A 57671-nucleotide genomic window follows, 5' to 3' on the forward strand; every position below is an offset into this window, starting at 1 on the left:
TTGCGCTCATTGGCTAAAGCAATAAAATAACACAAAACTCGAACGTCCATAAATAAACCTTCCTTTATATAGCTCATAAGCATAATTGGCTAGTTAATATAAGTATTTCTTTTACCTAGTATATCAATTTAAAGTTGAATTGAAAGAGGAATGTAAAAAGATAGTAGGTTTCAAAGGGGAGAAAAGAGGACGGGAAGAAAGAGCGGAAACATCTAAGGATTCGGTGGTTTTCAAATATCAATCAAACGTTTGATCAATGCCCCTGTGATTGTGTCTCATTGACAATCCTCTCAGTAAAATATATATTGTTTATATAATAAATCCCAAGAATCAATATTTTCGGTTAATTGCATATTACAAAATGATAGCGGTTTCAAAGGGGTTTCTACATAGTCAAAGTAGATTCTGAACATGGGAAACATTACATATGAGGAGGAGATTCGATTGAGTACAGATTTAGGAGGAATTCAAGATATCATCAAGGATAGTAAGATTGTCTACCCAGATAAGGCGAGGCAGGAATCAACCGAAATAGGGAGCAGTGAGGCTTTTCAAACCTTACTACAGCAATCGCAGGAAGATCCTGAGACGTTTTGGAATAATGTTGCCAAGGAACTGCATTGGTTTAAACCGTGGGAAAAAACTATTAGTGGTAGCTTGTCAGATTTTGAATTTTTCCAAGGAGGCATCAGCAATCCTTGCTACAATCTATTAGATCGGCATATCGAAAATGGAGCGGGCAATAGAACTGCGCTTATTTGGGAAGGGGAAGATGGGAAATCGAGTTTTTATACTTACCGGATGCTACTGGAAGAAGTGAATCGGTTCGCCAATATTCTTCAGTCTATGGGAGTGAAGAAGGGTGATCCTGTTGCCATTTATCTTCCTAATCTTGCGGAGTCGTTTATTGCAATCCTTGCTTGTTTTCGATTGGGGGCTGTTTATAGCACGATCTTCTCCGGTTTTTCCGAACAATCTTTAAAAGATCGTCTGGCCAGTTATGAGCCAAAGATGGTCGTTACTGCTGATGCAAGTTTGCGGCGTGGAAAAGTAATTCCGCTTAAAGAAAAAGTTGATCATGTTATTGATGAAATTCCCAGTGTCGATGCGGTGATTGTCGTGGACCGTTTGGGTACGAAACCATCGATGGAACAAGGAAGAGATTTCTGGTGGCATGAAGAACGACAGAAGGCAGCTATTCATTTTGATCCTGTACATGTTGAGGCAAATGAGCCAGGGATTGTCTTTTATACAAGTGGGACAACGGGCAAACCTAAAGGGGTTGTTCATGCTGGCATGGCATTCGTTGTTCAAAACTATGTTTATGCCAAATATCATATGGATCATCGCCCTGATGACGTTTTTTGGTGTACAGCGGACGTTGGTTGGTTAACGATGCATATCTGGGGAGTCGTTGGCTCGTTGGCAAACGGAGTCACAACAGTTGTTTACGAAGGTGCTCCTAATTATCCGGAGCAGGATCGCTTTTATCAAATTATCGATAAATATCGGGTGAACAAGTTATTTACAGCTCCAACTGCATTACGCATGCTTCGAAGTCTTGGAGAAAAAGCGCTTCAGCCATATGATCTATCTTGTCTCGATGTTGTTTCGCTGGTTGGGGAACCGTTTGATCCGGATACGTGGCATTGGACGAAAGATGTACTTGGTCAGGGTGAAATTTGTGTCAATAATACATGGGGGCAAACGGAAACAGCAGGAACTCCATTAGCAGGAGCTGCTTGGCTAACGCCTATGAAACCGGGATCTGCCGGTGTCCAGTTTTTGGGTGCTGATATGGGCATTGTAGATAATGAAGGAAACCCTGTTCCTAAAGGCACACTGGGGAACTTAGTTATCAAAAAGCCGTTCCCAATGCTGTGCCGTACACTTTGGAAGGAACCTGAGCGCTATTACGAAAAGTATTTCAGCCAGGTGGAAGGGAATTATTACGCGAGTGACATTGCTTTAGAGGATGAAGATGGATATTTCTGGGTCGTGGGACGTTCGGATGATGCCTTTAATGTCTCGGGTCATCGTTTAAGTACAATGGAAATTGAGAATGCAGTCCTGGAATGCGATGGGGTCTCGGAAGTTGCAGTCATCGGTGCCCCGGATAAAATCAAGGGAGAGGTTCCTGTCGTTTTTGCAACAATAGCTGAGGAATTCACTGCAGACAATGATCTGAAAAAGCAAATTGAGCAAAGTATCGTAAAAGGGATTGGTCAATTAGCACGCCCTCAAAGTATCTTTTTTGTTGAGTCGATGCCAAAAACCGTCAGCGGGAAGATTATGCGACGACTTTTGAAAGAAGTCCAAATAAAAGGAGAAGTCGCAAGTGATGTGACCGGACTTGAAGACCCTGCGGCTATTGACCATATTAGAGAAGTTGTTTCGGGTAACATGAAGACGAAAATATAATTTTATTGAGTTGAAAACAGCATTTATTACTTGGGAATCAAAGGAAGAGAGACTTTCTGTCTTTCTTCCTTATTCATTTTTAACAGGGTAAACTACCGTCCCGTCTTCTTCAATAATTGGCATAGCACCCCATTTGCCAAGCACATGATCAACTACTTCGATTTTGCCGTCACTTCGATCAATGATATGTTTTACATTCACTCCATTAGCTTTAAGCCAGTTACTAATCAGTAAACGATGGCAGCGCGCAGGGTGTTGTTCTGAACAACAGTAAACAGTGAGCTTGGCAAAGGCTATTTCCTTAAGTTCATCAATACCTTCTTTGAAATTATTGCTTAACGTATAATCAGCATAATTATGAAAGGATTGATTATTCCAGGCACCATTTAATTTTGGGGAGACATCACCAGAATCATTTCGCCTGCCACCAAGCTTTGACATATGAAAATAACTTATGCCCTCATTTTCTAACCAATCAGGCATATGATCTTTAGAAAACTGCGGGAATTTATGGCTTCCAGGAAATGCACGTACATCTGCTAGAACTTCTACCCCAACATCCTGAAGCATTTTTAAAAATATATCCTTCGAATGTGTTGAATGACCAATCGTATATAATTCCATTACTTTCACCTCTTGTTTATGTAGTCCTATTCCTTTTTAGTGACTTAATGAAACGGATTATAGGTTGATAGAATTCATGAATATAGCTTGAATTTTTAAGATCCTTAAACAATTTCCGTATTTGACTTTTACTAAAATAAATTTTATAATAATCATTATACTTTTAAATTATAAGGAGGATTATTAAAAAATGACACACGCGATAAGACTTCGTTTCCCTGCTTTGAACCAGTAATTGAATACGTTCAAAGACTCTGTTTGTGTATACAGAGTAAACGGGATTAGTCTGTCCTTTTTTAATAATCTTCTTTTCAAATACAATTATGTAATGTGAAGAAAGGTGGATTGTTCTACCTTTTTTTATTTTTGGCAAATAGGAAAGCAAACCTATTTGCATAAGTGTAACTAAGGTATTCACCCAAAGAAAGGTGAATGCAAGGTTCTCTTATTTTATTTGGAGACAGCAATTCTAACTTAACCCTAATCTAAAAGATGGGGATATTCCCTTTACTCAAAATCACAGGCAGATGTCTGTGGTTTTTTGTTTTCTAAAAAATGAATGGAGGGATTTTACGTGATGATGTTACTTTTCTTTTGATACGAGCTTGAACTTAAATAAAAGCTCGTATCGATCCAGGCTATCGATACGAAATAATAAAATTTCGGAGGTAGCAAATATGGAACAAATAAATTTTGAACTGGAAAATGTCGAAGTGACTTATTTAGATAAAGAAATATTAAAGATTGAAAGGCTAGCAGTACACCAATTTGACCGCATTGGTGTTGTTGGGAAGAATGGTGCAGGAAAGAGTACGTTATTAAATTTACTGGCAGGGATTGTTCAACCAACAAGTGGAAAAGTAAATCGGCATGTGGACTGTGGTTATTTTGAGCAGGTTGAAGCACCAGTAGCTGCTGAAGCCGACCCATCTTTAATTGGAAAGTTAGCAGTGCCAAAAGATTCAGAGGAATTAAGTGGGGGAGAGCAAACGAGATTAAAGCTTGCACAATTATTTACCCATTATTATGAGACGTTACTCATAGATGAGCCAACAACACACCTGGATCAAAATGGAATTTCCTTTTTAATGGATGAATTGCGTTATTATTATGGAGCGCTTGTATTAATAAGTCATGACCGTGCTGTTTTAGATGAACTTGTAACAACAATTTGGGAAATACGGGATGGCGAAGTGCATGTTTATAAAGGGAATTACAGTGAATTCTTGAAACAAAAACAATTGGAACGTGAGCAGCAGGTGCAAGGCCATGAACAATTCCTAAAAGAAAAAAGCCGGCTCGAAAAAGCAGCACAGGAAAAAATGAAAAAAGCTGAAAAAGTTGCTCAAGCGGGAAGCATGTCCAAAAGAGAAGCAAATGCAAAACCGAACAAGTCGTTCATGACAAAATCGAAAGGAACGAGCCAAAAGTCTGTACAGCGTGCCGCAAAAGCAATTGAACATCGTATGGAAAATCTTGAGGAAGTGGAAGCGGTACAAGAGGAAAGGCAAATCAAGTTCCGACAGTCCAAAGCTTTGGAATTGCATAACAAATTTCCAATCATGGCAGACCGGCTAACACTTCAAGTCATGGACAAAGTGTTATTGGATGAAGTGAGTTTCCAGCTACCACTCGGTAAAAAAATAGCAATAACAGGAAGCAATGGAAGTGGTAAAAGTACTTTGCTTCACCATATTGCGAACAGTGGAGCAGGACTTACGATTTCTCCAAAAGCAAGAATTGGTTACTTCCAACAGATGAGTTATCAATTTACGCGTGATGAAACAGTACTTGAATTTGTGAAAAAACGTTCTGAATACGATGAAGGATTTTTACGAAGCATACTGGGTTCGATGCAGTTTGTCGGTACAGATATACAAAAAAGTGTAAAGTCATTAAGTGGCGGAGAAGCAATTCGCCTCGAGCTTTGCCGGTTGTTCTTAGGGGAATATAACATTTTAATGTTCGACGAACCGACCAATTTCCTGGATATTCAAGCCATTGAAGCATTGGAAAAGTTTATTGCTGCATATGAAGGAACGATTCTTTTTGTAACACATGATCAAGCATTCATTAATAATGTGGCAGACGTAAAATATAATATTTCCGGGGGGAAATTGAATCCGGTGTGATCACAAATTAATTCTATGATAAGCCACTGGGGTAATCCTAGTGGCTTATTTTCTTACTAAGTAAATTCAGATGCTATTGAACAAACATGTTATTATAGAAGGAAAAACATTCCTAAATATTAATTTAAAAATATAGCAAATCAATCCCAAATTTTGTCTCATCGCAAAAAAGGAGAATCAGCAATGTACAAGCTTATGCTCATAGAAGACGATACTCAGTTAAATGACCTTATCCGGGGGAACTTAGAGCGCTACGGATATGAAGTGCATCAGCCTGATAATTTTTCCAATATAGTAGAGGAGTTTTCAAGAATAAAACCTGACCTGGTGTTACTGGATATCAACCTGCCGTATCACGATGGTTTTTTTCTATGCAGGAGTTTTCGTAAGGAGTCTAATGTTCCCATCATCATTATTTCCGCTCGCAGTCAAGAACTTGACCAGATTATGGCAATTGAATTTGGAGCAGACGACTATATTACAAAGCCATTTACGTTTGAAATGCTGCAATCTAAAGTCAGGGCAACGATTAGAAGGGTGTATGGAGAATACGCAACAAAGAAAACAATAAAAACCTGTGTTGGCCCACTATGTATTGATGACAAAACGCTTACCTTAAATATCCACGAGAGAAAAGTGGAGCTTAGCAAAAATGAATATAAGCTGCTGAAAAAACTAATGGATCATTACAATTCCTTTGTAGCGAGGGAAGTGCTAATCGAGGAAGTCTGGGATTCTGTTACATTCGTAGATGATAATACACTTACCGTAAATATTAGTAGAATAAAGCATATACTTTCCGAATTAGGATTTGATAATGCGATAAAAAGCAAAAGAGGGGTGGGGTACATGTTTCACTATTCTAAATCGATGAGGGATAACAATGCTTAAACATATTTTAAGGAACTTTCTCAAAGACCGGGCGTTACTCATCGTGTTTTATTTAGTAAATATGGCATGCATAATTACTTTTTTCCATCTCAGTGAACCAGCAAACACGGAGTTTATTTACCCTCTATCAATCGGGCTGTTTTTATTAACAATTTACCTATTGATTGACTGGCTTCGCTATTATCAAGTAAATCAGGCAATATTGCTAAAGTTAAAGAACCAATTTGCAGAACTGGAGCCACATACAGAAGAACAGAAGGCGTTTCAGCAATTATTAACTAATATAACACGTGAAAACTCCAGTAAATATAATGAAATGCAAGAACAGAATAAAGAAAGGTTTTACTTTTTATCTCATTGGATGCATTATCTTAAAACACCCGTTTCTGTAATTGAACTAATTATTGGTAAGGAAGAAAAGACAAAGGAAACTGCCGAGGTTTTCGAAAAAATTCAAATCGAAAACAACCGACTTCACAGCTCAATAGAACAAGCCTTAACGATGATAAGAATGGAAGGTTTTGAAAATGATTTGGAAGTAAAGTCAGTTGATCTACTGCCTTCTTTAAGAAAAGTCATTAATGGACGAAAGCGGGAATGTATCTATCAATCTATATTTCCTGCCATCGAATTTGAAGGTAATGATGCTTATGTTGTCACTGATTCCAAGTGGAATGAAGTTTTATTAGACCAAATTATTGCCAATGCAATTAAATACTCCAGCTTAAAAGATGGCAGCAAAAAGCTTGTTTTTCGTATTAATAAGGGAGAAAAGTATACGACATTGTCCATCACTGATGAAGGTGCAGGAATTCCTCCACATGATCTTGAAAGCGTATTTCAGCCATTCTTTACTGGTGAAAACGGTAGAAATTTTTCAAACTCCACCGGCATAGGTCTCTACCTTTGCAGAAAAATCGCAGAAAAACTTGGTCAGACGATCAACATACAATCTAATTTAAACGAAGGTACAACTGTAACTGTCAGTTGGTTGACGGGTAAAGAATCATTGGCCAAGTAAATGCCTTACAATAATGTAAGGTATTTTTAGTGTTAACAATGGTTGATATTCAGTTTGTAAATTAAAATGATATTATAGATCAACACTGAGCAGTGGAAAAGGAGGGAAAGTATGGCTGTCTTAGATGCCAGAAACATAGTTAAAATTTATGGGGACTCAAGTGGGGAAGCGGCAACAACAGCGCTTGATGGTGTCAGCTTTTCAATGAATAAAGGAGAGTTTGTTGCAATTATGGGACCGTCTGGCAGTGGCAAAACAACGCTACTCAACGTAATGAGTGGAATTGATAGTCCAACCTCAGGTGAAGTTACAATCGAAGGGCAGAAGATAAGTAAGATGACAGGAAATAAGTTAGCCTTGTTTCGCCGTAAACAGCTGGGATTTGTATTTCAGGAATTTAACCTGTTAAATAGCTTAAACGTACAAGAAAATATGATGCTGCCAATGATATTGGAAAAGAAAAAAGCAGCTGAAATGGAAGATAAGGTTCAGGACCTTGCAAGTCTATTCGGGATAGAATCAATTCTAAATAAATATCCATATCATACATCTGGCGGTCAGCAACAGCGTACTGCAGTCAGTCGGGCATTAGTGAACGAGCCAAGTATCATTTTTGCTGATGAACCAACAGGGAATTTGGATTCTAAATCTTCTACAGTCATTATGGAATGCTTTGAGAAAATAGTACATGAGCTTTCGACAACGGTTCTAATCGTGACCCATGATGTTTTTGCTGCCAGTTATTGTGAGAAAGTTGTTTTTATAAAAGACGGTCTTATTGATTCCTACATTGTGAAAAAAGGAAGCAGGAAAGAATTTTTAAATCAAATTATGGATAACCTTGCTGTCTTAGGAGGAAGACCTCATGACCTTTAAGCAAATCGTGTGGAAAATGGCAAAGGTTCATTATAAGAAGTACATTTTTTACTTTTTATGTAATAGTTTGGCAGTTATGTTTTTCTTTATGTTTATGACTGTATATTTTAACGACCAGATCGTTCAGGTTAAAGAATCAGAGTCGATTAAATATTTGTTAACAGTACCTGGTGTTGCCCTTGTTGTTTTTACGGTGTTTTTTATAGGTTATGCGCATAGTGTTTTTATGAAAAGAAGGAGAAATGAGTTTGGACTTTTCATGACGATAGGAATGTCAGGCCGTGATATAAGTAAATTGTTACTGTTGGAAAATGGAGTTATTGCTTTTTTCTCGATTATTTCAGGTATTCTTGCAGGAACAATATTTTCCAGGTTATTCTTTTTACTTTTAATGAACAGCGTCGGATTACAGGCAGTTCCATTTCATTTAAATAGTGAAATGTTCATGTACTCGATTATTATTTTTCTAATCGTATTTACCATAGCAGTTGGACAATCACTATTCCTGACACTTAGGCAAAATGTTATTCATAGCTTAAAGAGTGACAAGGTTACAGAGTCTATCAAGTTGAAAAGTCCACTAATTGGTGGCTTGGGGCTGGCTATACTAATTGGATCTATTGTGGGACTTTATTATACTTATTCTGACCCTGCTATCAGTGGTGACTACCTGCTTCTATGGGCAATGGCAACATTTATGGGATTATACATCAGCCTCCATCAGTTCACTAGTTTTTTTATAGCGTTTGCGAAAAAAAACAAACCCTTTTACTATCGCCGATTATTATTTCTGGCGAATTTAGATTACAAATTTAAACAACTGACATCCATCCTTATGCTTGTAACAGCCATGATCATGGTGACTATTTTGTATAGTACGATTACATTATTCACCTATATGTTAACTGAAAAGGAAGCAATTGATAGTAACCCTTATGATATGGCGTATATCCAAACAGAAAACAAAAATAACCTGAATTCTGAAGAGCTTTACTCGATCGTTGACCAAAAAGAAAATCCCATAAATGAGCGTCTATTGATACCGATATACTCTTACTACGAAAAACATCCATATCAGGATTGGATTAACGTCTATAATTTTATGTCAGTAGACCATTTTAATCAGTTAACTTCCAGTCAAATGGAATTGGAGGATAAAGAGTTTTTATATTATATAAATGATGAACTGGAGAACGAAGGGGACGAGGGTGACCAAGGTATTTCCTTTTCCTTTCCAAATATAAAAGGGGAGGAAACTTATACACTAAAGGAAACAATTGCTGAAAGAAATATCAACAATTTACCAGATCTCTATGACTTTATTATTGTAAGCAATTCTGAATTCGAGCAACTGAATAATAAAATAGATGGTTTTGAATCAAATCTTCATTTGATCAATGTGGCTAATTGGAAACAGTCATCGAATACTGTTGAGGAACTAACCGGGAGTTTTAAAAACTATAATGAAAAGACACCGCCAAATGCTGATATACGGACAGAGCATTACTCCGAAGAACAATTATTTCAAGTTGCTTCTAAAGTTCAGAGTTATGATCGCAATAAAAGTTCAAATGGTATATCATTTTTTGTTACCACATTTTTAAGTATCATCTTCTTTCTCGGTTCATTTTTTCTGTTGTATATTAATCTGTTTTCCGATATAGATAAGGAAAAAGACAGGATTAAGAAACTGAATAATATAGGGATTACCACAAAAGAAGTTAAGAAAATGATCTCCAGGGAGATTACAACGCTATTTTTTATGCCAACCATTCTCGGAACTGCCATAGCACTCCTTTATATTATTGCAATGGCAACGGATATCGGTGGAGTTATGAAAAATCCCGAAATAATTTTGCATTTCTTTATTGTTGCAGGAATCTACCACTGTATACAGGTAGGGTTTTACCTCTATGCAAGGAAGAAAATGTTTTCGTATTTGACTGGAGTATAATTTTTATGGACTGAATCTAATAATGATTTGGTCCTTTTTCTTTTTTTTAGATTAGGATTTCTCCTTTTTACCATTCTAAGAAGAACCTTTGAAGATACATATGGATAAAATTAAGGATGATACATGTTATTTCATTAGTTTGTCTAGGTGAATTGACAATAAAGCCTTCATGCTTTTATAATGAAAATATATTCATTCATTAAAACTGAGGAGAATCATACATGAAATCAGAGGTTGAATTTACAATTATCAGAGCCGATAAAACGGATTTAGATGTAAGGAAGCAGATGGCTGAAATATTTGCGGAAGGCTTCACACAATGGCTGGGCTATTTTTCCAAAGATAAAAACGTAATTGCAAAGGCGTTTGCTCACATGTTTGTTTTAGATCAATTTTATGTAGCTATAGCTAATGATAAAATTGCTGGAATGACAGCGTGCACTGACGGGAAAACATTATCGGTAAAATTAAATAAAAAAGAGCTAAGAAAGCAATTAGGATTCTTCAAGGGAAACATGGCTAGTATCTTTTTAAAGAAAGAATTTGAAGCTCCTTATGAAAATTTTCCTGCCAATACAGGGTCAATTGAATTTGTCGGAACAGCCTCCGAATTCCGGGGGCGTGGTGCAGCATCTCAAATCATCCAATATATCCTAGAAAATACGCTATACAAAGATTATGTGATTGAAGAGGTAGCGGATACGAATATTCCAGCAATGAAATTATATAAAAAAATGGGATTTGTGGAATATAAAAGAAAGGCTTTTCCGGAAAAGCTGGCAAAGAAAAATGGAATCAATAACCTTTTGTCTTTGAGATACGTGAAAAAATAAGGGTACTTTCTGCTGCATGAAAAAAGGACGAAAGTGAGGGAGAATTTTTGCCTAGAACGGAAGAACAATTTGAAGCAATGAGAACTGCAACAAGAAATAAAATTCATTCGGCTGCCATAAAGCTATTCGCAAAAAAGGGATTTGCAGCTGCAAGCGTGAAAGATATTGCGGAGGGTGCAGGAATCAGCATCGGGCTAATGTACCGCCATTACAAAAAGAAAGAAGAATTATTTAATGAGTTGGTTGCCTATGCTGCGGAAGGATTAGAAAGGGTAGTGAAAAGGTTTCAAAGCGATGAATCCCCAGCTGAATTAATTCAGGCATTTACGCTGGAAATATTAAATGATCTTGATAAAGATGATGAATATGCCCAGTTTCACATGCTTATGAACCAATCCCTAGGCGTGGAAAATCCTTCACCTCAAATTAATCATCTTAACAAACAGAGTGAGTTATTGTTAAATCAAACTGCTCGATTAATCGAAAAGGGTCAGAATCTAGGTCAGTTTAAACAGGGAAATGCTTCAGAGATGGCGTTTTTTTATTTTGCTTCTATACAGGGAATGACAATGATAAAACTTATGAAGAGTGAACGATATGTTACGCCAAATCCCGAAATAGTAATGGCATTTCTATTTAAGGATTGAATTAAAAAAGGGTATAATTATAATAACTAGACTAATTTATTAAAGGAGAGATTTTATGGATAATCATAAAAGAAAAATTAAAGAAGTTGATCAGTATATTTTGAATTTGCCAGCTGACATCGGGGAGATTACAGGGTCTTTAAGGGAGCTTATTTTTAGCTCTTCTCCAGAACTAATAGAGGAGTTTAAATGGTCGATGCCTAACTATTCGTGCAAAGGATTAGTTTGTTATCTTCAAGCTTCTAAAAAACATGTTAATCTTGGTTTTCAAAAAGGTAATGAACTCCAGGAAAAAGATGTAGAGAATTTATTACAAGGTACCGGAAAGACAATGAGACATATTAGGATTAAAAAGATGGAAGATATTAAACCAGAAGTTTTTACTTCTCTTATTCAAGCAGCAATGGCATTGAATGAGAACTAATATTGCTTATAGGGGAATCTAAATATCATGAAGCAAAACAAATATGATAATGTAAGTTTCTTTTCTGCGTATGAAAAAATGCCACGATCAATCAAAGGACTAAAGGGTGCTGGAGAATGGCCAGTATTAAAAGAGATCCTACCAGAACTGCGAAATAAAAATGTGCTTGATTTGGGTTGCGGTTTCGGTTGGCATTGCCGATACGCTCGCCAGGAGCATGCAAATACTGTGATTGGCGTAGATATATCCGACAAAATGCTTGAAAAAGCTCGTGGAATGACAAATGATTCATCTATTTCATATATGAAACTGCCAATTGAAGATATCAATTTTCAGGACTCGCAATTTGATGTTGTCATCAGTTCATTGGCTTTTCATTATATTAAGTCGTTTGAAGCAATTTGCGAAAAGGTCTATAAATATCTGAAGCCAGGAGGTTCTTTTATTTTTTCAGTTGAACATCCTATTTTCACCTCCCGGAACGAACAAGATTGGTATTATGATGAACAAGGGAATCGTCTCCATTGGCCAGTGGACAATTATGAATCAGAAGGTGTACGTGATACAACTTTCCTGACTGAGAATGTCATCAAATATCACCGCACGTTCTCAACATATGTCAATAACTTGATTTTTGCTGGTTTTACCATAAAAGCAGTTAAAGAACCGATGCCAGATAAAGAAATGGCCAAGAATGTTCCTGAAATGAAAGATGAAAACCGAAGACCAATGTTCTTAATCATTTCGGCAGAAAAGTAAACTGCAAAAGAAAAAAGGGGTATATCATTAAGAAATCCCTGGATTACTCTTTCATTGATAGGCATAAGAAAAGGACCAGATGTAAGAAGGTGAACATCTGGTCCTTTCTGATTATCTGTCACTGCCGATTAGTGGTAAGCAAATCATCAAACAATTAAATAACTACTGCTCTTGCAAAAAACGATCAACCATCGTGTTAAATTTGTCATCATACTCCCAAAACATCATATGTCCGCCAAGTACTGTAATTTCTGATTCGGGATAAGTTCTTTTTATATAGGGATTTGCGGTTTCTGCCCAATGTTCAGCAACAACAGTTAATGTAGGAATCGACTTGCTTGCTGTCTTTGCTATTTCACGATAATCGGAAAACATACCTGATGCGAAAAGATTAGCGGCAATGTAATATGGCGTTTTTAAGGATTGTTCAACAAGCCAAGTAAGCTCTTCCGTCTGCAATTCACGCTGAACCATCACTTGTGTAATATAATCGATAATAAATGCCCTTTGCCCCTTCGGATTTCGCAAAGATGTATTGTAAATTGCTGCAATATCATCAAGTGACCCTTCGACCCAATCCGTATCATTGACAGATAATGACTTTGGCGGCATATCAACCAAAACTAATGATTTAACATTGTCGACTCCGTTTTGCTTGAGATACTCCCAAACGGTAAAGCAGCCAAAAGACCATCCAACCAATGTCACGTTTTTTAATTTTAATTGTTGTATTACACTTGCCAAATCCTCACCATGTGTCACATAATCATTTCCTTGCGTTGTAACAATCGATCTTCCATGGCTCCTTGGGTCGATGACAATAACCCGGTTCATTTTAGAAAAATACTCTACTTGTTTGGAAAAAACCTCAGTAGTGAAAGTAAACCCTGGTATAAAGACGATTGGATCGCCTTTGCCAACATCTTGAATAAATAGTTCGATTCCGGAATCAACTTCAATATATTTATCGTCTATAACTGTCATATACCCAGCTCCCCTAAGAAAATAATATTTGTAAATTTATATTCGAGGAAATGTGTTACAGAACCTTTTAAAAGATTCCCATCATTTCATATTTCGCTTATAATAATATTATCAGAAATTATTATATAGTCAAAAAATATAATGAATGGAGGAATAGTGCAATGAGAAGTGAACAGGAAATGATAAATTTATTTGTTGAATGTGCTAGGAATGATATAGAATTCTTGTAACGTATACACAAAATATTTATAAGTCATTTAGAGAGTGAGAGGAGATGAGCAATATCGAGAATCGACCTGTTGTACCATTAACTGTTCGGCAGAAAGCAATGAATTTGGGTAGTGAGGGTGAACAATGGCTAAGGCTTTTAGATGAAATTATTCAGATTTTTGAGCGAAAATGGAAAATACATATGGGCAAAAATTTAAATGGTGGAACAGAGGCTTTTGTAGCTGAAGTTACTACTGAGGATGGGGTTGATGCCATCTTAAAATTGATGATGCCTCCAGTTGAGGGAAATACTGTGCTTGAATTGGAAGTAGAAGCTTTAACAATTGCAGATGGAGATGGCTATGTTCGATTGTTGAATTACGACATGGAACATCGGGCTACTTTGTTGGAGAGATTAGGTCCACCTTTAAGGGATATGGATTATCCTATAGATACTCAAATTGAGATCATCTGTAGAACATTGAAGAAATCATGGGACAAGCCTTTACCGTATGATCATAAATTACAATCGGCCAGCACAATCATAAACTGGTTTTCAAATTTTATTCCCAGACTATGGATAGAGCTTGAAAGTCCATGTTCAAGAAAGCTAATAGATAAGGCTTTGGTTTTCCTGAAATCTCGCTTAGCAAATACCAGCTTAGAAACCACTGTGTTGGTTCATGGTGATGCTCACAGTGGAAACATTCTGCAAGACATGACACCTAAGGAATCTTATAAGTTTATTGACCCAGATGGCATGATTGCTGAACCTGCTTATGACCTTGGTGTATTGATGCGGGAATGGCTCGATGATTTAACAGCAAGTCCCCTGGAAAGTGGTCATAAGCGGTGTTTGTTTTTAAGTGAAATAACCGGTGTAGATAAAAAGGCGATATGGGAGTGGGGATTTATTCAGTCTATCTCTACTGGACTATTTTTAATAAAGATTGGTCAGGAAAAGTTTGGATTACAAATGCTTCAAGTTGCAGAGGCCTGGAGTAAAGTTTAATTACATTGGAGGTGTATTTGTTGAGGCCCAATCTAACAAAAAATATTAGTATACAAAGTTTTAACAATTTCTATTGGTTAAAAGAAGAATTACAATCATTTTGCAGGGAAAATGGAATCAGTGCTTCCGGTTCGAAAATAGAGATTTCCGATAGAATTGAAACATTTCTTCTGACAGGGGAGATAAAAAAACCTATAAGAAAATCAAGGAGAAACAGGAAGGCAGAACATAAAGTAGATTTAAGTCTTGATACAGTAATTACGGAAAACCATCGTTGCAGTCAGGATGTAAGAGCCTTTTTCAAGACAGTTATTCCAAATTTTCATTTTTCCACCTATATCCAAAACTATTTTAAAAATAACATTGGAAAAACATATCGAGATGTTTTAGATGCTTGGTATGAGGAAGAAGAACGAAAGAAAGACCCTTCATACAAGAAAGAAATTGCTCCTCAATTTGAATACAATCAATTCATTCGTGACTTTTTTGCTGATCCGAAAAATAAAGGAAAAAGACGTGAAGCGGCGATTGAAGACTGGAATAACATTAAGAAACTCCCTGGAAGCAATAAATATGAGTCTGATAAATAGCCTTTAGTGTATCTACTGTAACGTGATTTGACTTTCTACTTGCAAATCATAGAGTTCAGGATATTATACAAACATTTAACTAACCAGTCCCTTTTATCATTTTTTTGAAAATTTTAAATAAACATTGAATTATAGGGATAACTTCTGTATTATTATTCATAATTATAATGTAATTGTCAGTTGCTTTTCTATTTTAATTTGATGAGGGATAATGGATGAAAATTATTTTGAGGCACGTGCTGAAAAATATAGTTGAAAAAAAGCTGAGAACATCAATAGTATTCGTGACTATTTTATTTTCGACCATGGTTTTATTCATTGGGCTAAGCTTGAATACTATTATTAATAATACATATTCCTCGATGTTACAAGGCATATATGGGGATTCAAATATTGTAATCACAAAATCTGCAGCTGATGGTGATCCTTTCTATAAGCGAACGGAAATTAATCTGGAATCGGTTTCCGTCGAGCAACGTATTGACCAGCTTCATGCAAACGGTAAAGTGGTTTTAAATGATGAAGATGTTAATGTCACGCTTAGTGGAATGGATATGGAGCTTGCCGAGGATATGGAGTTGGTTGCTCCTATCCGGCAACTGGATGGCTTTGATCCAAGAGAAAATATGGTGATGGTTAGTCATAAGACAGCTTCCGATTATGGTCTTAATTTAGGTGATGAATTAATAATTGATCATGGGGAGGAGACCAATTCCTTTAAAGTCGGGGCAATAAATGAATCAAATGGCATGTTTTATTCGGAAACAGGGGAGCGTTTATTCGTTACCTCATTACAACAGGTGAATCGTTTAAATAAAACAAATCAGCTTGTAAGCACTACATTGATACAGGCTCCGGAAAACAGGGTGGATTCAGCAATAGAGGAATTGGAGGAAGTAAATTCAGAATTTACCATTCAGAAAACAGGCTCTGCCGACACCGTTTTGCGGGATGAACAAACATTTCAAACAGTAATGATGCTGGCTATTATCATTATTGTTCTAATCAGTGCTTATGTCATCTCGTCATTAACGAAACTGATTATAGCAGAACGATTGCCCGTTATGGGTACTTTTCGAAGTGTTGGATTAAACAAAGGCATGATGAATTGCATATTGTTACTGGAGTTTTTCCTATATGGATTGTTTGGCTCCATTCTGGGAATTGTGCTGGCGTATTTCCTGCTTCCATTCGCTGCTGACATCTTTAATGAATATAAAGAATATGGTGTTGAGACAGCTGTAGAATATCAACTGAGTTACTTAATCATCGCATTTTTATTTGGAATGATTTTTCCGGCATTTATAAGTTTCTTTCGCATTAGAAGAGCAAATTCCAAACCGTTAAAGGATTTGATTTTGAATACACAGCATACTACTCAAAAACAATCCAGGATCTCTTTATTGATCGGAATAGTTTTATTGGCCGGAGCATTTGCCCTTTATTATATTAATCAGTTAGACAATTTATTTATGGCTGTTGGCTCAATAGTATTTCTATTCATTGCAGTTGTTTTATTAATGCCTGGTTTCTTATATGGTATTTCCAAATTTTTTCATTATTTTCTACATAAGTTTGTTCGTGGAGATGTCACCCTTGGCATTAGAAACGTAGCTAATAATAAGATAGTAGCGAATAATTCCAGTATGATTATTGTTGTGTTTTTACTGTTGATGATGGTAGGTATGACAAGTGCAGGGATTGATCAATATTTAGCAAATTCTATGAAAAAGGACTTTGATGTCAGTATAAGTGGTTTAGAAGATGACATGACGAATTATACAGAGATACTGGAGATGGATGAGGTAGCAAAGACACATAATCAGTACATAAGTATTGCCGAATATGATATCGGTGGTGACCGAAATACGTTTGCTATTCATGGTGTAGAAGATTTTACGGACTTTGATGAATTTTACGAAGGCATTACATTTCCGGATGATTCCGAGACCCGAATGGGTGATTTATCTAATGGCATCATTATTGATGAATATCAGGCGGAAAAATACAATTTGGAAGTGGGAGAAACGATCCGCTTGCAGCCGCTGGATGCTAATTATCAGTCGCTGAATAATAAAGAGGCGTTTCTGGATGTGGAGATTGCCGGTACGATGGAGAGCTCCGGTTTTTCCCAAAACAGGGACACAGTATTACTCAATTTAAACTATTTCCAGGATCACTTTTCTGGCCTTTTTAATCAGGTGGCGGTAAAAGCAAACAAAGGATATGAAGCAGATGTGGTTAAAGAGGCTATTGCAGATAGATATGCTGATTCCTCTGTTACGGTAACGACTTTTGATGAAGTTATTGCTTCCCAAAAGGAAACGGTTGATACATTGATAGATGGAATTACGATTATTATTGTTATGGGATTGTTGATCGGATTATTAGGTATCTCCAATAATTTAATCGTTTCATTTACCCAGAGGAAGAAGGAATATGCCTTACTTTATTCCGTTTGCATGAGTAGAATGCAAATTATAATGATGATATTTATTGAGACACTTATGACTTTTTTTACTGTAGTTATTATTGGATTTATCGGCGGACTTGCGCTAAAAGTGCTGATGACGAAATTATTATATGCGATAGGGTTGCGGATTGAGTATAGCTTTAGTTTTGAACTATATGGTATTTTATGTGCAGCCGTATTTCTTTTACTAAGTTTATCGATATTATCAATTGTTCGAAAAGTTTTTAAGCTAAACGTGTTGAAGGAATTACGTTATGAATAGTAGTCTGCAGGGAGGTGCATAGGGATGGAAAGGATTGTTCTAACAGAAGATCTTTGTAAGAATTATCAGGTGGGTACAGAAGTGATACAAATTTTAAAAGGTATAGAGATTTCGGTTTTAGAAGGGGAATTTGTATCAATTATGGGCCCTTCAGGCTGCGGAAAAAGTACATTACTTTATTTACTTGGTGGGATTGATGAACCGACATCAGGCAGAGTTCTGATTGGTGATGAAGATATTAGTAAGCTGAATGATCGAGGTAAAAGCAAGCTGCGGCGAAAATTTATTGGCTTTGTATTTCAGTTTTATAATCTGGTTCAAAATCTTACCGTTGAAGAAAACATCACACTTCCTTTAACGATGGATGGTAAAAAGCCGGCTAGCTATAAGAAGGAGCTTGATGAAATTTTAGAGATTGTTGGTTTAACAGATCGAAGGAAATTTACACCCAGGGAATTATCTGGGGGACAGCAGCAGCGTGTTGCAATTGCGAGAGCCTTGCTGTTGAATCCCAAGCTGATTTTAGCAGATGAACCGATTGGTAATTTAGATAGTAAAACAGGAACGGATATTATGGAGCTTTTTCATAAAATTAATAAGGAAAAAGGAGTTACAATCGTTCAAGTGACACATTCCCAAGAAGCTGCGAAGTATGGAAGCAGAGTCATTCGAATGAAGGATGGTTTGGTAGATGTTAGTTAAACTCATGTAAAACAACTGATCCAAAAACGATTACTTTTGGGACGACATCTTTATTAGGTGATTCTAATGTTAGACTAGCAGAAAAATAAGTGGCCTTAACCCTATGAAAATTGCGGCTAAGGCCACTTTATATAAATGATGGAGGGAAGAATACTTTAAATTTATCTTTCCTTTGGTTCCTTATCTGTTTCACGTTGTGGTTCGATATCCTGATTGGGATCCTTCTCTTTCTGTTTCTGTTCCAGGGAATCATCGTTGTGTTTATTTTTATTTTTTAGAATTTGTCATTGTATCACGCCTCTCTGGTAGTATTATGTGCTTTGCTCCGTATATGTACAATTACCGTTTTCAATTATGTTAAAACATGAATATATAATAGAAGATGAGAGGTCTCCTTAAAAAGTTGAGAGACAGCAGCATGTAGTTGAGAGATCTCCCTAAAAAGTTGAGAGACAGCTGCCCAAAGCTGAGAGACAACTGGAATAGAGTTGTTTATCTCTCAACTTTCACAATTTCGCTCCCGCTCAACACTTCCATATTCTCTATACCGGTGCCAACCATTATTCTCAACACTCTATCCTATGCTATCATAATAAAAGGAGGGATCCTGGATGATATACATAGGTTTAACAGGCTGGGGTGACCATTATTCAGTATATCCTGCTGGAATAAAACCCACGAACAAATTATCCGAATATAGCAGTAACTTTCTAGTCGTAGAAGTGGATGCATTCTTCTACGCCGTGCAGCCATCTCGCAATACAGCCAAATGGGTTAGAGAGACTCCGGAGAATTTCCGGTTTGTTGTGAAGGCTTACCAGGGAATGACTGGTCATCAGCGAAAAGATATTCCTTTTGAATCAAAAGCGGATATGTTCAATGCATTTAAAGAATCCTTAAAGCCTTTTCAGGATGCAAATAAGTTAGCATTGGTTCTATTTCAATTTCCACCTTGGTTTGATTGCAAAAAAGAGAATGTAAATTATTTGAGGTATTGTAAGAAAATGATGGGGGACATTCCAGTGGCCTTGGAGTTTAGAAATCAGTCCTGGTTCAATGACAGCTATCGTAAAAGCACACTCGCCTTTATGCAAAATGAGGGCTGGATACATTCCATTGCTGATGAGCCGCAGGCAGGAGATGGTTCAATTCCTGTTGTTCCCGAAGTGACCACTTCAAATGTAACACTTGTACGGATGCATGGCAGAAACGTGCATGGGTGGACGAAACCAAAGGATAGAGAGACAAATTGGCGTGAGGTACGTTATTTATATAAATATAATCAAGAAGAACTTTTGGAATGGAAAAATAGGGTGAAAGAACTTGCAAAGAACTCAAGGGATATTATCATTCTATTTAATAATAATTCCGGTGGGGATGCAGCGAATAATGCCAAAGAATTTCAGAAGATGCTTGGTATTGAATATGAAGGACTTTTACCAAGACAACTGGGTTTATTTTAGATTTTGATAGGACAGCGCCTTTCTAACTTTGCAGAATACAGTTCTGCAAAGTTTTTATTACCGTCATTCTAATATTCATTTGAATATATGATTGACATTATCTAAATGAAAGCATAACATAAAGATAATCAAACAATGATTTGAATGAGGTGATCCTATGAGTGAATCGACAATTGAAAAAACACCTAGAGATACATGTGAGACATTCTGTTTTGACGAAGAAAAAGTAAATAGAATTCAGCCACAGATAGAACAGGTTAACGGAGTAGAATTAATTTTTAAAGCATTGTCAGATGCTACCCGGCTGAAGATAGCCTATGCACTTACATTGGAAGAAGAGCTTTGTGTTTGTGATGTTGGAAATATTATTGGAGCAACTACAGCAACTGCTTCCCATCATTTACGATTACTGAGAAATATGGGGTTGGCAAAATATCGTAAAGAAGGGAAATTGGTTTTTTATTCCCTGAAGGATGAACATATAAATCAGCTGGTTTCAATTGCAATGATACATGCTAAAGAGGGTGTTTGAAGTGGCAGATAATACAAATAGTTATCGACTGCAGGGCTTGTCCTGTACAAACTGTGCAGCGAAATTTGAAAAGAATATTCGGGATATTGACACGGTTGAGGATGTTCAGCTTAATTTTGGTGCTGCAAAAATTACGGTTCAAGGTGAAGCAACAATTGAACAGCTTGAAGAAGCGGGGGCTTTTGACAGAATTAAAGTATTCCCGGAGCGTCAGCGTGTTACGGAGCAAAAGGAAGTATTTTGGAAGAAAACTGAAAATATTGCTGCGCTAATCTCCCTTTTCCTGATTATTATTGGCTATATAACCCATTTTCAATTAGGAGAAGCACATCCATTAACGATTGGTACATTTTTAGCTGCTATATTCGTTGGTGGATTAAGTTTATTTAAGATTGGTTTAATAAATTTAACGAAACTGCAATTTGATATGAAAACATTAATGACCATTGCTGTCATCGGGGCAGTAATTATCGGGGAATGGGCTGAAGGTGCTGTAGTTGTGTTTTTATTCGCAGTGAGTGAAGCACTGGAAAGTTATTCTATTGATAAAGCACGCAAGTCTATTAAATCATTAATGGATATTGCTCCAAATAGAGCAATTATTAAACGAGGAAGCGAAACAATTGAAATTGATGTGGAAGATGTTGTTATTGGTGACTTAATGCTAATAAAGCCCGGACAAAAAATTGCAATGGATGGGGAGGTTATCAAAGGCTGGTCATCCATCAATCAAGCTGCTATTACAGGTGAATCGATTCCAGTTCAAAAAAACCAAGGTGATGAAGTATTTGCAGGAACATTGAATGAGGAAGGCTCTTTGGAAGTACGTGTAACAAAATACGCAGAAGATACAACCATTGCAAAGATCATCCATTTAGTGGAAGAAGCACAGGCTGAGAAAGCACCTTCCCAGCAATTTGTTGATAAATTTGCACATTACTATACCCCGGCAATCATGCTGGTTGCATTGTTTGTTGCAATTATTCCGCCATTATTTTTCGGCGGAGTCTGGTCGGAATGGGTTTATAGTGGCTTGGCGGTCCTTGTGGTCGGATGTCCTTGTGCTCTGGTAATCTCGACACCTGTAGCTATTGTTACAGCAATCGGGAACGCTGCACGTAATGGGGTGTTGATTAAAGGTGGTATTCATCTAGAAGAAACTGGCCGGCTGGAAGTTATTGCATTTGATAAAACAGGTACACTTACAGAAGGAAAACCGGAAGTTACAGATATCATTCCGTTTGCCGGGACGGGTGATGAGGAGATTTTAGGCATCTCCAGAGCTATCGAGGAGTTCTCACAGCATCCACTCGCTTCAGCAATAATTAGAAAGGCCAAACAGGATTCTGTTGAAACATACACAGCAGATGATTTCCAATCCATCACTGGAAAAGGAGCGACGGCTGTTATAAATTCTACCGATTATTATATCGGCAGTCCGAACCTATTTGAAGAGATGTTTGAAATTCCAATTGATCTAAAGGAAAAAATTAAAACAATACAAATTCAAGGGAAAACAGTGATGCTGCTTGGTACAAAGCAAGAGGTGAAGGGCTTAATTGCCGTAGCGGATCAGATAAGAAAAGGAAGTCAGTCAATTATCCAGAAGCTTCACAAGCTCGGAATCAAAAAAACAGTAATGCTTACAGGTGATAATCAAACTGTAGGAAATGCGATTGGGAAAAAATTAGGACTAAGTGAAACGAAGGCAGAGCTTTTACCACAGGATAAACTAACCTCCATTAAAGCACTAAGTGAACAGTCTGGAAATGTAGCTATGGTAGGAGATGGTGTTAATGATGCCCCTGCATTAGCGGCTGCGACCACGGGTATTGCCATGGGTGGAGCTGGTACAGATGCTGCTATTGAAACGGCAGATATTGCATTAATCGCTGATGACCTTGAAAAATTGCCATATACGATTGCTCTAAGCAGAAAAACGCTAGCTATCATTAAACAAAATATTTCTTTTTCGCTTGCATTAAAAGTAGCAGCACTTCTGTTGGTTATCCCTGGATGGTTGACACTATGGCTCGCGATATTTGCGGATATGGGAGCAACTATTATTGTTGTGCTTAATTCGCTAAGACTTATGAAGACAAAATATAGTGCTTGATTAAAAAAGGATCCCCTATTGCGCTTATAGCAAAAGGGGATCCTTTGAAATTATAATTAAGTTCGATTAGTTTACCATTGCTGAAGACGATAAAAAATGGTACACTAATAAAGTATTTGATTTATATTAACAATAAATATAAAGGGTCCAATTATATTATATCAATTACGATTCGATAAGTCAACAAAAAACTAAAAATAGATCGGGGTTGATTTAATGAGCGATGAAATAAATAGCCGTAATACGGAACAAGAGCGTGTCAACCATGTCATCCATGAGATCAATAAAAAAGAAGAAAAATTGTATGGAAAGTCATCTGATTTAAAAGAAAGCGTTGTAGATCTGCGAAAGAATTTCTGGGAGGATGTTAAAGTAAACCTGGATGAGCCTGATGATGTCATTGAAACACAGGCAAGCCTGAAGCAGCAGGCAGAACTATTATCGGAAAGAGAAAGGTTTCATGGAAAAGTCGGGGAAGAACTAAAGACATTAAACCGTTTGAAGGGTTCCCCTTATTTTGGCAGGATTGATTTCCGGGAGGATTCAGAAAAACAGAAGGATCAAATTTATATTGGAATTTCCTCCTTAATGGATAGCGAAGAGGATGATTTCCTAGTCTATGACTGGCGTGCACCGATTTCCAGTCTTTATTATGATTATCCCCCAGGAAAAGCGGCATATGAAACTATTGAAGGAACTATAACAGGAGAAATCACTCTAAAAAGACAGTTTATTATAAGACAAGGCATGATTAAAGGGATGTTTGACACAGGGGTGACAATTGTTGATCATCTCCTGCAACAGGCACTTGGAAATAATGCCAGTACAACAATGAAGAGTATTGTTGCTACCATACAGCAGGAACAAAATAAAATTATTCGAAATGAAAAAAGCGATCTTTTAATCGTGCAGGGAACAGCGGGTAGTGGGAAGACATCTGCTGCCCTGCAGCGGATTGCTTACTTATTGTACCGCTACCGGGAAGAATTGAACGCTGATAATGTTGTTCTCTTTTCCCCAAATCCATTATTTTCAAGCTACATCTCCAACGTACTTCCCGAACTGGGCGAAACAAATGTCAGGCAAACAACATTTTTAGATTACCTGCAAGAAGGAATTGGTAATAAGTTTTCAATTGAATCCCCATTTGAACAAATGGAATATGTTTTAAGTAAATCAAATCATGAAGAATTCAATATTCGTATGAAAAGCATGGATTATAAATCCAGTCCGCAATTTAAACTGCTTATCGATCAATTTGTTTCCCATTTGAAAGATGAGGATATCCAGTTTAAAAATATCAGTTTTCGTAAGCAGGTTTTAATATCCAAGGAGCAGATTCATGATTATTTTTATTCCCTGGATGATGAGATAGCAATTCCAAATAAAATGGAGCTTGTTTCCAAATGGCTGCTTCAGGAATTACAATACCATCAGCGAATGGAGAAGGATAAGGACTGGGTGATGGAGCAGGTGGAACTGCTGGATAAAGAAGCTTTCTTAAAAGCATATTATAAATCTCAGAACTCCGATGAAGAGAGCAATGTAGCGGAAGAAGAGGAAATTTTGCGCAGAGCGGTTGTGAAAAAGGTGTTTTCAAAAATGAAGCAGCTCGTAGAAGCGTTTGAGTTTGTAAATGTGTCAGCAACCTATCAGAAGCTTTTTATCGACTGGGAGCCTAAGGAAAGTCCTGAACACTGGAAGGACATCTGTCTTCTTACAGCTTTTGATTTGTCGAGGAAGTTTTTAACATGGGAAGATGCAGCACCCTATCTATATTTTCAAGGAAAGCTGCTCGGTGCTCATGGAGACCGCGCAGTCCGTCACTTGTTTATTGATGAAGCACAGGATTATTCGGCATTTCAATTTGCTTTAATTAAAGATTTGTTTCCATATACGAGAATGACTTTATTGGGTGATATTAATCAGGCGATTTATACAAATACGACAAAAGAGAACCCACTGCTTCCCAAAAACCAAAACTGGAAACATGAGAGAATTACACTCACGAAAAGCTATCGATCCACAAAACAAATCGTTGAGTTTACGAAAAGCTTTGCACCAGGGCAGGAGAAGATTGAGCCATTTGAGAGGGACGGTAATAAACCATTACTGGTAAAGGTGGAAAATAAAAAAAGCATGAATGAAACCCTCATTGGCGAATTGGATAAGCTTCAGGATAAAGGTTATGAGACAATCGCCCTTATTTGTAAAACATTAGAGGAAAGTGAAGAGATCTTTAATTTGTTGAGAAATAAGGTGTCTGTGAAGCAGATAAATGAAGAAACGTATTCTTTTGAAAAGGGAATAGTAGTACTTCCGGTTTATTTGGCGAAAGGGATAGAGTTTGATGGTGTGATTATTCCTGATGCATCGAAAAACCGATATACCGCAGAATCAGACAGAACCCTTTTCTACACTGCTTGCACACGAGCGATGCATGAATTGGTTATGATAAGTATGGATAAGGCCTGTATGTTTATTGAAGGTGCCTCACCTGAAACCTATACAATAGAATAGAATAGGCTCCTGTTAAATTTTCCGGGCGATCAATTACTTCTGACAATTTGAAGTATTGATCGCTTTTTTTGTCTCAGTTAAGTTAAATATGGTAATTCAGCATTTTTATTTTTATCACCAATATATTCGCAAAAATTCATTATACTTTTAAAAAATTATAAAAAACTTATCGTAATATATTGCATTTTGCAGAATAACGTAGTATTATAGTTTCACTGATATATTGCATATGAGCAATATAACTATACAATTAATTGAAAATTATTTTAATTATACATCCTGGGGGGAACTGGAAAATGAAGAAAAAGCTATCATTATCATCATATACTGCAATTGGATTTATGTTATTTGCATTATTTTTTGGGGCAGGAAATTTAATTTTCCCGGCTCAGCTTGGCCAATATGCCGGATCTAATTTATGGCCTGCTGCAATCGGATTTTTAATAACTGGAGTAGGGTTGCCACTGCTGGGAATATTAGCGATGGGATTCTCAGGAAGCCGAAATTTACAGGAATTGGCTAGCAGAGTACATCCTGCCTATGGAATCTTTTTTACTGCATTACTTTATTTGACGATAGGGCCATTTTTTGCAGCGCCAAGAACAGGTACTGTGGCATTTGAGGTTGGGATAGCACCATTTGTGAGTGAAGGTTCTCATCAAACAGGCTTACTAATTTTTTCACTTTTATTTTTCGCTGTAGCACTTTTATTTTCATTATACCCTGCGAAGATCGTGAATAATATCGGAAAAATTTTAGCGCCAGGATTAGTTGTTCTGCTTCTTGTTCTTCTCGTTATGGCTTTTGTCAATCCGATGGGGTCAATGGGAACACCACAGGAAGGCTATACAAGTGGATCTTTTGTAACAGGATTCCTGGAAGGTTATAATACGATGGATGCATTAGCTTCACTTGTGTTTGCGATTATCGTAATTAATGTTATTCGTTCTATGGGTGTAACATCAAAAAAAGAAATACTTTCAGCAACTGCTAAATCCGGTGGTATTGCAATTGGGTTGCTCGGTGTTATTTATCTGGGGATTGCATATATGGGTTCCACAAGCACTGGACAATTAGGTCTTTTGGACACAGGTGGTCCTGTTCTAAGTGGTGCTGCATCCTATTACTTTGGCACGATTGGCTCAGTTTTGTTGGCAGTTGTAATAATTCTAGCTTGTTTAACGACTGCTATTGGACTGATTACAGCAAATGCGGAGTATTTCCATACATTGCTGCCGAAACTTAGCTATAAAATATTGGTAGTATTCTTTTCTGGATTAACATTTGTTATCGCTAATTTCGGATTAGCAAATATAATTGCTTATTCCATCCCTGTACTGATGTTTCTTTATCCACTTGCTATTGTTTTGATGATATTGACATTCTTATCACCATTGTTTAATGATGCAAGGGTGGTTTATGTGTCAACAATTGGAGTCACATTCCTGATCAGTACATTTGATGGTTTAAAAGAGTTAAGCGGATCACTTGGTGTTGAGTTTAGCTGGATGAATCCGGTTATATCCTTCTATGAAGGTGTGCTGCCATTATATAATCAAGGTCTTGGCTGGCTGATTCCAGCATTAGTTGTTATTGCAATTACAGGTGTTATCGTTCGTATACAACATAAAACAACGACAGTTCAAGCATAGATAACAAAGTAAACCGGTTTCCAAAAGGGAGCCGGTTTTATTTTTCCATCCTATTCTTTCATTAATTTTATGTTTTGCGATTGAATAATAATTTGGTAATCTCTAGTAAAGGAGATGAAAGCGTTGGCGAAAAGCTTTTTTACATTTAATATTTCAACTGATGAAAAACAAACGTTCACGAATTTGGACAGTTGCTTGCATGAAGCATTGCGTGAAAGTGTTATTCATGATGGGATTATGATTGTATATTGTCCTCATACGACGGCAGCAATAACGATTAACGAAAATGCCGACCCAGATGTAAAAATAGATTTGAAACTTGGTCTGAATGAGACTTTTCCGAATAAGGCGGAGTATATTCATATGGAGGGAAATTCGGATGGACATATGAAATCATCTGTTGTAGGAGCAAGTGAAACATTGATTATTTCGGATGGGCGTCTTGTATTGGGAACTTGGCAAAGCGTTTATTTTTGCGAATTTGATGGACCGAGAAATCGAAAAGTTCATGTGAAGGTGATGGAAGGATAAAGGAAGAAAAAATAAATGAGAGCTGAACGTGAATGCTAAGGCTTTTTTTTACTATAACAGTTTCATAACTCAATAGGGGATTTTATAGATGTTACTGGTTTAGGTAGTAAATAAGATTAAAGAAATTGCAAGTTGTATTGAATGAAAATATAGAAAGATAATAAAAAGCCGCAAATGCAGGATTTCACCAGTTCTCCTGTCTCCACGGCTTTTTTTAAAAAATTAATTTTCATTCCCAAATTGATTGTAAGCACCATGCATTACCGGACCTACATACTCATTCAATCTCCAACCATGTTTGATTGCTGCTGTAACGAAATATTTTGCTTCGTTTACTGATTCTTTGACTGATTTTCCGTTTGCCAGATTTGAGGTTATTGCGGCTGCAAAGGTACAGCCTGCACCATGATTGTAGGTTGTATCAAGTTTATCTTTTTCAAGCAAAGTAAAAGCTTCTCCGTCATAGAAAAGATCCAATGCTTTATCATGAACAAGTGCTTTTCCACCTTTAATAACAACATTTTTGGCACCTAGTTCATGAATTTTTATTGCTGCTTTTTTCATATCATCAACTGTTTTAAGTGGACCAGTTTGAGCAAGCTGACCAGCTTCAAACAAGTTTGGAGTAGCAATGGTCGCACGTGGTAGAAGGAATTCACGCATTGCGTCGGTGTTTTCGGGCTGTAGTACTTCATCCTCCCCCTTACATACCATAACGGGATCAAGCACAAATGTTTCAAGCTTGAATTCATCAATCTTTCTTGCTCCGAGCTCAATAATATCTACTGAACCCAGCATTCCGGTTTTCATCGCATCAATGCCAACCGATAGAATTGTAGTCAATTGTTTTTCAACAATCTCCACGTCGATTGGATATACACCGTGACTCCATTCATTATCCGGATCCATTGTTACAATGGAAGTAAGTGCGTTCATACCATAAACGCCATGTTCCTGAAATGTTTTCAAATCTGCCTGGATTCCTGCGCCACCACTTGAGTCAGAACCGGCAAGTGTTAAGGTTTTCTTCATTGTCATCTGATTCACTCCAAACTCTAATTCGTAGTTTTCTATGTCAATTACTAGGATATAATAAATCTTCCATTAATAATAGTACAAATTTATAGAAGGTATTAATTTTAAATAGTTGATCAAACGTTTGATTAACTATTTTAAAGTAATGTGGAAGCTGAACTTTGGAACATTCTAGGGTGGAATTATTATTACACAGCATATTTATTGCTTCCATCCCAAATGTTTACGAAATGAGCTTTTAAATAAGTAGACTCACAACGAAAAAGATTATTTCATTCCTTTTTAGGGAAATCTATTTACGAAGATATTTCCGCTCTATGATGTCACTAAATGTTCTTTGGAATGTCAATCAATTGTCAATACCACGCCATTTATTACCTATCAAAATGGTTTATACTATGTGCGTAGTGAAAACAAAATCTGTAGAATGTTTACCAAAATTAATTTCTATTGATCAATATTGAACATAGTAAAACAGCTGGAACAACTTGAGGAGGGTTTTACCGTGATGGAAATGGATCCGGTCTTGATGAGTCGTTTGCTTACAGCGCTGACTCTTGGTTTTCATATAATTTTTGCAACACTTGGTGTCGGGGTCCCTTTAATGATTTCGATTGCTGAGTTTATTGGGATTAAAAAGAAAGATCCGCATTACTTGATGCTGGCGAGACGCTGGGCAAGGGGGTTTGTTATAACGGTTGCGATTGGGGTTGTAACAGGAACAGCAATTGGTCTGCAGTTATCCTTGTTATGGCCTAATTTTATGCAAATTGCAGGAAATGTTATTAGTCTGCCATTATTTATGGAAGTCTTTGCATTTTTCTTTGAAGCTATATTCTTAGGAATTTATTTATACACTTGGGATCGTTTTAAAAAGCCTTATACCCACTGGTTTCTATCACTTCCGGTCATTATTGGCGGAGGACTGTCAGCTGTATTTATAACAACTGTGAATGCTTTTATGAATACGCCGGAAGGTTTTACGACAGGTGCAAATGGATTTGCAACAATCAACCCGATTGATGCCATGCTGAACCCTGCTACACCAACAAAGGTATTCCATGTTTTAAGCTCTGCATATGTAACAGTTGCCGCTATTTTGGCAACCATTGCAGCTTTCTCGTTGTTAAAAAAGAAAACATCGGAATATCATAAAAAAGCTTTGAAACTGACAGTAACACTTACATTTATATTTGCGCTCTTAACAGCTCTGGCAGGGGATTTCTCCGCAAAGTTTCTGGCAGAACATCAGCCTGAAAAACTGGCTGCTGCCGAGTGGCATTTTGAAACAGAAGAAGGAGCTGACTTGATATTATTTGGCTGGCTGAATGATGATAATGTTCCAGCAGGGGTAATTCGATTGCCTGGATTATTAAGCTTTCTGGCACATGGGGATTTTACCAGTGAAGTAACAGGCTTAGAGGAATTTCCTGAGGAAGAACGTCCACCTTTATGGATCCATTATATGTTTGATCTCATGGTAGCTATTGGTATGTTTCTCGCAGCGGTTTCTTTGCTTTATATAATTATTAGCAAAGTGAAGAAATGGAATGAGCATAATAAATGGCTGCTCAGACTTCTTGTGCTGATGGGGCCTTTAGCTATGCTTGCAATTGAATTTGGCTGGATTTTTGCTGAAGAAGGAAGACAGCCATGGATACTGCGTGGTTATATGACGGTGGAAGAAGCGGCAACATCTTCACCACATGTTGGACTTATGTTTATCCTGTTTCTCGGTCTATATACAGTGCTCGGTGTGTTGTGTGTAGTTATTTTACGCAGAATGTTCCGCAACAGCCCGGTCGAGGAAGAACTCGAGAAAAAATACCCTGCGATTGAAAAGGGGGATAACAAATGAGCTATGAAATCATAGGGATTACAGTTTTATGGATCTTTCTATATGGCTATTTGATAGTGGCATCAGTGGATTTTGGTGCAGGGTTCTTTGCCTATTATGCAAAGGTTACAAAGAAAGACCATATCATTAATCAATTAATTTCCAGATACTTATCACCTGTCTGGGAAGTTACGAATGTGTTCTTTGTCTTTTTCTTCGTCGGTATTGTTGGGTTTTTCCCGGATTCTGCCTATTATTATGGGACGGCGTTACTCGTTCCGGGCAGTATTGCCATCATTCTGCTGGCGATCAGGGGGTCGTTTTATGCTTTTGAGAACTATGGGTCAAAGCAGAGTAATGTCTATATGTTTCTATATGGAGCTACAGGACTGCTGATACCTGCTTCATTATCAACTGCTTTAACGTTGTCTGAAGGTGGATTCATCATGGAAAAAGATGGTGTTGTTTCACTTAAATATTTGGAGCTGTTTACGAGTCCTTACTCCTGGAGTGTTGTGTTTCTGGCGATTGTTTCTGTGCTCTTTATCAGTGCAACTTTCCTAACGTTTTATGCTGCAAGAGCAAATGATACGGAAGCATTAAAGCTGGTTCGGAAATATGCGTTATTCTGGGCAACGCCAACAATTATTGCTTCACTGACAACATTCATCGCATTAGGTGAACATAACCGGAGACATTACAGTAATATGATGGATCTGTGGTGGGTATTTGGCTTATCTGTTGGTTTCTTTATGATTGCACTTGCTTTAATTTATATAGGGAGATATTATGGTCTGGCATTTATTAGTGTGATGCTGCAGTTTTTCTTTGCATTCTTCGGGTATGGTGCCAGTCATCTGCCGTATATTCTGGATCCCTATATTACGATTTATGAAGGTGCTACACATGAATCAACCGGCATTGCCCTAATCGTTGTATTCATTGCTGGGTTGTTTTTATTAATTCCATCATTGATTTTTTTGATGAAGCTATTCCTGTTTGATGCGGATTATGTCAAAGGGAAAAAGTAAATGTTCGAGCTTAACTGAGGAGACATGGAAATGAATAATTTTAAGGCGGCTGTTTCCGCACAGAAAAAAAGCTTCATAAGTCTCTTTATATTTGCTATGTTAACAGGTGCCATGATTATTGGGCAGGCATATCTGCTTGTTGCAGTCATTGATGGTGTTTTCCTGAAAGGGCAAACCTTTAATGAAATCCTCCCACTCCTGGGGGGATTATTGTTCGTTCTGTTTGCCAGGGTGTTGTTTAGTTATCTAAGTGGACGCAAAGGAATTCGAATGGGATCGAAAGTGAAAAGTGATTATCGCAGGGCTCTTTTAAATAAATACACACAAGATCCCATTCAATCATCATTACGTGGACAATCAGGAAAAAAAGTAAGTGTAATAATGGAGGCTGTTGACGAGGTGGACAGTTATTTTAGTCAATACCTTCCACAAGTAATTCAATCAGCTATTATTCCGTTGCTGATACTTATCGTAATTTTTACTTCCCATGCAAATACAGGATTCATTATGCTGATTACGACACCTTTCATACCAATATTTATGATTATTATTGGAATGCAGACTAAGAAAAAATCCGAAGAGCAGCTGGAAAAGCTCGGGAAGTTTTCAGGAAGATTTCTCGATACATTACAGGGGCTTGTTACACTTAAATTATTTGGACGGGCAAGAAAGCAAAAAGATGTGATTGAAGAGAGCAGTCTGAATTTCAGGGAAGCAACCATGGAAATATTAAAAATTGCCTTTACTAATTCATTTATGCTGGAATTGATTTCCATGCTGAGTATTGGAATCATAGCATTGGAAGTAGCACTTCAGCTTATTTTATTTGATGGAATTACGTTTTTTACTGCTTTTTTTGTCTTGATTCTCGCACCTGAATTTTACACATCTCTCAAAGAACTGGGCAATGCCTTTCACAATGGTAGAAGCAGTATGGGGGCAGTTGAAAAGATAACAGAGGAATTAAAGGAGACAGACGTGACAGTGGAATGGGGAGACTCAACCCTGGGGACGGAAAAGACGCCACCGGAAATTATTGTACAAGAAGTAAGCTTTAGTTATGGCGAGAATCAGTTTGCTTTGGAAAATATTCATGCCGAAATCTCGCCATTCAGTCAGCTGGCAATTGTTGGACCGAGTGGATCGGGGAAGACGACGTTGATGCATGTCATTGCCGGCCTTACTGCCCCGTCCTCTGGAAAGATGATAATTAATGGCAATCCTTTGAATCATTATCAAGAAGAGCAATGGTTCAATGAATTGAGCTATATTTCCCAGCATCCTTATATTTTTTCCGGCACAATTGCAGAGAATATTGCGATTGGCGGAGGTTCAGAGGCTTCTCAGAAAGAAATTGAGGAGGCTGCCGAGGAGGCGGGGATTGCAGGTTTGATTGAGTCACTTAAGCAGGGCTATGAAACCCCGGTTGGAGAAGCGGGAAGAGGACTATCTGGTGGAGAGAGACAGCGGCTTGCCCTTGCAAGAGCTTTTCTGAAAAGGCCATCCATAATTCTTTTTGATGAACCAACAACCGGGCTTGACCTCTATACAGAACGTATTTTACAAGCATCCATAAAAAAACTGTCCCAGCATGCAACCGTGATAACAGTTGCACATCGGCTTCATACGATTAAAAATGCGGATCAGATTCTTTTCCTAGAAAAAGGAAAAGTTCTTGGGACTGGAACACATGAACAACTGATCAATAGTGTATCGAAATATCGCGAAATGGTTGCCGTTCAGCAGGGAGGGATGGCCCGGTGAAGGACCTTGCAATTGTTACAAAATTAATGCTCAAGGAAAAAAGGGATATCTTCTATTCGATTATTGCCGGTTTTATTGCCGGTATTGCAGCAGTTGGGCTGTTTGCAGCGAGTGGTTATCTGATCTCCAAAGCTGCACTGGCACCTCCTTTGTATGCATTAATCATTCTGACATCAACGGTAAAGCTGCTTGGATTTACTAGAGCTTTAACCAGATATGCCGAGCGATACTTTTCCCATCGTGCCACGTTTACTATTTTAAGTAACTTAAGGGTATCCTTTTTTGAAAAGCTGGAACCTTTAACTCCAGGTATCTTTCAAAAATACCGGAGTGGCGACCTGCTGTCTCGCATTGTGGGTGATGTGGAAAGCTTGCAGAATTTCTTTTTACGGGTTTTCTATCCGCCAATTGTTTTAATGATGGTCTTTTTAAGCACGATATTATTCACACTGTATTTTTCAATATATACAGCGATCGTACTGCTTATTGGCCTTGTTCTGATAGCATTTGTAGTACCTGTACTGTTTGCTATGAAACAGCGGAAAATCAATAGTCAGGTAAGGGAAGAAAGAGGAAGGCTGTCAACAGAGGCTACAGAGCTTTTGTATGGTTTTCGTGATTTGAAAATATACCAGAAGCTTCGGGGAAAAGAGCAGGAATTACTTGAAACCTCTAAAAGCTACATTAGTGAACAGGAGAAAGAGGAAATCACTATTGCCTTCAGCAAATCAGTAAATACGTTTATTTCTCTTTTTATTACGTGGGTTGTTTTGGGTATTGGTGCTTACTTGGTTGCAACAGGCCAAATGGCTGGAATTTTTCTAGCCATGTTTGTCATGATTGCCATTACTGTTTTTGAGGATGCGGCTGCAATGGCAGTTTTCCCGATCTATTTAAATGATAGTAAACGAGCGGCGAATCGGTTATTCTCCGTTGTTCGGGGGGACGAAGATTCTGAAGTAGAATCAGGTAACTGGAAAGAGTTTCCAGATGATAAGATCCTATCCATCGAAATGGACAATGTCAGCTTTACTTTTCCGAATGAATGGAGAAAGACGCTGGAAGATATTACAGTAGAATTCCCTGCAGGTTCAAAAACGGCCATTGTAGGTCCGAGTGGTTCTGGTAAATCGACATTGCTTCAGCTTCTTATGAAAATGTATCCTGCTGACGTGGGGGATATTCGTATAGGTGATTTTTCGATTTCTGATGTAAGTCAGGAGAGCCTCTGGAGTGTGTCCAATGTTGTTTTACAGGAAAACCACTTTTTCTATGGAACAATTCGGGATAATTTACAGTTAGCCGGGGATGAGTTAACTGATGGTGAAATGGAAGAAGTCCTGCTGAAAGTGAAGCTGGATGACTTTTCCCTGGCAGATCCGGTGTTTGAAAAAGGAGAAAACCTATCCGGTGGGGAAAAACAGAGACTAGCAATAGCTCGTACAATGCTGAAAGATGAAAGCTACTGGTTCCTGGATGAGCCGACATCGTCAGTTGATGCATTGACGGAGCAATCGATTTACAGACATCTTTTTGAACAAGCTAAGGATGATACCCTGGTTCTCGTCAGTCACCGTCTGACAGGGCTGGAAAGAATGGATCAGATTATTGTAATGGATCAAGGACGAATTATGGAGTCCGGTACATTTGAAGAACTGATGCAGCAGGAAGGCTATTTTTATGAGATGAAGGAAATTGAAAAGGATTTATTTTAACAGAAGCTATTCCATCAGGGAGTGATCCCTTAATGGAATAGCTTTTTTATCTGAGACTCAAATCTATGCAACTAACCGATTGCATAGACCGCTTCTCTAAGCCCAAAAGGAAAGAAATCCAGAGCAACCGTAGATCTGTGATAGGCGCATGAGTAATACATGTGCCTGCTATATTTCCTTAGTTTTTATCAAGTGTCCAAACTCGATCATGGTTTGTGGTTTGCGGGAATTTTTCTCCTGATTCCAGTTTAACGATTTTCGGGTCATTAACATTGTTTCCGGTTTCGCCTATTTCATAATATATACCGTTGTTTGGTGCTTTCTGTCCAAAACGAAAGTGACTGTATTCACCCAAAGTTATCACTCCTTGTTTATATTCCTTTTTATTATGCTGTAGTACAAATTATTCATACATATTAATATATAATTAATTATACTGTGAAAATAACCATAAATTATTAATTAATTTAATAATAATATTAATAATATTAATTTTTATGTTGATTTATTCAATTTGTTGTTATATACTGAAAATTAGAAAGGAGATTTTCATGTCTTATTCAGTATTAAACACATGTCCGGTATGTGAACATTCACTGCATGTTACTAAACTGCAATGTTCCCATTGTCATACAACAATAGAAAATAAATTTGAATTATCGAAGTTAGCATCATTATCAGCTGAGCAAATGCATTTCATCGAGACATTTATTATCTCACGTGGAAATATAAAAGAAGTGGAGAAGGAGCTTGGTATTTCCTATCCAACTGTTCGGGGGAAACTAAATGAAATCATAGAAATTCTCAGGCCTGAACGAAAAAATGAGGATTCAGGGGACTTCAGCAAAGCACAGGTGATTGCTATGTTGGAAAATGATGAAATTACAGCGAAAGAAGCGGTTAAATTATTAAAAAATAAATAAGGGGAAATGTAAAATGAATGAAGAAATTGCAAAGGTTATTTCAATGGTTCAGGAAGGGAAAGTAGATGCAGATGAAGCGGCAGAAATAATTGCAGCACTAAAACAAAACGAAAGCCCCAAGGAAACTACGGGGAATTATTTGGATAAAACACTCAAGGTTCGAATCCAGTCAAAACAAAGAGATGATGTAAAGGTTAATGTCCCACTTCGTTTTGTAAATGCCCTTCTGAGAATGGGGCAGGGGGTTGCTTCTAATATTCCTAATATGAATAAATATGCAGGAGATATTGATATGGACCTAATTATTCAGGCGATTGATAATGAGGTAAGTGGCAAAATTGTTGATATCCAAACTGGTGATGGTGAACTGATTGCGGTTTACATCGAATAGTTTTTAATGTAAAAAGGAAGCATCCGGCTGATACAGATGCTTCCTGTCGGTGACCAATATAATTATATGTTTACAAGCTCGAAAAAGTCATTCCAACTCACAATTCGATCCATTTCCAAATCCTGATTATAGGATTGATCCTTAACGATTAATTTAACGGGATCTTCAGTGAGGGTATTAAGCACTGCGGGTTTATCATCAACATAGTAATCAAGCTTTAAATCCTTAATTATATGTATTTTTTCATTATCCTGCATGCCATAAAAAAAGCGATCATCTATCACAGGAAAACCCTGCTCTTTCATCCACCTTTTTGTTCTCTCTCCATGTTCCTTTGGTCTGGCGGTTATATAGTAGATTTCATGTCCAAGCCTATCCAGCTCAGTTATGATTTCAATTGCTCTAGGGAAAGCAGGACAGTTTGTAAAATAGATTTCTTTCAGGGAACTTTTCCACATATCCTTACCCTGTTCATCTGTTAAACCAAAGGGCTCATGAATTTCAACTCGATTTAACGCATGAAAAACATCCAATGACAGGTCTTTGTTTAGTTTTTTCTTATATATTTGAAAGGCATGTTCCCTTAGATTAATTAATGTATCATCAATATCAAAACCAAATCTCATATCCATCCCTCGATTAGTCATTTTCATAGCTCGGATAGCCGGTGAATTTATAATCTTTCCCGACTCTTATAATGTCTGTATCAATGAGTTCAACAGCATCTTTCATCTGATCAATTCCTGTCCCTTCCAGAAAGGTTGGTGCATTTTGTCCACCGATTAACTTAGGAGCAAAATAAAGAACAACTTTATCAATCAGTTTATTTTCCAAAAAGGAAGCATTAATATTTCCGCCGCCCTCAATTAATACAGATGAGACGCCTTTTTCTCCTAATAAGCTAATCACATCATTTGCATTAACAGAATTCGAACCACTTGTTTCGAAGACTTTTATACCTAAATTCTCTAATGTTTCTTTTTTTGCAGTATCATAGTTTTGACTTGTAAATATCCAGGTTTCTGCCTGCTTATCTGTAACAAGCTGATAATCCAGCGGTATTTTCAATGTAGAATCTAAAACAATCCGGATAGGATTACGACCGTTCGGTATTCTGGTAGTCAGCGCTGGATCATCTTTGAGTGTTGTATTAATCCCAACAAGAATCGCCATATTCTCGTTTCTTAGGTGGTGGACGTCATGTCTTGCTTCCTTAGATGTAATCCACTTGCTGTTAAAGGAGTGTGTCGCAACCTTGCCATCCAGTGTTATACCTGATTTTAATGTGATAAAGGGTTTCTTTTGAGTAATAAATTTATTAAAAACCTCATTCATTTTTCGTGACTCTTCTTCAAGTACTCCAGTAATGACTTCAATCCCGGCATCCTGCAATATCTTAACCCCATTTCCTGACACAACAGGATTCGGATCAAGTGTAGCAATCACTGCTTTTTTAATTCCGGACTTCACAATTGCTTCTGCACAGGGTGATGTTCTCCCGTGATGGGAGCAAGGCTCAAGTGTTACATAAATCGTGCCGCCCTTGGCCATTTCGTCAGCCATTCGTATCGCGTGAATCTCGGCATGTGGTTCTCCAGCCTTTAAATGTGTTCCAACTCCAACAATTCTGTTCTCATTAACAATTACAGATCCAACAAGTGGATTAGGATCTGTTTGTCCTTTCATAGCCTTAGCATTACTTAACGCCAGATTCATATAGAATTCGTGGTTAGTCATTTGGGCATGTTCCTTCCGCTTCAAAATGACCGGATTTATTAATTTTAGTCTGTAAGTACTTCTCGTTGTACTCGGAAACATCTCCCCACAAGGGTGTTCTTCCGGAAATGGATAAACCAGCATTTTCTAATGCTTCCAGCTTTTTAGGGTTGTTAGTTATGAGTGTTACAGGTTTGGTTCGTAACTTTTTAAGAACCTGAATGGCATCATCATAGTTTCTGGAATCATTTACAAATCCAAGGTTCTCATTTGCTTCCACCGTATCATAGCCATTTTCCTGAAGAACATAAGCCATCGCTTTTGAGAATAAACCAATGCCTCTTCCTTCATGATTTGCTAAATAAAAAAGTGCCCCTGATCCATGCTCTTTGATTTTTTTCATCGATTCTTTAAGCTGGTAGCCGCAGTCGCAACGTTTACTACCAAAAATGTCTCCTGTATGGCAAATGGAATGCATTCTGATAAGCGCATCCTCTGCGTTTTCAAAGTCCCCATAAACAAGTACACTCGATTGCTGATATTCAGCCAGATTTGAGGATGCCAATTTATCAATAATTTTTTGATAATCCTCTGTTACCTCTTCATAATTCAACCAGCAATACCATTGAAAAATAACGGTTTCCCCATATAAATTAACAGGGAGCTGGATAGGTCCAACCAGGTATATCGCACCTTCATCTGAATTTACTAATTGTATTTTATCTTTTAAAACCGAAAAGGCTTTTGATTCAAGTTTCATTTGTCCCATGCTGCAATCTCCTTTCACTTAACCCTTAGTATAGTTAAAAAATCATATATCATCAATTTATCATTCTCGGATTAATAATCTTTGTTGATCATGTATTTTGTTATAGTATGTAGCTTGTTAGAATCTGTCTGGGATAAGGGAAAATGAAAGAAGCAACTGTACTGTAAAAAACGATGGTGCAACTCCTAGCTTTTTACATAAACCCGAGTGGCAATCATTTTTTAACTTGTCCAACTATCCCATAAAAGAAAATCCTTGTAAGATCTTCAGTTAATGGCAACATATCTTGAGCAACACCGTCACGTTGCATATATTCTTTAAACATTTGCATATAGATTATAATTGCTTCATTCGAAATACTTGGATCTATAAATCCCTGTTCTCTTCCCTCGTTAAATAAATCTATAAGAAGCGGTAGCGCCTTATTTGTATATAAATCCTCTACATAGCTCTTTCCTGTTGAATAATCTTTCATAAAGTCCTGAAAAAAATTATCACTCATTTGATCAGCAAGATTGCTTTTTTCAAATGTAATTTGCCTTATTTTTTCATCAAATGGAAGATTACTGCATAGAATTGCTTTTTGTTCATCCCATACTTGATCTACATAGAATTTTAAGACCTCATCAGTCAATTTATCCTTACTTTCAAAGTAATTATATATAGTAACCTGAGAAACAGCTGCATTTTTAGCAATTTCAGCCACAGAAACTTTTTGCACGCCAAATTCCATAAATAATGCCAAAGCTGCTTCTAATATACTTCTTTTCTTTTGTTCTTTACGTCGCTCAAAACCGTTCATAACTTTCACCTCAATCATAGTTTAATAAAAGTTTTGTAATAAAACAACTTAAATAGTTCATATGCTATTGCAAAGTAGAATGCTTTTATATATTATGAACTATACAAGGTAAAATATTTCAAAATTAAATGAGGGCATTCCCCGCAAGAGGAGGAGAATATAATATGTCTGTATTGGAAGTAAGGAATCTGACGAAGAAATTTGGAAAGTTTACAGCTTTAAATGGTGTAGATATTAATGTGAATAAAGGTGAGGTTTTTGGTTTTATCGGTCCAAATGGCGCAGGGAAATCGACTACTATTCGTGTGTTGCTGGGTATTTTAAAGGCAACAGAAGGTGAAGCAAACATTTTCGGTAAGGATGCTTGGTCAGATGCTGTTGAAATTCACAAAAGCATTGCATATGTCCCGGGTGACGTGAATTTGTGGCCAAACTTAACCGGTGGGGAAGTAATTGATTTATTTGTGAAACTGCGTGGGGGTAATAATAAAAGTCGCCGCGAGGAACTTATCAATAAATTCGATTTAGATCCAACTAAAAAGTGCCGAACCTATTCAAAAGGAAATAGGCAAAAGGTTGCTTTAGTTGCGGCATTTTCCTCTGATGCAGACTTATATATTTTAGATGAACCAACATCAGGGCTGGATCCTTTGATGGAACAGGTTTTTCAGGAATGTGTAATCGATGCAAAAAAAGCTGGAAAAAGTGTCCTGCTTTCAAGTCATATTTTATCAGAAGTGGAAAAGCTTTGTGACAGAGTGGGGATTATTCGCCAAGGTAAAATTATCGAAACAGGTTCATTGAATGAATTACGTCATTTAACACGGACAAATTTGCTTGTGGAAACGAAACAGCCGATCACTTCGTTAAATGAATTAAAAGGCGTTCACGACATCGAGGAAAAAGATCAAGCACTTTCATTCCAGGTGGATACAGAAGAACTGGATACGATTATTAAACATGTAAGTCAGTTTGGTATTGTGAAACTGGAAAGTGCACCACCAACCTTGGAGGATTTATTTATGCGGCATTACGAAAATAAAGATGAGGCAGGGGCAGGAGGTGCTTCCTGATGGCTGGTTCTATTACTAAAAATACCGGCTCCCTATCCAGATTTATAATGAGACGGGATCGCATTCGTATTCCTTTATGGATAATCGGCATTTCCTTCTTTACATTAATGGTACCGATTGCTTTTGGGGATATGTATTCCTCTCAACAAGAAAGGGATGTTATGGCGGAAACGATGCAAAATCCTGCGATGACAGCAATGGTAGGGCCTGGGAATCTGGGAAATTATACTATTGGTGCCATGACAACACATCAAATGCTGCTTTTAACAGCGGTTGTTGTTGGGCTAATGAGTATTCTGCTTGTGAATCGTCATACACGGGCAGATGAAGAAGATGGGCGTATCGAAATGATTCGTTCCTTGCCTGTGGGTCGTTTATCAAATGTAAATGCAACATTATTTGTTTTAGTTATAACGAATGTGGTTTTGGCAATGGTAACGGGTTTTGGTTTATTTGCATTAGGCATAGAAAGTATGGATTTGGAAGGATCATTACTTTATGGTACTGCTTTAGGTGCAACAGGGATTCTATTTGCAGGAGTTACTGCTGTATTTGCACAGCTGTCAGAAAGCTCCCGTGGCGTGATCGGTTATTCTATCGCAGTGCTGCTTCTGGCTTATCTTGTCCGTGCTGTTGGTGATGTGGGCAATGAAACTTTATCTTGGCTCTCTCCTTTAGGGTGGATTACTCAATCAGAAGCCTATTCGAATAATAATTGGTGGCCCATTCTATTAACGGTAGGTGTATCTATTATTCTATTTATTTTTGCGAATTATCTAAATGCAATTCGAGATTTGGAAGCGGGCTTTTTCCCGGCAAGACCTGGGAGGAAGAACGCATCAGCCTTTTTACAAAGTCCAATGGGTCTTGCCTTAAGATTACAGCGTACCGGAATAATCGCCTGGGCAATTGGCTTGTTCGTCATGGGGATTTCCTATGGATCTGTTATGGGAGATTTGGAATCGTTCTTTGAAGGTAACGAGATGCTGGAACAAATGCTGGTTGCTGAAGAAGGCTATTCACTGACAGAACAGTTTATTCCGATGTTGTTGATGGTAATGGGAATACTCGCCACAGTACCTCCTGTAATGGCCATGAATAAATTGATTGGCGAAGAAAAAAAGAACCGTGTTGAACATTTGCTTGGAAGAGCTGTTTCACGTACGAAGCTGGCGGGGAGCTATCTGCTTATATCCATCTTGAATGGATTTATCATGATTTCACTTGCTGCTATCGGGCTTTGGTCTGCAGCTTTAGCGGTTATGGAAGACGGATTTGAATTTGGTACGATTTATGGAGCTGCGCTGGTTTACTATCCCGCTATGCTTGTCATGATTGGTTTTGCTGTATTGTTAATCGGTTTTCTGCCAAAATTGACCAGTCTAATTTGGTTATATGTGGTTTATTCTTTCTTTGTTCTTTATATGGGAGGACTATTTCAATTTCCGGATTGGGTTGGGAAGTTTTCACCATTCGGCTATATTCCACAGCTTCCGGTTGAAAGTATGGAATGGCTGCCGATAATTATTTTAACAATTATCGCTGCTTTCTTGATGATTATTGGATTTATTGGATATAACAAGCGGGATATTGAAGGATAGCAAGCAGTCCTCAAGTCTTATAGAAAGCGATGAAGTGGTTGGGGGCGGTTCCCCTTTTTGATGTGGTTTGGAGGTTGTTTATTGTGAACATTCATTTATTTAAAGGAACAGGTAAATTAACAGGGCTGCTTTTAAGGCAGCAGCGCTTCAAAATACTTATTTGGCTGCTTGGATTAATACTAATTACATTATCGGTTGCGACGGCATATCCGGATATGTATACAGATGAGAAGTCTAAACAGGCATTTTCGCTTACAATGGATAATCCTGCCATGGTTGCAATGCTTGGTTCAGGGTATGAAGGACAGGATTATTTAAATTCAATAGGAACATTATTTGCACATGAAATGCTGCTCTTTACAGCAATTGCAGTTGCGATTATGAGTATTTTACTTGTCGGTAGAAGTACCCGGGCAGATGAAGAAGATGGACGTACGGAAATGATTCATGCGCTTCCGGTTGGTCGGCTTTCCTATGTAAGTGCTGCAATAATTATACTGATAGCTGTAAATGTGGTACTGACTCTTTTAATTGGACTGGGATTGTCAGTATTGGGAATAGAGGGTATTAACCCAGAAAGTTCATTTTTATATGGTGCCATTTTAGGTGCAACCGGCTTAGTTTTCGGTGGGTTCACAGCAATTTTTGCACAGCTTGCAGAAACTTCAAGAGGAACTACAATGCTTTCATTTGCTGTATTAATTGTGGCATATCTTATTCGTGCAGTTGGCGATGTGAGCAATGAATCGATATCGCTTTTTTCACCATTGGGCTGGACGGTAAGAACGGATGTATTTGCTGAAGATGATTGGTGGTCAGTTTTCCTGTCACTTGTTTTAAGTGGCGTAATTATAATTATAGTTTTCTATTTAAAATCAATTCGTGATCTGGGTTCCGGTTTTATACCGGCTCGGGGTGGAAGAAAATACGCTTCATCATTCCTGCAAACTCCAATTGGTCTTACATTACGATTGCAGCTTACTAATATCATTTCATGGGGAATCGGCCTGTTTGCATTAGGTGCTGCATTTGGCTCCATTTTGGGCGACCTGGAAACTTATTTTGCAGATATTGAATTCATGCAAGCGTTTTTGACAGAAGAACAAGGTTACACAATGACAGAACAGTTTATCGTATTATTAATGGCGATTATGTCACTAATCGGCACGATTCCTGCAGTAATGACTGTGTTGAAACTAAAAGGGGAAGAAAATAAAAACCGTACGGAATATTTGTATAGCCGTGCATTATCACGGACGCGGTTGCTTGGTGGGTATTTTCTGTTAGCGATAGTTGTAAGTATTATGATGCAGCTACTGACAGCGATTGGTTTATGGTCTGCAGCGGCTACAGTTATGGAAGAAGGATTAACACTGGGAACAATTTTTAAATCAGCGTTTATATATTTGCCAGCTATGTGGGTTGTAGTTGGGCTTGCTGTTTTAATGATAGGGCTTATTCCAAAAGCAACAGGATTTGTCTGGTTTTATGTAGTATATGGATTTGTTGTCATCTATCTTAATGGAATACTTGATTTCCCGGAATGGGTTAACAATCTTTCAGTATATGAACATATCCCGCAAATTCCTGTTGAAGAAATGGATTTTATGAAAATTACTGTACTTATAATCATTGCAGTAATACTAACATTTGCTGGTTTTTTGGGCTATAACAGAAGAGATATCGAAGGATGATTGTGCTGTTTTAAGAGAATAATAAAAGCAATCAAATTTCAGGAGGAGTGTTTGTTGAAAATGATTCGCTTTATAATTATTTTGTTAACAGTATTCATCTGCTCAACTATTGAGGTTCATGCTGCTGAAAGGCAGAAGGATCCTGATGAAATTGTAAAGGATTTTCTGCCAGTAAACTCAGAGCTGGTGAAGGCTGAGGAACCTGTAGGTACGAAAGCAATTCAGCGATATGATTTTGATAGTGATGGACAGGCCGAATTGATCGTAACCTTCAAGGAGAAAGATCAATTAAAAGCAATGGTTCTGAAAAAAGAAAGTGGCCAATGGAAAAAGGTTTGGGAGGTAACGGGAGAGGGCTTTGATATACATTATTCTGGTTTAGAAGATATGGATGGCAATGGAGCTAAGGAATATCTGATTGGCTGGATGATTGGGGCTTCTGCAGGCAATGAATTAGAAATTTTTCAATGGCAGAACGGTTCTTTGCATAAATTAAATGACACTATCCCTTATCATAAACTGGAAACACTTAACGAGGGAAAACAAACATATTTAGCGGTCTGGCAGCGCTTTTGCTGTGATGCTTATACAGTTGAAGTTTTAAAATGGAATGGAACCAAATTTATTCAGGATGATAAAATGTTCATGATGTACTATCCAAAAATAAAAGCATTTTATGAAGAAAAGATATCGAAAATGGATGCCTGGTATTATTGGTATGCACTAGCAGATGCGCAAGTGAAGGCAAATTTGCTGCAGGAAGCGGTTTTGTCAATAGAAAAAGGGCTGACATTGGATCCGGATAATGAGCAGCTTTTGAAATTGAAGAAGAAGCTGGAGCTAGGAGAATAAAGGGAAGATTATATCTAAGGCAATTCTTGATCAAACGTTTGATCAAGAATTGCTTTTTTGATATATATTAAAAAATACATGTTATCATTAGGAAGGATTTTCATCATACATTATAGATAATGATATAGGAAATATAAGGGGAGTAACTATGGAAAATTGGATTACACAAATTATGGAGCAGTTTGGTTATTTCGGTATTTTCCTGTTAATAACACTGGAGAATTTATTCCCGCCTATTCCATCAGAGGTTATTTTAACGTTTGGAGGATTTATGACCACCCAATCAAATCTAGGAATATTGGGAGTCGTAGTAGTTTCGACAGCGGGATCAGTATTTGGAGCAATTATTCTATATGGAATTGGGCTTCTTCTTGACGTAAACAAAATGGAGAGAATTGTTGAGAAGTATGGACATATTTTAAGACTAACCAAAAAAGATATCTATAAAGCAGATAAATGGTTTGATAAGTATGGTGTATGGACAGTATTTTTCTGTCGCTTTATCCCGGTAATCAGAAGCTTAATCTCTTTGCCTGCAGGTATGTCACGAATGAACTTTGTCACTTTTCTATTGTTGACAATACTTGGAACTTTAATTTGGAATGTGGTATTAGTAAATCTCGGTGCAGCAGTAGGGGGTTCCTGGGAAACAATTGTAGGCTACATGGAAATTTATTCAGATGTGGCTTATGCAGTGCTGGGACTGTTGGCAATAGTGTTTGTTGTTTTGTATGTGAGAAAGAGGATATTGAAGAATAAATGAATGTTTTATTTAGGATGATTGACTTCAGAGTTTGTGTCCCATGTATTCTTATAGTGGTATAATAGAGCCAATAAATTTTCAGATGGGGTGATTTAAATGTCATTTCTGAAAGAGGACCGAATATATACGTATGCCGATTATTTATCATGGCCCGAGGATGTAAGAGCGGAGATTATTGATGGTACTCCATATTTACAGGCTGCTCCTTCTAGGATTCACCAGGAAATTCTATTAGGATTAGTTCGTCAAGTTGGTGATTTTTTGGATGGAAAGGAATGCAAGGTTTATCCAGCACCCTTTCAAGTTGTATTAGACCCTGAGGGGGAAAATACTGATGAAGAAGATAGTCAAAATGTATTTGAACCTGATATAACGATTGTTTGTGATAAGTCGAAATTAGATGATGCTGGTTGCAAAGGCAGCCCTGATTTAGTAATGGAGATTATTTCGCCTTCAACTGCCAGGAAAGATAAGATCGAGAAGTTCAATAAATATGAGCAGGCTGGTGTTAAAGAGTACTGGATTATAGAACCTCAGGAAAAGATTGTTAGTGTGTTTACACTTCAGGAAAATCAGGGATACGGCAGGCCGAATCTCTACTCAGATGAAGATCAGGTAAAGATCACTATTTTTGAAGATTTGAAAATTGATTTGAAACTGGTCTTTTCATTTTAATAGGCATTCACTTTAGTAAAGCTGTGTGACAAAAAGGTCGTGCAGCTTTTTTGGTGGTGGGAATTACATGGTAAGAGATTAATTTCACTGGGCAATGAAAGAACATCAAGATGGACGCAGAACTAATAAATATGTACATTAGAATGGATAAATAAGTTCTTCACTTAGGAATACAAATGACAGGAGAATATAATGGGAAAACAACAAAAACAAGGATTAAAACCATTTATTTCATTGGTTCTATCAACAAATATTCCAAAAATGGCTCTAACATTTGGATTAATCGGTAGTATCATTACAATGCTTGTCGGTCTTTCTATACCATTACTTACTAAAGAATTGGTAGATGGATTTTCCGTAGAAGCATTAAGCACCACACTTATCATTATCATTTTTGTAGTATTTATTTTACAAGCGATAGTAGACGGGGTATCAACTTATTTACTTTCAGCGGTAGGACAGAAAATTGTTGCAAGACTTAGAGAAATGATGTGGTTTAAGCTTATTCGTTTGCCAGTAAGCTATTTTGACAAACATGCAAGCGGGGAATCCGTGAGTAGAGTTGTAAATGATACTGGTATTGTAAAGAACTTAATTTCACAGCAATTTCCTCAGTTTATAACAGGATTGATCACAATTGTTGGGGCGCTGGTTATCTTATTAATTATGGACTGGAAAATGACATTATTAATGATAATAGCCGTACCAGTGACTTTTCTGGTTATGATGCCGCTTGGAAGCAGGATGGCAAAAATATCTAAGGGGCTTCAGGATCAAACAGCCACCTTTACTGGGGAAATTCAACAAACATTAGGTGAAGCCCGCTTAATGAAATCCTCTACAGCTGAGGAATTTGAAGAAGCCAAAGGATTAAAAGGCATTCGGAAAATGTATGAGTATGGTTTAAAAGAGGCAAAAATTTTCGCCCTGATTGGTCCTTTTATGTATACGATCATGATGCTTGTGATTGTTATTATTATTGGATATGGAGGAATCCGTGTTGCAGAGGGGTCGATGTCAACCGGTTCCCTTGTTGCATTTCTGCTGTACTTGTTCCAGATCATTTATCCTGTTACATCTTTTGCGATGTTCTTTACGGAATTACAGAAAGGAAAAGGTGCAACCGAGCGCATTATCGAGATATTGGACGTAAAAGAGGAAACAGGCAAAGAAGGTATCGAAAAGGATATTTCCAATCAATCCATTCAAGTAGGCGATGTATCATTTGCCTATAATGATGAAGAGTCTGTACTTGAAAGTATTTCCTTTACTGCCCAAGCAGGAGAAATGATTGCCTTTGCGGGCCCAAGTGGTGGTGGGAAAACGACGATGTTTGGTTTGCTTGAACGTTATTATGAGCCTACTGCAGGAGAGATTCTTATTGGTGACACACCGATAAAAGAGTTATCTATGAAATCCTGGCGCAGTCAGATTGGCTATGTTTCTCAGGAAAGTGCGATGATGGCCGGAACTATTCGGAAAAACTTAACCTATGGCTTAAGTGATTCGAAAGAAATTCCAGATGAAGATCTATGGAATGTAGCAAAAATGGCATATGCCGATCAATTCATTATTAATTTTTCAGAAGGGTTGGACACGGAAGTTGGGGAGCGTGGTGTAAAGCTGTCAGGTGGACAACGCCAGCGGATCAATATTGCACGTGCGTTCCTTAGGGATCCTAAAATCCTTATGATGGATGAAGCAACAGCAAGCCTTGACAGCCAGTCTGAAATGGTTGTCCAGCAAGCACTTACCCGGTTAATGGAAGGGCGCACCACTTTCGTCATTGCCCACAGGTTATCAACAATTGTTGATGCAGATAAAATTATTTTTATCGAAAAAGGAAAAGTGACAGGAATGGGAACCCATCAGGAATTGACTCATAATCATGCATTGTATCGTGAATTTGCTGAACAACAATTAACTTGAATGAAAATAGAGTCCTCAAAATCAATTCAGGACTATTTTTGGTTTAAAGGGTGCAGCGTATAGAAAGAAATTGGTGAGAGAAAATAACTTATGAAAACTGGTTTTTGGAAGCAATTAGATAAAAATTAAAGCTGGAAAGAAGTGAACATTCATTGATTCAGCAAATTTTGGAATGGCTTCGTGCACTTGGTCTTCCTGGGTTATTTTTGGCAATGTTTTTGGAAGGGTTGTCCATCCCTTTTCCCGGTGTAGTTATCGTGCTTTCATTTGGTTATCTCCTTTCACCAGGCTTATTGAGTATTGCTCTCATCTCTATAGGAATGAGTATTTTTTATAGTATTGCGAGTCTTATCCCATTCTTTTTAGCATCAAAACTGGGAGGACATTTACCTAAAAGAATAAAAAAGGGATTGGAAAAAGGACAGTCTTATTTTAATCGGTATGGCGTATGGAGTATCGCAATATCACGCCCCTTTGGTATTGGAAATTATATTTCTTATGTTGCTGGTTTAAGTAAGGTGAATCCCCTAAAGTATTTTCTTCTGACTTTTATCGGTATTTACCCATGGTCTTTTATCATGATGTTTCTGGGAGATTATTTTAACGGGAATTTCACAGCGATAAAGCAATTTTTCAAGGATCAAAGCATTTATGGATATGCTGCAGCCTTTATTGTGATACTTATCGGGTTGTTCTACATTGTGAAAAAATATAAGAAATCTAAGGACGAAACAAAAACAGCAGGCGATTCACCAAAATGAGTTAGGGTGGGGCGCTGTTTTTGTTTGTGGGGAAGGTGTGAATGTCTTAGAATAACAGTAGACAGTATTATTGGGAGGGTTTTTGATGGATGAATTTATGGAACGGGCAGTAGAATTAGCAGCAGATAATGTTCGTGACGGCGGGCAGCCATTTGGTGCGGTGCTTGTGAAGGATAATAATATCATAGCTGAGGGTGTTAATGAGCTTCATAAAAAATATGATGTTAGCGGCCATGCTGAGCTGTTGGCCATTCGCCGTGCTCAAGAGAAATTTCAAACGAATGATTTATCAGGTTATATCATGTATGCCAGTGGAGAGCCTTGTCCGATGTGCTTAACATCGATGTATTTTGCAGGAATTGAAAAGATTTATTACTGTGCATCTGTTGACGATGCAGTAGCAGTGGGATTAGGCAAATCAAAGGACATATATGCTGATTTGCAAAAAGAAAAGACAAAACGGAAAATTTCTATGAAACAAATTCCATTAGATGAAAAGCATGTAAATCCAATGAGACTATGGAATGAACGAACATAGAAAAAAGAGGGACGCAAGATGATCATATCAAGCCAAAACTGAATCTTTTTCCTGAATAAATCGTATACTTAAGTATAGGATAATAAGAGGATGGTTTGAATATGGAATATGAGATGAAAGTATATGAAGAAATACATGCCTGGCGGAATAAAGTTCTAAAAAAAGCAGGTTTGTTTAATCAATTATCAAAGAAGGCACAAACAAAAATAAATGGGATGATCCCTGAGAAGGCCCATAAAATCATTACAGATAGTATTAAAAATATGGTGAAAGCCACATTGGTTGGCTCGAATATTACTACGAAGAAGCAGCAATATGCTGGAATGAGTCTTTACAAGCGGGATGAACTTCTTAAGGAAAAGCTTGCTTCTTATAGGAAAACTGCAGTAATTGAAGGAGCTGGAACAGGTGCGGGAGGAATATTTCTCGGACTAGCAGATTTCCCGTTACTTTTATCAATTAAAATGAAATTCCTATTCGAAGCGGCAGCGGTTTACGGATATGATACGAATGAATACGAGGAACGCCTCTTCATTCTTCATGTGTTCCAGCTTGCTTTTTCAAGTGATGAAAAACGGAAAGATACCTTTTATATCATTGAAAATTGGGAAGATGAAAAGGGGAAACTAGTCGATATGGATTGGCGTGTTTTTCAGCAGGAATACCGTGACTATATTGATCTGATAAAAATGCTGCAATTGATTCCAGGGTTTGGTGCAATTGTGGGAGCATATGCAAACCATAATCTTATGGATACACTTGGGGATACGGCACTTAATGCCTATCGTTTAAGGTTTTTAACTGTATCACCACGTGATTATTAAATGAAAAACCATCCATTGTGCTGATTGATAATATCTCACATCGGATGGTTTTTAAATCATATTATTCACTTTTTCATTGGTTAAATATGGTAGTTGCAGCAGTGCAAAATACAAAAAGGAGTTATTTTTTATCCTTTATAACTTGCAGCCCAATCACGCCAATGATTAAAATAACAAGCGAAATCAGACTGTAGTCTTTGAAAAAGGTTGTAAACGGAATATCCAAAAATAAAAACACCGCAGTAATAATTCGTCCCAGCAATAGTACCAGTCCGATGACTAGCATCCAATCAAATAGCTTCTTAAAAAAATTCACCTTATTCTCCTTTGCTTTACATTACATTTTAATTGTAACTCTACGCGTAATGATGCGTATAAAGCTTAAAATAATTCCGATTAAAACAATAGAACCTGCTACTGATCCCCAAAGTGACAAACTAATCGAGTCAAAAGGCAACCAATTGGATAATGGCTCACCTAATTCAGTTCCCCAAAGTAAATCTCCAATAACGATGGATACAAGGGCAATGGCGATAAATCCAAAACCGATGACCCATCCAAATCTGTAATAGCCCGCACCAATCAACCAACCAATAACATAGAGGCTAAGAATATTTAAGCTATACATGAGCATGGACACGAACCAGCTGCTCGAGTGAACCAAGATTGATGAACTAATAATTTCTTTTGGTAATACAATGCTGATGCTGTTATCGGAACTTTCAATACTGCCATCTGCAAGTGAACGATCAAGTGTAACTGGCAAATTGGTCATTTCAATAATCATATATTCTAATCCGGATAGCAGTGTTGCGATTAAGGAAATTGCAATAGCAACTCCCACAGCAGCAAGTGCAGAACCTCTAAAATAATCTTTTCGAGTAACACCATGATTTACATAGAATGTCAGAAAAGCATAGGCGGAGATAATACCAATGACCAGCATATAAATTTTGGCAGAGCTATGCGAAAAAAGTAAATAGTCTCCTAATGCACTACCGGTATTTAAGGAAACAGTGATCATGACAATATGTGCCAATAAAACAAAACCAATAAACCAAACTGACCAGGTTAGCTGTACAAAAAACAAATCAACGGCAACTTTAGGAAAAATACTTTTTTGTTTCATCTTACGCTTCCTCCCTTGTTAAATGAATGAATAGATCTTGAAGGGAAATAGGACCAACTTCTAATCCTTTTTGCTGTGCTTCATTTCTTTGTTTGTCACTAATGTCACCATAAACCATCACTGATTTTGTACCACCAAGCTTTTGTTCACTCAATTGATGCATCCCACTGACAAAGTCATCAACTAAATTAGTTACCCCAGTTATGGAAGCCCCTCTGGAAGCCAATGTTTCATATTCTTCCTGAAGGACAAGTGCTCCTTTATCAATAATAATGACTTCATCAAATAAATAATCCATTTCTGATACAAGGTGTGTTGATAAAATAATCGTCCGTGGATGTTCGGATTGATCTGCCAGCAATTCTTTATAAAAAATTTCCCGGGTAGGTGCATCCATGCCAAGGTAGGCTTCATCAAAAATGGTTAGTGGTGACCTGGAAGCTAATCCCATCGTCACATTAAGTGCAGATTGCATTCCCTTTGAAAGCTTATTCACCGGCTTTTCCAATGGAAGCTTAAATATTTTTACGAGATGATCGGCATAATTCGTATCGAAATCAGGTCGATACCTTTCGACTGCTTCAAGCATACCTTTCACCTTTTCCGTTTCATCTTTATAATCCTTCTCATAGATAAATGTAACTTTTTGCATGATATTTGCATTTTCAAATGGCTTTTCTCCATCCATTTTTACAGAGCCTTCTGAGGACTCTCGAAAAGAGGCCAATAATGAAAGAAGAGAGGTTTTCCCTGCACCATTTCGCCCAAGAATTCCATGAATTTTCCCGCTTTCGAGATGAAAGGAAATATTTTTTAGTGCTTCAAAATCGTTATATTTTAGGGATAAGTTGCGAACATCTACATCAATTGTCATGTTAAATCACGTCCTTTTACCTTTTTAATTAACTCAAATATTTCCGTTTCCGATATTCTTAGTTTATTGGCTTCCTGCACCAATCCAATAACATAATCATCAACAAATGCGTCCTTTCGTTGTTGCATCAGTTTTTCTTTTGCACCTTCTGCGACAAACATGCCAACACCTCGTTTTTTATAAAGTATTCCTTCATCGACTAACTGGCTTACTCCCTTTGATACAGTGGCATGATTGATTTTATAAAAGTTGACCAGTTGATTTGTGGAGGGCGCCTGATCTTTTTCTTTCAGTTGGTCATTTACAATTTGATCTTCAATTTTTTCCCGTACTTGTATGAATATAGGTTTGTCATTATTAAATAGTTTACTCAACGGGAATCACCACCCTGCTTATTTTGATTTTATACATATACAGTTACATGGTTATATACTCATATGTATAACCATAATAGATGATTTGGATTTTGTCAATTGAATTTAGTAAAAAAAAAGATCTGAAAGGATTAAGCCCCTTCCAGACCTTTAATATTATTCTTAGCATAGTATGATTTCCTATCTCGTAAAAATAGAAAGTTTTTCAATACGTGAAATGGCTTCTTTGATCCTTTTCTCATCTACTAAAAGACCAACACGCACATAGCCTTCTCCGTGTTTTCCGAAGCCATTTCCTGCGGCAACTGCAACATCTGCCTTTTCCAAAAGAAACTCGGTAAATCCTTCACTTGTATACCCCTCGGGAACTGGAAGCCAGGAGAAAAATGATCCGCCTGGTGCAGTGACATCCCATCCAATTCGCTTACATTCAGCGATTAAAACCTCCCGGCGCTGTTCATAAAGTTTCACAAGATCATCAACACATGATTGGTCAGCAGTCAATGCAACAGCTGCTGCATGCTGCACAGCAGGAAATAAACCTACATAAAGGTGATCCTGTATCAAATTAATTGCTTCAATCATATGTTTATTTCCAACAGCAAATCCAACCCGCCAGCCTGCCATATTGTATGTCTTAGACATTGTGTAAAGCTCAATGCCATTCTCCTTTGCGCCTTTAGCCTGCATATAGCTAACCGGTTTCTTTCCATCAAATCCAATTGCTCCATATGCGAAGTCATGAACAACTTTTATATCGGATTCCTTTGCTAGTTCAATCGTTTCCTCAAAAAATTCCAATGAAGCTGTTGCACCAGTTGGGTTATTTGGATAATTTAAATAGATTAATTTTGCCAGCCGCTTATGTTCTTCTGTAAGATTCCCATAGTCAGGGAGATAGTTATTTTCAGCTGACAAAGGCATTGTTTCATAGTTTACGTTTGCGAGACCAGCTCCTGATAAATAGTCAGGATAGCCAGGGTCAGGTAAGAGCATTAATTCATCTTCATTCATTAAGGCGAGTGGCAATTCAACAAGTCCTGCTTTTGCTCCAAATAAAATAGCTACTTCTGTTTTAGGATCAATTGTTACATCATATTGCTGTTTATAAAAGTCACTGGCAGCCTGTCTTAGCTCGTCAGTTCCCCGGAAAGGAGAATATTTATGTGTTTCAGGATTTTCGACAGCTTTTTGCAGAGCTTTTACGATATGTAATGGTGTTGGTTGATCTGGATTTCCTTGCCCCAGGTTAATCACATCTCGACCCTCATTGACTGCATAGGCAACCTTTAGAGCGAGAGAAGCGAAAAATTGTGGGGGTAGATTTTTTAACCGATCAGAAAAGACCATTGTAATAACCTCCTTAAGTAATATATAAATAGTTAGCAGATTTGGAAAGTATAAACTTATCTCAATATAAAGTATAATACAATATAAGATTAAATTGTATTAATAAAAATATCCAAAGGTGGTGGGGGAATGAAAATCGCAGCTGTACAGATTGATGTATGCTATGGGGAACCAGATAAAAATTTTCCGCGAGTAGAAGAAAAAATTACAGAAGCGGCCGCGCAAGGTGCAAACATTGTTGTTCTTCCCGAGATGTGGAATACAGGCTATGATTTAGCTCGTCTGGAGGAAATAGCGGATGTTGAGGGGAAAAGAACGAAAGAATTATTTACCAGATTATCAAAGGAATTAGGCATTCATATAATTGGAGGATCTGTTTCAACTAGGAAAGGAAATGAATTTTTTAACACAATGTATGTGGTAAATAAACATGGGGAAATAATTTCATCGTATGATAAAGCACATTTATTTAAGCTGATGGATGAACATCACTATTTACAACAGGGGAATCAACTCCATGTATTCTCATTGGATAATGTCCAAATGGGTGGAGTGATTTGCTATGATATTCGTTTTCCTGAATGGCTTAGGAAGCATGTGCTGGAGGGTGCTAATCTGTTGTTTGTTCCCGCACAGTGGCCGGCAGCGAGAATTGATCATTGGCGAATACTATTACAGGCAAGAGCGATTGAAAATCAATGCTTCGTCATAGGGGTAAATCGTGTTGGAGAAGATCCGAATAATACATTTAATGGTCAGTCCATGGTTATTGCTCCTTGGGGTGAAGTTATTTGGATTGGAGAAAATAAGGAAACGATCGGAATAATAGATTTACAATTACAGGAAGTAGAGGAAGTTCGGAAAAGGATTCCTGTTTTTCAGGATCGTAGAGAAGATTTGTATAAATAGAAATTTGGTGGCCGTCCCTGCCGTATTAGTTCGGTAATATGGCGGGCAGCCCTTTTTTTATTTTGTGTTTAATGAACGGAATTCTTCAATTGCCCTTAGCCAATTTCCCTTCATGATGGTTGATGCATCTGATGGCTCCCCATTTTTCATTAATTTAATAATTGCAGTATGCTCATCGATGGATTTTTTGGTTAAAACAATCGAGTTGTGAAAAAATAATCTTCTGACATGTGCCTGCAGTGATGCAAGCATTGAATGAATATATTGGTTGTTTGCAGTATTGACGATGATTTGATGAAATTCCTCATCGATTTTTAAGGCTGAATAATAATTTTCTGAATGAATTGCATCTGCAAATCGTTCATTCGTATTTTCAAGCATACTAATTACTTCATCCGTTAGATTTGGGATGGCCAGTTCAGCGGATAAAGCTTGCAATGCTGCTAATGGTGGGAGCAGATCTTTAATGGATTCTTTTTCCACCTCTGTAACTTGTGTTGCTTTACCCGGATACATTTTTACAAAACCCTGTACTTCAAGAAGCTGTAGGGATTCACGCACGGGAGTTCTGCTAACACCCAAGGCTTGAGCAAGTTCTGTATCATTTAATTTTTCATTCGGCTGCAATGTCCCATCTATAATCCACTGCTGCAGTTGGTTGAATGCGCTTTCCTTTGCGGACTTTCGGATTGGTTTTGAGTGATCAGCTGGTATTGGCATTTCACTTCACCCTTTCATACGTATTGATAGGTATAATCTATGTAATAGTATACTATAAAATCCGGCACATTCATATATGCAATATATTGCGCAGAGGGGATTTTTCCCATCCTCAATTTGTGGAATTTGCAAATCGAATTAAAAACTGGAACAATATATAATGAATAGCTTGGATAGGAGATATGCCATAATGAAATGTAAAATAAATCGAAATGCAGCAAAAGTGTTAAAAAAGATGCTGGAAAGTAATGAGGCAGAAGGGAAAATGATTCGTGTTTATGTAACACATCTTCACGGAGATCATGCACACTATGATATAAAATTAGACACTCCTACAGAAAATGATGAAGTTGTCAAAACAGATAAGGATATTGATATTATTCTTGAAAAAGATGACGGCTTTTTAGATGGTGTATGGATTCAATATTTTTACGTGCCGAAAGAAGAAATGTATATTACAAATCCTTCTATAAGCAAAGGGCATCACCACTAAAATGTCCAAAAGTAATGCCCCCTTCAGCAACTCTGAAAGGGGCTTATTTTTGAGTGTTTCTAATGGGAAAGTCTTTATCACTTTAAAGTGCTTTCTAGTAAGGTTCTGCGTCATGCCCTTTATCGACAGCTTGTTCTGGTGCCTTTTCAGCATCTTTATTTCCGAGTGGGTTTTTGCTTGTACCATCTTTTCCTGCACTTTCCAATCCTTCTCTTAAGCGGCGACCGTATTCTTCGTCTGCTTCCTCAGCAAGTGCAATCATTTTATCTTGAATTCTCTGGTCACATTGTGAAATATCTCCAACAAGATTGGAAATTAATTCATCCCTCTCCCAGTCTTCAAACATGCGAAAGGTTTCTCCAGCCTGCTTTGTATTATCATCTCGATCAATCGATTCACGTACAAGGTTTCCTTCAATCTTTGGTGTGTGTTCTTTTCCGAGCTGTTCTGCTTCTTTTAACCCACCTAAAATAGATGGTTCGTAGTTTACATGTGGATTTTGCCCAGGTGCTTTATCATTTTCGTGGCGTTGTTGCCCGCCTTCCTGGTTTGTTGCTACACGCTTTTTGGCTGCATTGATTGGGATTTGCAAATAGTTCGCACCTCCACGATATCGCTGTGTGTCAGAATACGAAAATGTCCGTCCCTGAAGCATCTTGTCATCTGAGAAATCAAGCCCATCGACAAGTACACCCGTTCCAAAAGCAGATTGCTCAACCTCTGTAAAGTAATTTTCCGGATTTTTATTTAAGGTCAATTTTCCAACCGGTAGCCATGGGAACTGATCTTCAGGCCATAATTTTGTATCGTCAAGTGGATCAAAATCAAGTTCCGGATGTGGGCCGTCCTCCATAATTTGTACAAACAACTCCCATTCCGGGTAATCACCAGCCTCAATAGCTTCGTATAAATCCTGTGTGGCATGGTTGAAATTAGTTGCCTGAATCTCATTTGCCTCTTTAACTGTCAGATTTTTGATACCTTGTTTCGGCTCCCAGTGGTATTTTACCAGCACTGCTTTACCATCCTTGTTCACCCATTTATATGCGTTCACACCAGATCCCTGCATCATCCGATAATTTGCAGGAATCCCCCAAGGAGAATAAATAAATGTAACCATATGGAAGGATTCTGGTGAATTCGAACAAAAGTCAAAAAAACGCTCACTATCCTGTATATTTGTCACAGGATCCGGTCTAAATGCATGAATCATATCAGGGAACTTCATGGCATCACGGATAAAAAAGATTTTTATATTGTTTCCAACTAAATCCCAGTTGCCATCCTCTGTGTAAAATTTAACCGCAAATCCACGTGGATCCCGAAGTGTTTCCGGTGAATGCGTCCCATGTACAACTGTTGAAAAACGGACGAAAACAGGAGTCTGCTTGCCTTTTTCCTGAAAAAGTTTAGCCCGTGTATATGTTGACACGGGTTCATCACCGACTGTTCCATATGTCTCAAAATAACCATGTGCACCAGCACCACGTGCATGTACGA

Annotated in this window: 55 protein-coding genes (2 of these 55 cut by a window edge); 39 read left to right on the top strand and 16 right to left on the bottom strand. The window is 37.6% G+C overall.

The features are described 5' to 3' along the window. Positions 1-50, bottom strand: the beginning of a protein-coding gene (locus CIL05_RS17825) for a LysR family transcriptional regulator (RefSeq protein WP_095656889.1). Its footprint begins 844 nt before the window's first position; 50 of the gene's 894 nt are visible here — the first part of the coding sequence; its start codon is at positions 48-50; its stop codon lies beyond the left edge, outside the window. 394 nt (positions 51-444) lie between these two features. Here CIL05_RS17825 and CIL05_RS17830 point away from each other — a divergent pair, with 394 nt between their 5' ends. Further along, positions 445-2421 carry an acetate--CoA ligase gene (locus tag CIL05_RS17830; RefSeq protein WP_240510229.1) on the top strand — a complete coding sequence of 659 codons (1977 nt, stop codon included), beginning with the start codon at positions 445-447 and terminating at the stop codon, positions 2419-2421. A gap of 69 nt (positions 2422-2490) precedes the next feature. Here the strand turns inward: CIL05_RS17830 and CIL05_RS17835 are convergent, their stop codons facing one another. Continuing rightward, positions 2491-3045 carry a DUF488 domain-containing protein gene (locus CIL05_RS17835; RefSeq protein ID WP_095656891.1) on the bottom strand — a complete coding sequence of 185 codons (555 nt, stop codon included), beginning with the start codon at positions 3043-3045 and terminating at the stop codon, positions 2491-2493. Positions 3046-3235: 190 nt separating this feature from the next. Here CIL05_RS17835 and CIL05_RS22960 point away from each other — a divergent pair, with 190 nt between their 5' ends. The 10 genes from CIL05_RS22960 to CIL05_RS17880 all read left to right on the top strand — a co-directional run bounded on the left by CIL05_RS22960 (position 3236) and on the right by CIL05_RS17880 (position 12582). Further along, on the top strand, positions 3236-3280 hold the full coding sequence (locus CIL05_RS22960; RefSeq protein ID WP_107505459.1) for an erythromycin resistance leader peptide: 45 nt from the start codon (positions 3236-3238) through the stop codon (positions 3278-3280). Positions 3281-3722: 442 nt separating this feature from the next. Continuing rightward, positions 3723-5177, top strand: coding sequence for an Msr family ABC-F type ribosomal protection protein (locus CIL05_RS17840; RefSeq protein WP_095656892.1), 1455 nt, complete (start codon positions 3723-3725; stop codon positions 5175-5177). A 183-nt stretch (positions 5178-5360) separates the two neighbouring features. Next, positions 5361-6068: a response regulator transcription factor gene (locus tag CIL05_RS17845; RefSeq protein WP_095656893.1), complete on the top strand. Its 708-nt coding sequence runs from the start codon at positions 5361-5363 to the stop codon at positions 6066-6068. Continuing rightward, positions 6061-7089, top strand: a complete 1029-nt coding sequence (locus CIL05_RS17850) for a sensor histidine kinase (protein WP_095656894.1) — start codon at positions 6061-6063, stop codon at positions 7087-7089. The genes CIL05_RS17845 and CIL05_RS17850 overlap by 8 nt, the downstream gene beginning before the upstream one ends. A gap of 111 nt (positions 7090-7200) precedes the next feature. Further along, positions 7201-7965 (top strand): ABC transporter ATP-binding protein, encoded by a 765-nt coding sequence (locus tag CIL05_RS17855; protein ID WP_095656895.1) that lies wholly within the window; start codon positions 7201-7203, stop codon positions 7963-7965. Further along, positions 7955-9919, top strand: a complete 1965-nt coding sequence (locus CIL05_RS17860) for an FtsX-like permease family protein (protein ID WP_095656896.1) — start codon at positions 7955-7957, stop codon at positions 9917-9919. The genes CIL05_RS17855 and CIL05_RS17860 overlap by 11 nt, the downstream gene beginning before the upstream one ends. 221 nt (positions 9920-10140) lie before the next feature. After that, positions 10141-10752 carry a GNAT family N-acetyltransferase gene (locus tag CIL05_RS17865; RefSeq protein ID WP_095656897.1) on the top strand — a complete coding sequence of 204 codons (612 nt, stop codon included), beginning with the start codon at positions 10141-10143 and terminating at the stop codon, positions 10750-10752. A 47-nt stretch (positions 10753-10799) separates the two neighbouring features. Continuing rightward, on the top strand, positions 10800-11399 hold the full coding sequence (locus CIL05_RS17870; protein WP_095656898.1) for a TetR/AcrR family transcriptional regulator: 600 nt from the start codon (positions 10800-10802) through the stop codon (positions 11397-11399). 55 nt (positions 11400-11454) lie between these two features. After that, positions 11455-11823: a DUF1801 domain-containing protein gene (locus CIL05_RS17875; protein WP_095656899.1), complete on the top strand. Its 369-nt coding sequence runs from the start codon at positions 11455-11457 to the stop codon at positions 11821-11823. A 27-nt stretch (positions 11824-11850) separates the two neighbouring features. Continuing rightward, positions 11851-12582, top strand: coding sequence for a class I SAM-dependent methyltransferase (locus tag CIL05_RS17880; protein WP_095656900.1), 732 nt, complete (start codon positions 11851-11853; stop codon positions 12580-12582). A gap of 162 nt (positions 12583-12744) precedes the next feature. Here the strand turns inward: CIL05_RS17880 and CIL05_RS17885 are convergent, their stop codons facing one another. Further along, complete coding sequence (locus tag CIL05_RS17885; RefSeq protein ID WP_095656901.1) at positions 12745-13566, bottom strand: alpha/beta fold hydrolase; 822 nt, start codon at positions 13564-13566, stop codon at positions 12745-12747. A 274-nt stretch (positions 13567-13840) separates the two neighbouring features. Here CIL05_RS17885 and CIL05_RS17890 point away from each other — a divergent pair, with 274 nt between their 5' ends. The 10 genes from CIL05_RS17890 (at position 13841) to CIL05_RS17935 (ending at position 27629) form a co-directional block, all read left to right on the top strand. Further along, positions 13841-14788 carry an aminoglycoside phosphotransferase family protein gene (locus CIL05_RS17890; RefSeq protein ID WP_095656902.1) on the top strand — a complete coding sequence of 316 codons (948 nt, stop codon included), beginning with the start codon at positions 13841-13843 and terminating at the stop codon, positions 14786-14788. Positions 14789-14808: 20 nt separating this feature from the next. Next, positions 14809-15378, top strand: coding sequence for a DUF6434 domain-containing protein (locus CIL05_RS17895; protein WP_095656903.1), 570 nt, complete (start codon positions 14809-14811; stop codon positions 15376-15378). A gap of 215 nt (positions 15379-15593) precedes the next feature. After that, on the top strand, positions 15594-18113 hold the full coding sequence (locus tag CIL05_RS17900; RefSeq protein ID WP_095656904.1) for an FtsX-like permease family protein: 2520 nt from the start codon (positions 15594-15596) through the stop codon (positions 18111-18113). 24 nt (positions 18114-18137) lie between these two features. After that, positions 18138-18815 (top strand): ABC transporter ATP-binding protein, encoded by a 678-nt coding sequence (locus CIL05_RS17905; RefSeq protein ID WP_095656905.1) that lies wholly within the window; start codon positions 18138-18140, stop codon positions 18813-18815. Between the two features lie 611 nt (positions 18816-19426). Further along, positions 19427-20278 (top strand): DUF72 domain-containing protein, encoded by an 852-nt coding sequence (locus CIL05_RS17910; RefSeq protein WP_095656906.1) that lies wholly within the window; start codon positions 19427-19429, stop codon positions 20276-20278. 157 nt (positions 20279-20435) lie between these two features. Beyond that, positions 20436-20810: an ArsR/SmtB family transcription factor gene (locus tag CIL05_RS17915; protein WP_095656907.1), complete on the top strand. Its 375-nt coding sequence runs from the start codon at positions 20436-20438 to the stop codon at positions 20808-20810. Then, entirely contained in the window at positions 20791-22926 is a 2136-nt protein-coding gene (locus CIL05_RS17920) for a heavy metal translocating P-type ATPase (protein WP_133065310.1), read from the top strand. Before CIL05_RS17915 ends, CIL05_RS17920 begins: the two co-directional genes overlap by 20 nt. A 216-nt stretch (positions 22927-23142) precedes the next feature. Beyond that, positions 23143-25446, top strand: coding sequence for an RNA polymerase recycling motor HelD (helD, locus tag CIL05_RS17925; RefSeq protein WP_095656909.1), 2304 nt, complete (start codon positions 23143-23145; stop codon positions 25444-25446). A 296-nt stretch (positions 25447-25742) separates the two neighbouring features. Continuing rightward, entirely contained in the window at positions 25743-27098 is a 1356-nt protein-coding gene (gene brnQ / locus CIL05_RS17930) for a branched-chain amino acid transport system II carrier protein (RefSeq protein WP_095656910.1), read from the top strand. Between the two features lie 123 nt (positions 27099-27221). Beyond that, on the top strand, positions 27222-27629 hold the full coding sequence (locus CIL05_RS17935) for a secondary thiamine-phosphate synthase enzyme YjbQ (protein WP_095656911.1): 408 nt from the start codon (positions 27222-27224) through the stop codon (positions 27627-27629). A 222-nt stretch (positions 27630-27851) separates the two neighbouring features. Here the strand turns inward: CIL05_RS17935 and pdxK are convergent, their stop codons facing one another. After that, positions 27852-28667 (bottom strand): pyridoxine/pyridoxal/pyridoxamine kinase, encoded by an 816-nt coding sequence (gene pdxK / locus CIL05_RS17940; protein ID WP_095656912.1) that lies wholly within the window; start codon positions 28665-28667, stop codon positions 27852-27854. 505 nt (positions 28668-29172) lie between these two features. Between pdxK and CIL05_RS17945 the strand changes: the two genes are divergently transcribed. The 4 genes from CIL05_RS17945 to cydC are packed head-to-tail and all read left to right on the top strand — an operon-like array spanning position 29173 to position 35011. Next, positions 29173-30522 carry a cytochrome ubiquinol oxidase subunit I gene (locus CIL05_RS17945; RefSeq protein ID WP_165769168.1) on the top strand — a complete coding sequence of 450 codons (1350 nt, stop codon included), beginning with the start codon at positions 29173-29175 and terminating at the stop codon, positions 30520-30522. Further along, positions 30519-31532: a cytochrome d ubiquinol oxidase subunit II gene (locus tag CIL05_RS17950; protein WP_095656914.1), complete on the top strand. Its 1014-nt coding sequence runs from the start codon at positions 30519-30521 to the stop codon at positions 31530-31532. The genes CIL05_RS17945 and CIL05_RS17950 overlap by 4 nt, the downstream gene beginning before the upstream one ends. 30 nt (positions 31533-31562) lie before the next feature. Continuing rightward, on the top strand, positions 31563-33296 hold the full coding sequence (gene cydD / locus CIL05_RS17955) for a thiol reductant ABC exporter subunit CydD (protein ID WP_095656915.1): 1734 nt from the start codon (positions 31563-31565) through the stop codon (positions 33294-33296). Then, positions 33293-35011 (top strand): thiol reductant ABC exporter subunit CydC, encoded by a 1719-nt coding sequence (cydC, locus tag CIL05_RS17960; protein WP_095656916.1) that lies wholly within the window; start codon positions 33293-33295, stop codon positions 35009-35011. The genes cydD and cydC overlap by 4 nt, the downstream gene beginning before the upstream one ends. Positions 35012-35189: 178 nt before the next feature. Here cydC and CIL05_RS17965 read toward each other — a convergent pair whose 3' ends face one another. Next, positions 35190-35366, bottom strand: a complete 177-nt coding sequence (locus CIL05_RS17965; RefSeq protein ID WP_095656917.1) for a YjzC family protein — start codon at positions 35364-35366, stop codon at positions 35190-35192. A gap of 196 nt (positions 35367-35562) precedes the next feature. Between CIL05_RS17965 and CIL05_RS17970 the strand changes: the two genes are divergently transcribed. Both CIL05_RS17970 and CIL05_RS17975 read left to right on the top strand, forming a co-directional pair. Further along, positions 35563-35934 (top strand): DUF2089 domain-containing protein, encoded by a 372-nt coding sequence (locus tag CIL05_RS17970; RefSeq protein ID WP_095656918.1) that lies wholly within the window; start codon positions 35563-35565, stop codon positions 35932-35934. Between the two features lie 13 nt (positions 35935-35947). After that, positions 35948-36325 carry an SHOCT-like domain-containing protein gene (locus CIL05_RS17975; RefSeq protein WP_095656919.1) on the top strand — a complete coding sequence of 126 codons (378 nt, stop codon included), beginning with the start codon at positions 35948-35950 and terminating at the stop codon, positions 36323-36325. Between the two features lie 62 nt (positions 36326-36387). Here CIL05_RS17975 and CIL05_RS17980 read toward each other — a convergent pair whose 3' ends face one another. From CIL05_RS17980 to CIL05_RS17995, 4 genes are all read right to left on the bottom strand, one after another. Next, positions 36388-36951, bottom strand: coding sequence for a 5' nucleotidase, NT5C type (locus tag CIL05_RS17980; protein WP_095656920.1), 564 nt, complete (start codon positions 36949-36951; stop codon positions 36388-36390). 13 nt (positions 36952-36964) lie between these two features. Then, positions 36965-38062, bottom strand: coding sequence for a bifunctional diaminohydroxyphosphoribosylaminopyrimidine deaminase/5-amino-6-(5-phosphoribosylamino)uracil reductase RibD (gene ribD, locus CIL05_RS17985; RefSeq protein WP_095656921.1), 1098 nt, complete (start codon positions 38060-38062; stop codon positions 36965-36967). Then, a complete protein-coding gene (locus CIL05_RS17990; protein WP_095656922.1) occupies positions 38055-38810 on the bottom strand; it encodes a GTP cyclohydrolase II in 756 nt (251 codons plus the stop codon). Before CIL05_RS17990 ends, ribD begins: the two co-directional genes overlap by 8 nt. Before the next feature lie 214 nt (positions 38811-39024). Beyond that, the gene (locus CIL05_RS17995) at positions 39025-39612 is read right to left on the bottom strand and encodes a TetR/AcrR family transcriptional regulator (RefSeq protein WP_095656923.1); all 588 of its coding nucleotides are present in this window, start codon (positions 39610-39612) and stop codon (positions 39025-39027) included. Between the two features lie 164 nt (positions 39613-39776). Here CIL05_RS17995 and CIL05_RS18000 point away from each other — a divergent pair, with 164 nt between their 5' ends. The 10 genes from CIL05_RS18000 to CIL05_RS18045 all read left to right on the top strand — a co-directional run bounded on the left by CIL05_RS18000 (position 39777) and on the right by CIL05_RS18045 (position 50322). Beyond that, complete coding sequence (locus CIL05_RS18000) at positions 39777-40685, top strand: ABC transporter ATP-binding protein (protein ID WP_095656924.1); 909 nt, start codon at positions 39777-39779, stop codon at positions 40683-40685. Then, positions 40685-42286 (top strand): ABC transporter permease, encoded by a 1602-nt coding sequence (locus tag CIL05_RS18005; protein WP_095656925.1) that lies wholly within the window; start codon positions 40685-40687, stop codon positions 42284-42286. Before CIL05_RS18000 ends, CIL05_RS18005 begins: the two co-directional genes overlap by 1 nt. 83 nt (positions 42287-42369) lie before the next feature. Further along, a complete protein-coding gene (locus CIL05_RS18010; RefSeq protein ID WP_095656926.1) occupies positions 42370-43980 on the top strand; it encodes an ABC transporter permease in 1611 nt (536 codons plus the stop codon). A 54-nt stretch (positions 43981-44034) separates the two neighbouring features. Next, positions 44035-44832 carry a VCBS repeat-containing protein gene (locus tag CIL05_RS18015; RefSeq protein ID WP_095656927.1) on the top strand — a complete coding sequence of 266 codons (798 nt, stop codon included), beginning with the start codon at positions 44035-44037 and terminating at the stop codon, positions 44830-44832. Between the two features lie 148 nt (positions 44833-44980). Beyond that, the gene (locus CIL05_RS18020) at positions 44981-45595 is read left to right on the top strand and encodes a DedA family protein (protein WP_095656928.1); all 615 of its coding nucleotides are present in this window, start codon (positions 44981-44983) and stop codon (positions 45593-45595) included. Positions 45596-45691: 96 nt separating this feature from the next. Then, the gene (locus CIL05_RS18025) at positions 45692-46270 is read left to right on the top strand and encodes a Uma2 family endonuclease (RefSeq protein ID WP_095656929.1); all 579 of its coding nucleotides are present in this window, start codon (positions 45692-45694) and stop codon (positions 46268-46270) included. Positions 46271-46462: 192 nt separating this feature from the next. Next, positions 46463-48199, top strand: coding sequence for an ABC transporter ATP-binding protein (locus tag CIL05_RS18030; protein ID WP_095656930.1), 1737 nt, complete (start codon positions 46463-46465; stop codon positions 48197-48199). Positions 48200-48351: 152 nt separating this feature from the next. Next, on the top strand, positions 48352-48960 hold the full coding sequence (locus CIL05_RS18035) for a DedA family protein (RefSeq protein WP_095656931.1): 609 nt from the start codon (positions 48352-48354) through the stop codon (positions 48958-48960). A gap of 85 nt (positions 48961-49045) precedes the next feature. Next, entirely contained in the window at positions 49046-49498 is a 453-nt protein-coding gene (locus CIL05_RS18040; RefSeq protein ID WP_095656932.1) for a nucleoside deaminase, read from the top strand. Positions 49499-49599: 101 nt separating this feature from the next. Beyond that, the gene (locus tag CIL05_RS18045) at positions 49600-50322 is read left to right on the top strand and encodes an EcsC family protein (RefSeq protein ID WP_095656933.1); all 723 of its coding nucleotides are present in this window, start codon (positions 49600-49602) and stop codon (positions 50320-50322) included. A 121-nt stretch (positions 50323-50443) separates the two neighbouring features. On the opposite strand, the gene CIL05_RS18050 is transcribed toward CIL05_RS18045, so the two are convergent. The 5 genes from CIL05_RS18050 to CIL05_RS18070 all read right to left on the bottom strand — a co-directional run bounded on the left by CIL05_RS18050 (position 50444) and on the right by CIL05_RS18070 (position 54049). Beyond that, the gene (locus CIL05_RS18050) at positions 50444-50638 is read right to left on the bottom strand and encodes a hypothetical protein (protein ID WP_095656934.1); all 195 of its coding nucleotides are present in this window, start codon (positions 50636-50638) and stop codon (positions 50444-50446) included. 21 nt (positions 50639-50659) lie between these two features. Further along, positions 50660-51451, bottom strand: coding sequence for a hypothetical protein (locus CIL05_RS18055; RefSeq protein ID WP_095656935.1), 792 nt, complete (start codon positions 51449-51451; stop codon positions 50660-50662). 1 nt (position 51452) lies between these two features. After that, positions 51453-52325, bottom strand: coding sequence for an ATP-binding cassette domain-containing protein (locus tag CIL05_RS18060; protein ID WP_095656936.1), 873 nt, complete (start codon positions 52323-52325; stop codon positions 51453-51455). Further along, positions 52322-52699, bottom strand: a complete 378-nt coding sequence (locus CIL05_RS18065) for a GntR family transcriptional regulator (protein WP_095656937.1) — start codon at positions 52697-52699, stop codon at positions 52322-52324. The genes CIL05_RS18060 and CIL05_RS18065 overlap by 4 nt, the downstream gene beginning before the upstream one ends. A 180-nt stretch (positions 52700-52879) precedes the next feature. After that, positions 52880-54049, bottom strand: a complete 1170-nt coding sequence (locus tag CIL05_RS18070; RefSeq protein ID WP_095656938.1) for a pyridoxal phosphate-dependent aminotransferase — start codon at positions 54047-54049, stop codon at positions 52880-52882. Between the two features lie 129 nt (positions 54050-54178). Here CIL05_RS18070 and CIL05_RS18075 point away from each other — a divergent pair, with 129 nt between their 5' ends. Continuing rightward, complete coding sequence (locus CIL05_RS18075) at positions 54179-54958, top strand: carbon-nitrogen family hydrolase (protein ID WP_095656939.1); 780 nt, start codon at positions 54179-54181, stop codon at positions 54956-54958. Between the two features lie 57 nt (positions 54959-55015). Here CIL05_RS18075 and CIL05_RS18080 read toward each other — a convergent pair whose 3' ends face one another. Continuing rightward, positions 55016-55678 (bottom strand): GntR family transcriptional regulator, encoded by a 663-nt coding sequence (locus CIL05_RS18080; protein WP_095656940.1) that lies wholly within the window; start codon positions 55676-55678, stop codon positions 55016-55018. A 190-nt stretch (positions 55679-55868) separates the two neighbouring features. On the opposite strand from CIL05_RS18080, the gene CIL05_RS18085 reads away from it, so the two are divergent. Then, positions 55869-56171: a heme biosynthesis protein HemY gene (locus CIL05_RS18085; protein ID WP_095656941.1), complete on the top strand. Its 303-nt coding sequence runs from the start codon at positions 55869-55871 to the stop codon at positions 56169-56171. 94 nt (positions 56172-56265) lie between these two features. Here CIL05_RS18085 and CIL05_RS18090 read toward each other — a convergent pair whose 3' ends face one another. Then, positions 56266-57671: the 3' portion of a catalase gene (locus tag CIL05_RS18090; protein WP_095656942.1), read on the bottom strand. Its footprint extends 199 nt past the window's final position; 1406 of the gene's 1605 nt are visible here — the last part of the coding sequence; its start codon lies beyond the right edge, outside the window — the gene reads right to left on this strand; its stop codon occupies positions 56266-56268.

This window comes from Virgibacillus profundi, from assembly GCF_002287375.1.
Classification (GTDB): Bacteria; Bacillota; Bacilli; order Bacillales; family Amphibacillaceae; genus Virgibacillus_K; species Virgibacillus_K profundi.

Bases quoted from the DNA above. Each gene is read 5' to 3' on its own strand.
- CIL05_RS18055 (WP_095656935.1), bottom strand. From the start codon at position 51,451: ATGAAACAAAAAAGTATTTTTCCTAAAGTTGCCGTTGATTTGTTTTTT.
- CIL05_RS17890 (WP_095656902.1), top strand. From the start codon at position 13,841: ATGAGCAATATCGAGAATCGACCTGTTGTACCATTAACTGTTCGGCAG.
- cydD (WP_095656915.1), top strand. From the start codon at position 31,563: ATGAATAATTTTAAGGCGGCTGTTTCCGCACAGAAAAAAAGCTTCATA.
- CIL05_RS17835 (WP_095656891.1), bottom strand. From the start codon at position 3,045: ATGGAATTATATACGATTGGTCATTCAACACATTCGAAGGATATATTT.
- CIL05_RS17845 (WP_095656893.1), top strand. From the start codon at position 5,361: ATGTACAAGCTTATGCTCATAGAAGACGATACTCAGTTAAATGACCTT.
- CIL05_RS18040 (WP_095656932.1), top strand. From the start codon at position 49,046: ATGGATGAATTTATGGAACGGGCAGTAGAATTAGCAGCAGATAATGTT.
- CIL05_RS18020 (WP_095656928.1), top strand. From the start codon at position 44,981: ATGGAAAATTGGATTACACAAATTATGGAGCAGTTTGGTTATTTCGGT.
- CIL05_RS18070 (WP_095656938.1), bottom strand. From the start codon at position 54,049: ATGGTCTTTTCTGATCGGTTAAAAAATCTACCCCCACAATTTTTCGCT.
- CIL05_RS18030 (WP_095656930.1), top strand. From the start codon at position 46,463: ATGGGAAAACAACAAAAACAAGGATTAAAACCATTTATTTCATTGGTT.
- CIL05_RS18075 (WP_095656939.1), top strand. From the start codon at position 54,179: ATGAAAATCGCAGCTGTACAGATTGATGTATGCTATGGGGAACCAGAT.
- CIL05_RS17975 (WP_095656919.1), top strand. From the start codon at position 35,948: ATGAATGAAGAAATTGCAAAGGTTATTTCAATGGTTCAGGAAGGGAAA.
- CIL05_RS17980 (WP_095656920.1), bottom strand. From the start codon at position 36,951: ATGAGATTTGGTTTTGATATTGATGATACATTAATTAATCTAAGGGAA.
- CIL05_RS17880 (WP_095656900.1), top strand. From the start codon at position 11,851: ATGAAGCAAAACAAATATGATAATGTAAGTTTCTTTTCTGCGTATGAA.
- CIL05_RS18000 (WP_095656924.1), top strand. From the start codon at position 39,777: ATGTCTGTATTGGAAGTAAGGAATCTGACGAAGAAATTTGGAAAGTTT.
- CIL05_RS17900 (WP_095656904.1), top strand. From the start codon at position 15,594: ATGAAAATTATTTTGAGGCACGTGCTGAAAAATATAGTTGAAAAAAAG.
- CIL05_RS18005 (WP_095656925.1), top strand. From the start codon at position 40,685: ATGGCTGGTTCTATTACTAAAAATACCGGCTCCCTATCCAGATTTATA.
- brnQ (WP_095656910.1), top strand. From the start codon at position 25,743: ATGAAGAAAAAGCTATCATTATCATCATATACTGCAATTGGATTTATG.
- CIL05_RS17860 (WP_095656896.1), top strand. From the start codon at position 7,955: ATGACCTTTAAGCAAATCGTGTGGAAAATGGCAAAGGTTCATTATAAG.
- CIL05_RS17970 (WP_095656918.1), top strand. From the start codon at position 35,563: ATGTCTTATTCAGTATTAAACACATGTCCGGTATGTGAACATTCACTG.
- CIL05_RS17885 (WP_095656901.1), bottom strand. From the start codon at position 13,566: ATGACAGTTATAGACGATAAATATATTGAAGTTGATTCCGGAATCGAA.
- CIL05_RS17950 (WP_095656914.1), top strand. From the start codon at position 30,519: ATGAGCTATGAAATCATAGGGATTACAGTTTTATGGATCTTTCTATAT.
- CIL05_RS18085 (WP_095656941.1), top strand. From the start codon at position 55,869: ATGAAATGTAAAATAAATCGAAATGCAGCAAAAGTGTTAAAAAAGATG.
- CIL05_RS17840 (WP_095656892.1), top strand. From the start codon at position 3,723: ATGGAACAAATAAATTTTGAACTGGAAAATGTCGAAGTGACTTATTTA.
- CIL05_RS18045 (WP_095656933.1), top strand. From the start codon at position 49,600: ATGGAATATGAGATGAAAGTATATGAAGAAATACATGCCTGGCGGAAT.
- pdxK (WP_095656912.1), bottom strand. From the start codon at position 28,667: ATGACAATGAAGAAAACCTTAACACTTGCCGGTTCTGACTCAAGTGGT.
- CIL05_RS17905 (WP_095656905.1), top strand. From the start codon at position 18,138: ATGGAAAGGATTGTTCTAACAGAAGATCTTTGTAAGAATTATCAGGTG.
- ribD (WP_095656921.1), bottom strand. From the start codon at position 38,062: ATGACTAACCACGAATTCTATATGAATCTGGCGTTAAGTAATGCTAAG.
- CIL05_RS17855 (WP_095656895.1), top strand. From the start codon at position 7,201: ATGGCTGTCTTAGATGCCAGAAACATAGTTAAAATTTATGGGGACTCA.
- CIL05_RS17865 (WP_095656897.1), top strand. From the start codon at position 10,141: ATGAAATCAGAGGTTGAATTTACAATTATCAGAGCCGATAAAACGGAT.
- CIL05_RS17915 (WP_095656907.1), top strand. From the start codon at position 20,436: ATGAGTGAATCGACAATTGAAAAAACACCTAGAGATACATGTGAGACA.
- CIL05_RS17920 (WP_133065310.1), top strand. From the start codon at position 20,791: ATGCTAAAGAGGGTGTTTGAAGTGGCAGATAATACAAATAGTTATCGA.
- CIL05_RS18025 (WP_095656929.1), top strand. From the start codon at position 45,692: ATGTCATTTCTGAAAGAGGACCGAATATATACGTATGCCGATTATTTA.
- CIL05_RS18060 (WP_095656936.1), bottom strand. From the start codon at position 52,325: ATGACAATTGATGTAGATGTTCGCAACTTATCCCTAAAATATAACGAT.
- CIL05_RS17945 (WP_165769168.1), top strand. From the start codon at position 29,173: ATGGAAATGGATCCGGTCTTGATGAGTCGTTTGCTTACAGCGCTGACT.
- CIL05_RS17995 (WP_095656923.1), bottom strand. From the start codon at position 39,612: ATGAACGGTTTTGAGCGACGTAAAGAACAAAAGAAAAGAAGTATATTA.
- CIL05_RS17850 (WP_095656894.1), top strand. From the start codon at position 6,061: ATGCTTAAACATATTTTAAGGAACTTTCTCAAAGACCGGGCGTTACTC.
- CIL05_RS17910 (WP_095656906.1), top strand. From the start codon at position 19,427: ATGATATACATAGGTTTAACAGGCTGGGGTGACCATTATTCAGTATAT.
- helD (WP_095656909.1), top strand. From the start codon at position 23,143: ATGAGCGATGAAATAAATAGCCGTAATACGGAACAAGAGCGTGTCAAC.
- CIL05_RS17875 (WP_095656899.1), top strand. From the start codon at position 11,455: ATGGATAATCATAAAAGAAAAATTAAAGAAGTTGATCAGTATATTTTG.
- CIL05_RS17990 (WP_095656922.1), bottom strand. From the start codon at position 38,810: ATGGGACAAATGAAACTTGAATCAAAAGCCTTTTCGGTTTTAAAAGAT.
- CIL05_RS18080 (WP_095656940.1), bottom strand. From the start codon at position 55,678: ATGCCAATACCAGCTGATCACTCAAAACCAATCCGAAAGTCCGCAAAG.